Below are 57,671 nucleotides of genomic sequence, written 5' to 3' on the forward strand. Positions count from 1 at the left end.
TGTCCGCTTTAAATATAACGTCTGCCCCTTTACCACCATCGCCGCCACTAGGGCCGCCATTTGGCACGTATTTCTCACGGCGGAAACTAGACATGCCGTCCCCACCGTCACCGGCCTTAACAAAGACACGCGCTCTATCTATAAACATACTTTAACTCCTATGCATTATTGCTGTAATAACTCTAATGCTTTTTTAATTTGAATATCATCTAATGTACTAGATGGATTTACACCTTTTGGTAAATCCAGTTCTACATCAGGTTTAATACCAATGCCGTCAATAACACGGTCATTTGGTGTATGGTATTTGGCAATAGTTACCTTAACACCTTCATTATCGAGGCTAGGGTAAATAGTTTGAACTGTACCCTTACCATATGTATTAGTACCTAAAATAGTACCTAGTTTACGATCTTGAATAGCACCAGCTATAATTTCAGATGCACTAGCAGACCCTTTGTTAACAAGAACGACTAATGGCATAGCTACTTCTGGACCATTAGACTTATAAACCTCTTTTTTCCCAGCTCTATTTTGTACGGTTACTAATGTTCCTGGAGGCATAATATAGTTAGAAATCTTTTCTGTAGTAGATAATAACCCACCAGGATTATCTCGAAGGTCTAAAATTAGTTCCTTCATACCTTGAGATTGTAATTCTTTAAATTGTGTTTCGAAATCATCAGCTGTATTTTCTGCAAATTGACTAATCCGAATATATCCAACTGTACTTGTGAGCATTTTGCTTTTAACAGTAGGTAACACAATAGATTCACGGGTAATATCAAAGTGTAATTTTTCACCATTACGCTCTATATCAAGGGCGACAATAGTACCAGCCTCGCCGCGAATTCGAGAGGATGCATCTTCTACAGTAATATCACTTGTAGATTGACCATCGATAGCAATAATATGATCACCAGGTTTTATGCCCGCTTTGAAAGCTGGTTGATCTTCCATAATACTAACTGCATATAAACCTTTATCATCATGACCAAGAACCATGCCTACACCTGCATAAGTGCCAGATGTTTGCATTTTCATGGACTTAAATTCGTCAGCATCTAAATAAATACTATGGGGCTCTCCCAAAGAGCCAATTAAGCCTTTAAGCATACCATCATAAAGGGTAGCTTTAGACATCGGTGTCATAAAGACTTGACTCGCAGCATAGTAGGCTACAAATAGTCTTGGTAATCCCCAGAATGAACCAGATAAGTACCAAAACGTAAGCCACATAATAACGATGCCGGAGCCTATATATTTCAATAGACTCCATAACACCGTACGTGTATCAAATTTCATATTATAAATATCCCATAGGATCAACAGGATCCCCACTTATACGAACTTCAAAATGTACGTGTGGCCCAGTACTATTACCAGTGCTACCAGCATAGGCAATAACTTGACCTTTAGATACATCTTGTCCTTCAGAGACAGCAAGCTCAGAATTATGGCCATAAAGGGTGGACATACCATTACCATGGTCGATAACTACAGCGTAACCATAGCCACCCATCCAACCAGACCAAACAACAGTACCTCCATCAGCAGCATGAACTGGTGTACCTTCATCAACACCAATATCAATACCGGAATGGTAGATAGTTGTACCCCAAATTGGATGTGTACGATAGCCATAAGGAGAAGTAATTTCACCACTTACAGGCCAACCAAGTTGACCAGATCCTTGAACCCAAGAGTAGCTTGGTGCAGACTGTTGAGCCGCAGCTGCCGCTGCTGCTTCTGCAGCTGCACGAGCTGCCGCACGTTCAGCTTGGCGAGCTTTCAATAATGCTGTAATTTGAGCGGAAGAAGCATTAAGTTCTTCCACTGCTTGCATTGCAGTAGCACGATCATTTTGTGCCTTCTGAAGAACTACCTCCCGTTCTTTTTTCTTTTGTTCAATTTCAGCTTGTTTTGCTACAGCAGCTTTTTCAAGCTCTACTAGCTTAGCTCGAGATTGCTCAAGAGCCTGTTTACGTGCCGCAATTTCAGCACGTTCTTTTTTAATTTCATCGATTAACTTGATGTCAGAATCAATGATGCGTTTTAAGATTTCTAATCGATTTGCAAAATCGCTAAAATCTTTAGAGCCAATGACAACATCTAAATAACTTAGACGTCCATTGATATAAATATCTCGTACACGCTTATAAAATACGGATTCTCGTCCTTCTAAGCGCTTTTGTGCTTCTGCGAGTAACTTTTCATTAACAGTAATATCATTTTCAACGGCTACACGTTGCTGTTGAATAGATTCTAACTGTTGTTGGGCCTGACGTAATTGCTCTTCAATTTGTCGCAACTGTTCAGATACACTTACAATAACAGTTTCTGCATCAGCTTTGATAGAGTTTTGTTGATTAACTTGTTGTTGAATTGAATCTAATTGATTCGTTAAATCCTCATCTTCCGCAGCAATGTATAGTGGTGTTCCCAGTACTACTATACCTGTTAAAATTGTTGCTACAAGACGAGATTTGATTGTGTTGTATTTCATAAACATTACACCTTCATGTATTGTTTTAAAGAAATCGTACTACCAATAGCACCGACTATAATACCGCCACCTAGAATATAGATAGCCACATCATAGAAGAATGGGAACATTGGTACTAATGGGAAGAATGCTAAAGACTCAGAAACTTCCATGGTAATGAAATGGTAAAACTCACCTACACAAAGTACGGCAATTACAGCCCCCACTAAGCCCAATAACATACCTTCGATCAAGAATGGCCAACGAATAAAACCATTGGTTGCACCAACATATTTCATGATGGCAATTTCTTTACGACGGGCGAATACAGTCAAGCGAATTGTATTAGAAATGATGAATAATGTAGCTGCTGCTAAGAATGCGATTAATACAATACCACCAATTCTGATTACTTGAGTAATGCGGAATAGTTCTTCTACAATATCTTGACCATAATGCGTACTTTCAACACCTTGGAATGTAGTGGCTAATTTAGCTGTAGCCTTAACATCACTTGGGTTATCAAAGGTTAATACATAAGAGTTTGGCAATGGATTTACATCACCTAATGCATTTACCAATTGTTGTTGATCACCGAGGCGTGCTTTGAATTCCTTCATAGCTTGCTCTTTATTAACAAACTCTAAATGCTTAAGATTTGGTATAGCTTTAATTTGCTTACCTACAGCCATAATTTGGTCAGTTGTTAAACCATCTTTTAAATAAATGCTCAATTGAACTTGGTTTTCTAAACTAGATGCCATATTATTCAAATTGATAACACCGCAAAGGAATACACCGAGCATAAATAGAGATAAAGCCACTGTAGAAATAGATGCTAACGTCATAAGACCGTTACGCTTCATAGATTTGAGGGCTTCTTTAAAAAAGTATTTCAATGTTCTAGGCTTCATTAATTTCTGCACCTCTCATATTATCACTTTGAACGCGACCATCTTTAAGACGAATAACACGTTTATTTAAATACGAAACAAGATCCATATTATGGGTAACCATAATAACAGTTGTGCCAAAATTATTGATATGCTTAAACAAATCTACAATACCTTTACTTGTATCAGGATCTAGATTACCAGTCGGTTCATCAGCAATGAGCACAGAAGGTCGATTTACAATGGCGCGGGCAATAGCAACACGTTGTTGTTCACCACCAGATAAATCCTCTGGTAAATCATTTGCCTTGTCAGTTAACCCAACAAGCTCTAGTACATGACTTACCTTTTCCTTAATTACCTTTGGTTTTTCTTCAATTACTTCAAGAGCAAAGGCAATATTTTCTGATACCGTTTTGTTTGGTAATAAACGGAAATCTTGGAATACAACACCAAGTTTTCTACGTAATTTTGGAATTTTACTACGCTTCATACGCGTAACATCAAAATCATCAACAATGACAGTACCAGAATCGGGTACTACTTCATGAGTTAACAATTTAAATAGAGTTGATTTCCCTGCACCGCTGTGACCACAAATGAGGACAAATTCGCCCTCATTTATAGTTAAACACACATCGTCTAATGCAACAGAACCATTATCATAGACTTTACTAACATTCTTAAATTCAATCATGGGGTCCCCTTTGATTATTTACGAGTGATTACACGTTTTACTGCTTCTACTATGTCTTTTGCTGTCAAACCATATTTAGCCATCAATTCTTTTGGCGTACCACTCTCCCCAAATGTATCTTGTACACCAACGAATTCCATAGGAACAGGCTTATTAGCCACAACAACTTCAGACACAGCAGAACCAAGACCACCAATGATATTATGTTCTTCTGCTGTTACAATAGCACCTGTTTCAGTAGCTGCTTTTACAATTGCCTCTGCATCGATAGGCTTAATAGAAGCCATATTGATAACGCGGGCAGACACATTAGATTCAGCTAATGTTTTAGCCGCCTCAACAGCAGGGCCAACCAAGGCACCACAAGCAATGATAGTTACATCAGAACCATCTACCAATGTAGTAGATTTACCAGGTACGAATGTATAACCTTCAGCTGTAACATCATCTACTCCAGCACGGCCTAAACGAACATATACAGGACCTTCATAAGATGCAGCCCATTCAACTACTGCTTCTGTTTCACGTTCATCTGCAGGTACTACTACAGTCATATTAGGTAAAGTACGCATACAAGAAATATCTTCCAAGCTTTGATGTGTAGCACCATCTTCACCTACAGTAATACCAGCATGAGTAGCACATACTTTTACATTCAATTTTGGATAACATACAGCATTCCGAATTTGTTCAAATGCACGACCTGTTGCAAACATAGCAAAGGAAGAAACAAATGGAATTTTGCCTGCTGCTGCAAGTCCGGCACCAACAGAAATCAAGTTTTGTTCTGCAATACCTACATTAAAGAATCGATCAGGGCAGACATTTTTAAATGTATCAGTTTTAGTAGATTTAGATAAATCCGCATCTAATACGATAATATTTGTATTTTCTTTACCAATGCGAGCTAACGCATTACCATATGCTTCACGTGTTGCTTTACCCATTATTGTACCCCCATAATTTCATTAACAAAGGTTTCACCTTGCTCTGCACTAGGTGCTTTACCATGCCAACCTGCTTGGCCTTCCATTTCAGCTACGCCCTTACCTTTTACAGTATGCATTACGATACAAGTTGGACCTTCTGTGAAAGCTTTAGCAGATTCAATAGCATTATGAAGTTCATCAAGATCATGACCATTGACTTCAATAACATTCCAATTGAAAGCTTTAAATTTCTCAGGAATTGGCAATGGAGAAAGTACTTTAGTAATATCACCATCAATTTGAAGGCCATTAAAATCAACAAAAGCAGTCAAATTATTGAGTTTATAATGACCAGCAAACATTGCTGCTTCCCATACTTGACCTTCTTCAAGCTCGCCATCACCTAAAATGGAGTAAACGCGATAATCAGCATTGTCAATTTTGCCTGCCAATGCCATACCACATGCGGCAGAAATGCCTTGGCCTAAGGAACCTGTAGACATATCTACGCCAGGAGTATGTTTCATATCAGGATGGCCTTGTAACATATGGTCAATTTTACGTAAATTCAAAAGTTCTTCTTTAGGGAAATAACCTTTTTCAGCCAATGTAGCATATAAAGCAGGAGCTGCATGACCTTTAGAAAGGACAAAACGATCTCTATTTGGAGCTTTTGGATTTGCTGGATCTACATTCATTTCTACATAGTACAACAAGGCCATCACATCAGCGATAGATAAAGAACCACCTGGGTGACCAGATTTTGCTGCCGTTACAGACTGAACAATACTAACGCGAATAGCTTTTGCCTTCTCTTGAACTATTTGTTTAACATCTTGTGTTAATGTAGCCATAGAGACCTCACTTTCTGGATTGGATCCAATATATTAATAATCTTTAAGTAATGAAATAGCGATTTCTGCATTGCGTTGAGAGTTTAAACGCAATGCTTCAATACGATCATAAGAGGATTGATACTCTTCTCTGGAATTTAAGAGCTTATGACATCGCTGATATAGCGCCTCTTCTCTAAGATGTGTCATTGTTCCTATTGGTTCCTGACCAATCATATGTAAGAAGCTTGTAATTTTAGGATCGTAGGAAATACCGATAACAGGTTTCCCCATTAAAGAGCTAAATACTAGAGCATGAAGACGTATACCAATCATTAGGTCCACATTCCCCGATAAGGATACTTGTTCCTCTGTAGAGAATGGGCCTTCAAGAACAATAGCCCCCTTCGGCATATAATTAGCGATAATTTTAGCTTCTTTTGTATCCTCTGGATGAGACATAGGAATAAAAATAATTTCTACCTCATCTTGCTCTTGTAATCGGCTTAACACATTGGCTAATGATTCACGATATTCTGTATCATCTTTCCAACTACGAACAGCAACACCAATTCGTTTTGGATTCTCTATAGATTTAGGTAGTTTAGATGTATAGCCTTCTAAAATACGTTTACCAATAGACAAATTTGCCGGTTGCATAGCCAAAACAGCATCAGCTGTAACCTCTACATCTTCAATTCCTAAGGACTCTAATTCAGATTTTGAAATAGAATCACGAACTGTAATGGTATCCACAAATCGCAATATAAAGCTAACAGCTCTTCGTGTAGAGGGACGATTTAAAGGCCCAATACCTTGAGAGTAAAGCATTACCTTTTTTCCCATCATTTTAGCTAAAGCCATAATACTTAAATAGTAATATGTATTACGAATACTTGTAGCATCTTGTAAAAGACTGCCTCCACCACTGATCACTAAATCAGAATTGGCAATTGCCTTTAAAATACCAAATGCAGAAAATGTCCCCACTGCATGAATGTTATGTTTTTTGCTTGTCTCTGTAGGATTACCAGAAATAACCGTAATATGCGCATCTGCTTCCTCTTTGCGAATGGCATCGATAATGGCACAAAGCATTGCTTCATCGCCAGCATTACCAAAACCATAGTAGCCAGAGATAACAATATTACTCATGGTCAACCTCCCGCGCTTGGAACCATTGTGTTACGTACATCATGAAACGTACAGCAATGATAAGAAGCAAACCTAAGAGAGCACCAATTAATAAACCATCATATCCACGCATAATAGACATGAATACAGGAGTTCTAATATGACAGAATGTTTCAACCATTGAAGCTATGCCGATAACACCTGCAATAGTTAATAAGAAATGGATTACTGTAGGCCATTTACGTAAGAATGCAAACGTAGCCAACATTAATGCTGGGTGACCAATAATGAACTCTTTTTCTCTAGGTCTTGCATACAATGTATTTTCAAGGAAACGACGAAGCATAAGTTCAAATCCTGGTACAGGAACACCTGCTGTATGACCACTGCGGCCAACAAATACCCATGCCACGCCACCAAGAGCAGCCATTACAAAGAATACGTAAAATTTAACATCCATTGTTAAGAATTCAACTACAAATTTCTTTGCTTCTTCTTTAGAGTTAATCATACGACCTTTCCACAAAGGGAAACGTTGTAAGTACGCGATGATCACCAATACAATTGGAAGTACAAATGTTAACTTAACACCTCTAAAGATAGCAAATTCCATAAAGAATTTCGTATTTCCTAATAACGATGCAATATACATACCGCCAATAGCCGCAAATAATGCAGCAATTACGAGATAAAGCACTGCTAATACGGTAGATTTAATAGCACCTAATGGACGAGCTCCATCATAACGACGCCATTCCTCCATCAAGCGAATCATGGCACCTACAGGAGCCATAATAGCACTAGATAAAGCCCAGATTTGAGTAATCAATGTACCACTTGTAATGATGAATAATACTACAGATACAAGGGAAATGCCAAAGAATGCTACCAATTGTGTATGTTTACGCATTGGAACTAACATTTGAGCAACATAAACGAATAGCGCAATAGCACCAATCATTGTGATGACTACTAATAAAGGATTTGGCGTATAAGGAGGATAAATATCAGCAGGACCGAATTCATAACCTTTAGTAGATAATTTTTCAGTGGTCATCCCAATATAGTTAATAGTTGTTTGTAATACTGTTTCATTGTTTACACCTGTTTCATACATAGGGAATAAGTTAAAACGAATATTACGTTCAATATCACTAATATAGAATCGTTGAGCTGCTTCTTCTGGAGTGATTTTCTTTAATTCATCCTTAGCAATTGTATATACACGGCCCACACTATAATTATCTTTAGCAGCCATTTCCAAGAAACCTTGTTGTGGCTCATATTGAAGTTGGTTAACGGCTTCAATACCAACTAGAGGAATATGATTCTTATGTAATAGTTCTAATGTTTCATCCGTTAAATTAGGAGCTCCTAGGGCCTCTTTACCAGCAAAGATCATGCCTGTTACATGTGGAATTCCTTCAAGACGCTTAAACACATATTGGAGGTCATCTGATGTTACATTTCTGTAGTTTGTAGGACGAACTATAACATTAAATCCACGATTAGCAACTTCTTGAGCTTGTAGCTTGGAAATACCAAGATTCATTTTTAGATAGCTATCAGCGGTAGCACCATATAATTCAAGGACCGGACCAATACTAGTATTAAGCTCTTTAACTTTATCTTTACCAATACGATGATATAAGTCTTCACGAATTTCTTTATAGTAACCTTCTTTACCAGAAATTAATGCTACATAGGTTGCACCATGTTTAACGGATGCCCCATTAACACGGACTGCATCCATCTCTTCGGAGCTTAACACCTTAACTTGACCAGCATCCTTAGCTTTTTCTAAGGTACGATCATAAATGGCGAATGCTGTTACACCTGCATTACGAAGTGCATCAAAAGCCTCTTGTTGACTGCGCTTTTCAAAGGCATTAGCTCTTAGAACAGCATCATAATCTACGATATTTTCAATATGATTTTGAGATTTTTCAATCTGATGGCGTTCAAATACCAAATATAAAGAGGATACAAGTCCCACTATAATACAGAGTATTAGAATCCAAGAGTACTTACTTTTTTGTGTATTCCGATGATTCACGACAAATCCTTTCTAGTTAAGTACAGGTTTAACTTTGATGTGAATTTCACCATTATCAACAGTTAAGCTTTCAGCTTTCACAGGAATTGGGAAGTTATTAAAGTTATAAACTTCTGTAGCCTCTAATACATTAGATGTCAAACCTGGGATAGTAGCACCATTAATGGTGAACTTTTTAGGTGCGAATAGTAAAGTATTATCTTTTAATTCTAAGTTGCCATCTAATTTAACAGAACCTTTAAATACCATGCCAACATTCATATTACCAGTTAAGCTGATGTTATCTTTATTGATGTTTACTTTTACATCTTGAATTTCACTACCAGCTTGAGTACTTAAGAATTTAGCCAAATCTTCATTAGTCACAGTACCTTCGATACTAGAACTACCTACACTTACTACATCAATTTCTTGGCTAGCCAATAATGAAATTGGATTTACAAGAATTTGTGTTGCATCATAATTGAAGTTTGCAAAGTTTAATTTACCAAGTTTTACATCATCTAAAGAACCATATACATGATCAGCTTCACCATAGAGTAATTTAAATCCTGGTTGAGACTCAACATTTACTGTTTGAGAAGATGGTTTTAGTGAATCATTTAACTGTTTTTCAATACGGGAACTAATATAAGAAGGTAATAAAAATTGAGTTGCTGCTGCTAAAGCAATAATCAGCACTAATAGGAATAGTAAAAACTTTTTCATAAGAACTCCTAAATTGTTAAATTCGCTTCTTTTTTCAAGAAACCTTCCATAAATTGATCTAAATTACCATCCATAACGGATTGTACATTCCCTGTTTCAACCCCTGTGCGATGATCCTTAACGAGATTATATGGGTGGAATACATACGACCGAATTTGACTACCCCATTCAATCGCTTGATAGGTACCACCAATTTGCTCTTTAAGTTCTGCTTGTTTTTCTAATTCTAATTCAAATAATTTGGCGCGCAATAATCGTAATGCTTGTTCCCTATTTTGCATTTGAGAACGTTGAGTTTGACACTGAACTACGATACCTGTTGGCCTATGCGTCATACGTACAGCAGAATCTGTTTTATTGATATGCTGACCACCAGCACCACTAGCTCGGTATGTATCTACCTGTACATCTTTCATATCAATATTGATTTCTACTGTATCATCGATTTCTGGCATTACATCAACAGCAGCAAAGGATGTATGACGACGTGCAGCAGCATCAAATGGTGAAATACGCACTAGACGATGTACACCTTTTTCAGATTTCAAATAACCAAAAGCATTTTCACCTTTAATTAAAAATGTAGCAGATTTTGTACCTGCCTCATCACCGGGTTGTTCATCCATCAATTCAATAGAGAATCCTGCTTTTTCAGCCCAACGTAAATACATGCGAATCAGCATGGAGCACCAGTCTTGAGCCTCTGTGCCACCTGCACCAGCATGGAATGTTAAAATCGCATTATTAGCATCATATTCACCACTAAGCAATAAAAGAACTTCTTGTTTTTCTACAGTTTCTTCTATTTGTTGAACATAATCCTTGATTTCACCTTCCAAAGAACGATCATCTTCCTCTATTGCCATCTCAAGCATTACATTAGCATCTTCAATATCACTAACAAGTTGTTTATAGCTTTCTACAGCATTTTTCAATTGTGTGGCTTCTTGAGAAATCTCACGAGCCTTGTCTGGGTCATCCCAAAATGTAGGGTCGCTCATTTGCACATCGAGTGTAAAGATTCGATCTTCTTTCTGAGCAATGTTAAAGTGAATCCCTCATTCCATAAATACGTTCTTCTAGATTAGAAATAATAGGTTTTAAATCTTCTAACAATTTATGTTCACCACCTTTAACTTATTAGCTTATTACATCGATAAACTATCACCTTAATAAAATAGAAAAATGGCCGTTGCCCAGAAGGAAATCCCATTGAGCAACGTGCCATTCACAAATCTTAATCTATGTTTTGTGGCTCCAACACATCTTCATGATGGGGTTGTGCACCTTCTAAGTGGTCAACTGGTTCTTCAATTTCTTGAATCAATTGTGCACGAATTTTGTACAACGCCATGATCGTTTCATCTTGGATAGCAGCAATCATGTTTTGGAACATATCAAAGGCTTCAAATTTATATTCCACCAATGGATTTTTTTGGCCATATGCACGAAGACCGATACCTTCACGCAACATATCCATATTATCCAAATGTTCCATCCATTTGTTATCAACAACGCGCAACATAATAGCCTTTTCAAGCTGGCCAAACATAGCATCACCAAGCATATCAACGCGATCTTGATACTCAGCATGAGCAATTTCAAGCAAGCGTTCTAATAATTCTTGACGACTATATTCTTCCATATCTTGAGGAGTCATAATATCTTCGGTTAAGAAATATTGACTCAAGTGCTTGTAGAGACCTTCGTAATCCCATTCTTCTGGATATAATTTCTCATCTGCATAAGCATCTACAGATTCAGTAACAAGTTTATCAATCATTTCATTGATTGTGTCACGTAAGGACTCATTACGTAAAATACGACGACGTTGTTCGTATAATACTTCACGTTGTTGATTCATAACATCATCATACTCGAGTACATATTTACGAATATTATAGTTATGATCTTCTACTTTCTTTTGAGCACGTTCAATAGATTTAGTAATCAAAGAATGCTCAATAGGTTCATCCTCTTCCATGCCAAGTTTATCCATAATGCCTGTAATATTGTCAGCACCAAAGATACGCATCAAATCATCTTCTAAAGATAAGAAGAATTGAGAGGAGCCTGGGTCACCTTGACGACCAGCACGACCACGCAACTGATTATCGATACGGCGACTTTCATGACGTTCAGTACCTAAGATGGCCAAGCCACCTAATTCAGGTACACCTTCACCTAATGTAATATCAGTACCACGACCTGCCATGTTTGTAGCAATTGTTACCATGCCCATTTGACCAGCATTGGCAACAATTTCAGCTTCTTTTTCATGATGTTTAGCATTCAATACTTTATGTGGTACGCCTGCACGTAATAACATATCTGAAAGCTCTTCAGATTGTGTAATAGATGTAGTACCAATCAAAATAGGTTGACCAGTTTGATGTCGTTCTACAGCATTACGTACTACGGCACGATATTTAGCAGCCTTAGTTTTAAAGATTTGATCTGGCAAATCTACACGGGCTAATGGTTTATTTGGAGGAATAGGCAATACTTCCAAACCGTAAATATCGATGAATTCTTTTTCCTCAGTCTTAGCTGTACCAGTCATACCAGCAAGCTTTTTATACATACGGAAATAGTTTTGGAATGTAATAGAAGCCAATGTTTGACTTTCACGTTCAACCTTCAAGCCTTCTTTAGCTTCGATAGCTTGATGTAAGCCATCAGAATAACGACGACCAAACATCAAACGACCTGTAAATTCATCGACGATAACAACTTCACCATCTTTAACTACGTAATCAGTATCGCGATGCATCATAGCATAAGCACGTAAAGATGCACCAAGTAGATGGTTTAACTCGATGTTTTCTGCATCATACAAGTTTTCAACACCAAGCATTTTTTCGACTTTTGCGATACCAGAATCAGTAGGTGCAATAGTCTTTTGTTTTTCATCAATTGTATAATCTTCATCTTTTACAAGATGAGGAACAATTTTAGCTAACTTGTAGTAATTATCTGTGGAACGTTGACCAGGACCAGAAATAATTAATGGAGTTCTCGCTTCATCGATAAGAATAGAGTCAACTTCATCGACAATTGCGTAATTCAATGGACGTTGTACCATTTGAGATACATCAGATACCATGTTATCGCGCAAATAGTCAAAACCAAACTCATTATTTGTACCATATGTAATATCACATGCATATGCTTCTTTACGTTGGTTATAATCGAGATTAGCCACAATAAGACCTGTAGAAAGACCTAAGAAGTTATATAAACGACCCATTTGTTCACTATCGCGAGTAGCCAAATAATCATTTACTGTAACAACATGTACGCCGTTACCTGTCAATGCATTTAGATATACTGGCAATGTAGCAACTAATGTTTTACCTTCGCCAGTACGCATTTCTGCGATATTACCTCTATGAAGGCAAATACCACCGATCAACTGCACATCAAAATGACGCATGCCTAACACACGTTTAGATGCTTCGCGAACTACAGCAAATGCTTCTGGCAAAATGTCGTCTAACGTTTCCCCTTTTTGCAAACGACGTTTAAACTCATCGGTTTTTGCTACTAAGTTAGCATCACTTAATTTAACATAATTCGGTTCAATTTCATTAATATGATCAGCAATAGCACGCATTTTTTTAATTTCTTTTGCGTTATTATTGCCTAATAGCCTTTGTAAAAAGCTTAACAAACAAATCACTCCTCTATAGGACATCTTACATTATTTTATCTAATTTATTATAACGAAAATGCCTTGAATAGTCAAAGAATTCAAGGCATTTCACGATTATTTATAGCATTTTATAAAAAAGGTGGATGACTCAAAATGGTCATCCACCTTGATATAATAATCGGCTGATTTAAAAAGTAGAAAGGAGTTAGGATTATTGTCAGCCGATATTATAGGTTATTGTAATTCTGGCTCAATCAAACCATAGAATCCATCATGTCTACGATATACTACGTTCATTGCTTCTGTTTCAGCATTGAAGAACATAAAGAAGTCATGGCCAATAAGATTCATTTGTAAGATAGCTTCTTCTACATCCATAGGACGTACTGCAAAGTGTTTCCGTTTTACAACTTCGATAGTTTCCTCTTCTACAGGAGCTGCTAAAGCTTCAGGATGGAAAGCTTCTTGTTTTTTGAAGCGTTTTGCTAAACGAGTTTTATGTTTATGGATTTGACGTACGATCTTGTCTATTACTAAATCAATAGCTGCATACATATCATCGTTTGTTTCTACACCGCGAAGAACGATCTTATCAACGAAGCATGTAAGTTCAACAGTAGATTTATCTTTAACAACGGATAAAACCGCTTGTGCATCTAACTCATCATCGAAGTAACGAGTTAATTTGCTCAATCTTTTTTCGATGTATGCTCTTAGAGCATCTGTCACTTCAATGTTTTTACCTCTGATTGCTACTTTCATAAGTCAACACCCTTTCTAAAAATCATCCACGAGATACGAGTGTGTAGTAATTTTTTACTTATCTCTCGTGTTATATTTAGTATTTCTACATCAAGGTATAAAACTCCTCTTTTTTTCAAAAGAATTTTTATATTTTTTGCAGAATTATAAATATTATTTCCAGTAACAATCGAAAAACTCCAATATCATGCGATATCGGAGTTTCTTTATATGTTGCTTTTATGTATTTTTTGGTATGTTATTACGCTTTTACAACGTTAGCAGCTTGAGGGCCACGGTTACCATCAACGATATCAAACTCTACATTTTGACCTTCTGTCAAAGATTTGAAGCCTTCGTCTTGGATCGCAGAGTAATGTACGAATACATCGCTACCGTCTTCACGTTCAATAAAACCATAACCTTTTTCTGCGCTAAACCATTTTACTTTACCTAACATGGTAACATCCTCCTAAAAATATATATATTGTCTTACTGTCTTGCACTACACTTGTATCATAACACAGCATGTATAAAATATCAAACAATAATATTAACACTTTTAATGAATATACAAATATATCTTATTGATAATCCGCCCTATAAGAAACGTATCAAAACCTTAATTTATCTATATTATAAATATTTCCGAACAGCATATTAAATTATTACATAATTTTATAATCATAAAAATATATGAATTAAAAATTATTACTTCAAAATATATATGTATAAAATATTTACATATCACAAATATTTATAGCAATAATCGCATTTTATAGATTAAGAAAGACCCAGAAGAGCTTATTTCTAAGGGTTGAACAGATACGAATAAAACAAGTCATCAAATATATTAATAGGTATAAATCGATTCATATATTAAGAAATTAAATATCTACAAATTTGGTTATCTTTAAAAATACCAAAAAAAGGAAGCAAACTCTGAATTTCAGAACTCACTTCCTTTTATGTTAGAAAATATTATTATAAAATTTTCGACAAGAACAATTTTGTTCGCTCATTTGTTGGAGCATCAAATACCTTTTCAGGAGTATCATCTTCTAAGATTAATCCACCATCAACGAATAATACGCGGTCAGCTACTTCTTTAGCAAAGCCCATTTCATGAGTAACAATAACCATCGTCATCCCTTCTTCTGCAAGAGACTTCATTACATCTAGAACCTCACGAACCATTTCTGGATCGAGTGCAGATGTAGGTTCATCAAATAGCATAACCTTTGGTTTCATCGCTAGAGCACGGGCAATGGCAACACGTTGCTTTTGACCACCAGATAAGGAATCAGGATATGCATTAGCTTTATCCCCTAACCCAACGCGATCAAGTAAAGCTTGTCCGATTTTCTTAGCTTCATCACTAGAAGTTTTACGAACCTTAGTTTGAGCTAATGTTAAATTTTCCATTACAGTCATATGTGGGAAAAGATTAAAGTTTTGGAATACCATCCCCACTTCAGCACGAACTTCATTGAGTTTAGACTTATCAGAAAGATCCATACCATCTACAATTACCTTACCAGATGTAGGCTCTTCTAAGTAGTTCATAGTACGCAATACTGTACTTTTGCCAGAACCAGATGGACCAATTATAACGACAACTTGACCTTTTTCTATGTGTAAATCTATGCCCTTTAATACTTCATTTTTACCAAAGGATTTATGTACATTTTCTAATTTAATCATTTAATGCTATATTTCCTTTCAAGGTAACCAACCAATTGTGAAATTGTTACTGTCATAATAAGGTAAATAACAGCAACTGTACCCCAGATTTCAAAGGATGCATATGTTTTAGCAATAATCAATTGACCACGACGTGTCAATTCTTCGAAACCAATTACAGAAACCAATGAGGAGTCTTTCAACATAGCAATAAATTCATTACCCAATGGTGGGATAATTGCTTTGAAAGCTTGAGGCATGATAATATAACGCATAGTTTGACCCCATGTTAAACCAAGAGATCGACCTGCTTCCATTTGGCCTTTATCGATAGATTGAATACCAGCACGGAAGATTTCAGATACATATGCACCAGAGTTAATACTGCATGCGGTAACAGCAGCAATAAACGGATCAATACGTTGTCCTGTAATCATTGGCAAAGCAAAATAAATCAAGAAGATTTGTACCAATAGTGGTGTACCACGAATGATATCTACATAACATTTTGCTAATAGTCTAACTACTGTAAATTTAGATAAATTTGCTAAGGATACTAATAAACCGATAAAGAAACCACAGCCAACAGACATAGCTGTAATTTCAACGGTTACAAGTGCACCTTGTAATAAGAGCGGTAAATTATCCGCAATTAACCCCCAATTAAAACTCATGATCTCTCCTATTATTTAAATTCTACCACTACTGGCATATCAGCAGGCGCATCTACATTAAACCATTTTTTATATAATGTATTAAATTCACCATCAGCCTTCATATCTGCAATTGCTTTATTGATTTGTTCTTGTAAATCTTTATTATCTTTATTAATTGCTAAGCCCAAATATTCTTTTGTATTTGGATATGCCATAAATTTAATATGTTGATCTGGATGTTTAGTACTGTAAAATTGAGCCACTGGCAAATCAATAACAGTTGCATCAGCACCACCATTTTGTAATTCTAACAAAGCTTCATTACTATGGTCAAACTCTTTTACAGTAGTACCTTCGATTTTATGGGCTAAATCTGCACCAGTAGTACCTAGTTGAGCAGCAATTTTCTTGCCTTTAAGATCGTCAAGAGATGTGATATTTGCGCCATCTTTATATACTACAGCAAGGGCATTTTCATAATATGGAGAAGAGAATAATACCTTTTCACTTCTAGCTTTGGTAATCGTCATACCAGATGCAGCAACATCAATATCATGTGTATTTAAAGCTGGAATCAAAGCATCAAAAGCAACATTCTTAAGCTCTACATCTTTATTGATACGTTTACCAATGGCACGAATTAAATCAATATCAAAGCCTGTGTAGTCTTGAGTTTTTTCATCTTTAAATTCAAATGGTACAAATGTGGCATTAGTACCAACAATGAGTTTATTAGAAGTTGTTTGTGTAGAAGATCCACAACCGCCAATTACAGTACCGGCCATTACTAACATACAACCACCAATGATTAATTTTTTTAACTTGCTATTTAACATCGAATCATCCTCATTTACTAAACTAACTATTTTTATTCCACTAGTATACCACTTAGTATAATTATGTCAATAATTTTGTATAGAATCATCCTAAATATCAATTAATCACTATATTTATATTTTATTTTTATACACTGATTGTATATTTATAACAATAATGTATAAAAACTTTCCCATAAGAATCGGTATTTTCACCATTTTTAAATATACAGATGTATAAAAAGAAAAAAGCACATGAGAAAAGCCTCATGTGCCCGCATACGGCTGACCTGGTCTTTGCCCCCACACTCGCCTGCTGGAGGGTTCGCTCATAAGTCCGAGACTCCCCACTACTACCCCTCTCGGTTTTACCGGCAGGACTTACACCTAAGCCGCACCATGCTCACAACCCCTTGGGTTGCTTATGTGGATCGTTTCGCCTGCGACTGGCATCGACTTTCAACCACAGACCCGTATAGACGTATTATAAAGAATAACACTATACATGTCTAGATTTATAATTATATATACATTCTAAAAATAAATAAGCCCTAACGATTAAATTATATTTCCGAACATAGCATCGTTCAGTTCTCATTGAAATGAGAATAAATTTTGCAACCCCTTTTTTGGTATGTATAGAAAATTGTCATAGAAAACCTAAAATATTCTTCATATTATTTTAATATTTATAAAATTAGTTTTTCTAGGTACTATATTTAGTACATTCTTAAAATGTCAATTATTTTTAGTATGCCAAATATGAATACAACATGTATAATAGAACATACGTATCATACACAAAATATTATTTATGGTGTATAATTTGTATACTATTAAATAAGAACGGCCTAAAGTTGTACGATATGAACATAAGTACGAGGGGTTGTACCATATGTTCTACATGTTAGTTAAAGGGGTTTATTATGTTTATGTTATCATTAATGCAACCATCTGGGTTGTACGAACTGGAGAAGGACAGTTTAGAAGCCATTAGCGCTCAGCTTTTGCAGATGATACAAATGAAAAGCTATCATCTGTACACTCATTCTATCCAAGTTTCAAACTATGCAGTTAGTATTGCTGCTAAAATGGGTTTACCATTAAATGAAATTGAACAAATTCGCCATGCAGCATTACTTCATGACGTAGGATTATTAATGGTACCTAATGCATTAATCCAAAAATCTCCATATCTTAATAAACAAGAAATGTCCAAGTATAAGCAACATGCTGCAAGTGGTGCGAATATGATCGAAAACTACCCTTGCTGCCAACAAATCTTGCCTTATATTCGTTACCATCATGAAAAATGGGATGGCTCTGGTTACCCTAAACATTTGCGTGGTGCTAACATCCCATTAGGAGCTAGAATCATTGCTGTTGCAGATTATTATGATACAACAGTTAATCCTTCTACAGAATTTTGGGCAAAGACAAAAGCTAAAGCAAAAGAAGAACTCTTTAGTGCATCCGGCTCTCTCTTTGATCCAGATGTAGTAAAAGCATTTATCGATGTGCTAGGCTAATATAATGATTAAGCGTTCACCATTCGGTGAACGCTTTTATATATAATTAAAAACTACCGCTAGCTAGTGTTAAAGCATCGAGTCTACTAGGATTATAGGACCTAAGAACCTTAGCTACGGCTTCGATTGTTGCCCCTGTAGTATAAATATCATCTACAATTAAAATACGCTTTGTGGAGAAATCAATATCTTTATACTCTGCTTTGATCACAAAAGCATTCTCTATATTTTGATGTCGTTCTTTATGGGTTAAGGACCACATATCATTAGAAGTATCAAACTTATATATACAATCTAGCCATACAAAATATGGCTTATCTATTTTCTCTAACGAGTATGCCCATTTTTTAAAGAACAAATCGACCTGATTATAGCCCCTCTTTTTCTTCTTCATCTCACTAGACGGTACAGGAACTATATAATCATAGATAGTCTTACAATTCCCCTGTACAATATTAGACTCATCATAATTCATGTAAAAGTTGTACGATGCTAAAAAAGGAGCAGCCCCCTTGGACTGCTCCTTTTTTTCATTAAATTTTACATCGTAAATCATAGACTTTAGACCACCACAATAGTCTGCTAGCACACACACATCATCTACATAATGTAAAAATTTATGTGGCACATGACGAATATGTAATAGATCGTTAAAACAAGTTTCACACCAATCCCCTTGTGTTGCTACAGAGGCACCACAGTGAGGACATACAGGTGGAAATAGGAAATCCCAAAGACTCATTACGAATCACATCTCCCTTGTAGTCTTTCTTTAAACAATGTATATCGTTCATCTGCATTTACAGTACGTACAGCACGTTCTATAGCGCTTGTAGTACCCACAATGATAACCTTCCGTTTTGCTCTTGTAACAGCTGTATACAACAAATTACGCTGCAACATACCACCATAACGTGGTACAAATGGAATGATAACTACACCATACTCACTACCTTGGCTCTTATGAACCGTAATAGCATAAGCAGGCATAATCATATGAGCTTCATCAATAGGTAGACGAACCTCTTTATGGATAAATCGGATACAAATATCGCTTCGTGTAATGGCGTAAATTACTCCAATTTCACCATTAAAGACCTCTAACTCATAGTCATTGAGAATTTGGATAACCTTATCGCCAACGCGATAAGTAATGCCATTTACACGGGCTTCCCCTTTTAAGCTATCCGGTGGATTAACAGCTTGTTGTACATATTGAGAAATTAATGTACTACCGGCTTCACCACGGCGCATAGGAGAAATAATTTGAATGTCTAGCTCATCCTCTACATGCGCTTGTTCTCGTTTATATACATCGATGATAGCTTTCATCATCATGTCATAAGACTTAACAGGTATAAACGAAAACTCTTCACTTACACTGTCCAGATTTGGCATTTCACCACGGTTAATAGCATAGGCGCTTTCAACGATAGTATTACCAGAGCTTTGACGATAAATCTGGTTGAGTCGTGTATAAGGAACACAATCACTATCGAGTAAGTCTTTTAATACAAAACCAGCCCCAATAGGTGGTAGTTGATCAACGTCACCAACGATAATGACATGGGCTTCCTTTGGAATGGCCGCCATTAAGGAATAGAACAAGCGTACATTAAGCATAGATGCTTCATCAATGATGATAACATCTATATCTAATGGATCCTCTTCATTCTTAGTAAAGTCGTAAGAGTCACTACCTTGAACAGGTACTAATAATCTATGAATCGTAGTTGCTTCAAACTCCGTCGCCTCTGTAAGTCGTTTTGCAGCACGTCCCGTAGGAGCACAAAGAATAATACGCCCTAGTCCACCAAGTTGGAAGCCTTTTACTAAGGCCTTAATAATCGTCGTTTTACCAGTACCAGGGCCACCAGTTATAAGGGAAAACTTTTCAAAGAAGGATAGCTGTATAGCTTCTTTTTGAGCATCCCCAAATGTAATATGATTATCAGCTTCAAACTTTTCTATAAAGCTAGGAATATCAAGAGATATCGGATCAGCCTCTAATAAGAAATCTTTTGTATAATGAACGCTCTCTACTTCAGACACATACATTTCTGGAGGGTAAATATATAAAATATCTTCATAATACGTACTATATAAAGCACCTTGCTCCAAGAGACTTTCAATAAAATTAGCAATATCATCTACATCAGTTTGTAATAAATCGTCTAAACGACCGATAAGTTGATCTACAGGCAAACATGTATGCCCTTGATTATCCAAACTGCGCAGAATCCATTCCAAACCCGCTTCTAAACGACGCGTATCACTACCTGTAATCCCCAAGTGTTCTGCAAGCGTATCAGCGGTGCCAAAAAGCATATCTGGAGCCACACGTAACAAGGTATACGGATTATCCTCGATAACAGCAACAGACTGAACACCATAATAGGTGTATACGATACGACTCCATTTAGAAGAAATATGATGGCTTTCAAAAAAGTGATTTAAATCAGATAAAATACCTTCACCAAGTAAGGTATTAAATAATTCGTCCTTAACACTTTTACGAAGTCCAGGAACATCCTTAATTTCTTCGGGACGTTCCTCCCGTAAAACTTCTAAAATACGGATACCAAAATACTCAAGAACCTTTTCTACGGACTTTTCACCAAAACCTTTAATACCTAAATTCAACAAGTAGGTCTTAGCAGCCCCCATGTTATCAGGTTTAAGTTTTTCTACACTAGTAGCATCAAATTGACGACCGTATTTTTCATGCTCTACATAACGGCCTCGAACTTCGATATCTTCCCCTTCTTTAGGAGACTCAAATTTACCAGTACAAGTAATGTATTCCTCATTATAATCCTTAAGGACAAACACGCAATACGTACGTTGTGTATTCTCATATATAGTTCGGTATACAAATCCTCGTATGGCGTCCATTATTTCTCCGTATTAGGCAAAGCTTCAATAATTTCTTGTACCGCATCGGTAATGCTACCTTCATTACCAATTTTGATATGTGCCACTTCTTCGTATAAAGGGTATCGTTCTTCATATACATTGAAGATATATTCAATACTTTCTTTTACAAGTGGACGAATTTCAAGATCCAAATCATCTAAGATATGATTCACATCGCGATTAACAAATACAACAAGACCATTATTGCGCATTAGCTTAACTGTTTTATCATAAGTAACAGTACCACCACCAGTAGCAATAACAGATGGTTTATTATGAATTAATTCCTTAATCGTATTATATTCATATTCACTAAAAGCATCTTTACCATCATAAATAAAGATTTTTTGAACAGATTTACCAACTTTATCTTGAATCGTTTGATCTAGATCGTAAAAGTCTCGGCCTAATTCTTTAGCTAGCATTTTGCCAACTGTTGTCTTACCGGCACCTGGCATGCCGATGAGGAAAATATGCTTATGCATATGCTCTTTTAAAAACTCATTGCTCATAGACACAACAGTTTTTATATAATTTTCAATATAAGGTGCCAATGTTTTATCTTTGCAATTTTCAGTATGCAACGCAATAATACTTTCATCACGTTCTTCATCAATGAGTGGTAAATGATGTTCATCCTTATATTTACCAATCTCTTTAATCAATGTAAGACGTTTTTCAAACTCTGTAACAAGTACGGAGTCAATACTATCTATTTGTTTGCGAGCTTCTTTAATATCCATGAGAACCCCCTTATTATGCTTTAGCTAAAACAGCTAGAGCCTGTTCTTCATCTACCTTCATTTGATCAATAAGATCTTGTAAGTTATTAAATTTAACTTCCCCTCTAAGATAGGAAATAAATTGTACAATTACTTCTTTTCCATATATATCTTGGTCAAAGTTAAACACATGTACTTCGCATCTATGGTACTGATTCTTAAATGTAGGATTATCCCCAATATTACCTACCCCATCATACCAAATACCATCGATACACACGCGATTAGCGTATACACCATCTGGAGGTGTAGCCATTTCATTAGGAAGCAACAAATTCAATGTTGGGAACCCTAATGTGCGTCCTCGTTGATCACCTTTAATTACAGTCCCTTTAAATTGGAATGGTCTTCCAAGCCAATGAGTAGCATCTTCCAAACGCCCTTCTCGAATGGCTTTTCTAATCTCCGTACTTGAAATAGGTGTACTAAGTCCATCACAAGGCAATAAGGGCTGCACTAAAACTTGTATATTTTTATCCGCTAATACTTGTTTCATATAATCCGGATTACCAAGACCTTTAGCACCAAATGTAAAGTTTTCTCCAATTACAATAGCAGCTACATTCATATCTGTACAAAGAGCGCCTAAAAAATCGTCAGCACTCATTTTTAGTAACTCTTCAGTCATAGGCAACCGTAAAATATAGTCTACATTCAAATCTTCAAGAACGGAATCCATAATCTCTTCTTGAATAACCCGTTTAGGAACTCGATCTGGATGTAGTATAGTTAGTGGATGATGTTCAAAGGTAATGATTATACTAACACCATTAACTGCCATTGCCTCATCAACGGCCTTGTGTATAACTCGTTGATGACCTCGATGAATACCATCAAAGGTACCTAGGGCATATACTTTTGTATCTTTGATTTGACGCAGTTCATCAAACGAATGTATTTGCTTCATACTTATCCTTCAATAAAAATATTTTTTTCCACCTTCAAAGAGTGGTTAGTTCGTTTCATAATCCCTATAAATCCATGAGGACCATAGGCTCTATAATAATGTTCTGGTTCAGTATAAGAAAATTCGCTACTAATAGGCAATTCCTTACCTTGCACCATCATCTTTAATTGTACACTATTTACCATTACTTTTGAAAGATGAGAAACGGCTGTATCCGTTGGTAACAATAGGCTTTCACCATGAAGCATCAACTCTTCAGCCATTTTAGCAGAATCAATATCAAATGGTCCTACTTGAGTACGTGCCAAGGATGTCATGGTTCCTGGTATACCTAATGAAACACAGATATCACGCAATAATGAACGAATATAAGTACCTCCAGAACAAGTTACACGAACTGTAAAATAAGGAAAACCATATGCTATCAGCTCAATATGTTTAATATGAATCTGACGTAATGGTAATTCTACAGGAATCCCTTTACGAGCATATTCATAAGCACGTATACCATTTATCTTAATAGCAGAATATTTTGATGGTCTCTGGTTTTGTACACCAATAAAGGTATTTAATGTATTAACTAATTCATCAAAAGTAGGTTTAAGCATAGCATCGGAAAGTTCTGAACTTTGAATGTATTCATTCAATAGAACGCCGTCTCGCAATACCATATCTTTATCAGGTAATACCTGTTGCCCAGAACTATCTTCAGTATCAGTAAAAGTACCAAATTTACATTCTGCCACATAGGTTTTATCAAACCCCTCTGTATACTCAATAAGACGCGTAGCCTTACCAAGAAAAACGGGCAACACACCATAGGCCATAGGATCTAAAGTACCACTATGACCAATGCGCTTTTCTTTTAAAATGCGGCGACAAATGGCAACAGCATCATGGCTTGTTATTCCAGGAGGTTTTAAAAATGGTAAAATGCCATCCATTATTTAATCACCTCAATAAGAGCTTGTTTTGCTTCCTGTAATGGTAAATTAATGGTACAACCGGAAGCTCGAATATGTCCGCCACCGCCAAAATTGCTAGCTATAGCATTCACGTCAGTTCCTTTAGAACGCAAGCTTACCCGCGTTCTATCATCAGCTTCAGCTTTTAATAAAATAGCTATATCAACAGTATCAACGTTTCTAATAATATCTACAAAACCATCCGTATCATCCCCAAGAATTGTCATGGCTTCACGATTCAACTCGATTGTAGCCACGGTGTTATTCTTGTAAAACTCGATAGTTTGCATAACTTGTTTTGTTAATTCAAGACGACTGGCAGACACAGCTTCAATCGTTTCAGAAATAACATTAGGTCTAGCACCAGCTGCTACACATTTTGCAGCCATTTCTAAAGTATTGGCTGTGGTATTACTGAACTTAAAGAAACCACAGTCTGTAGCAATAGCCATATATAATGCAGTGCCCATAGACTCAGTGATAGGCCAATTCCATTTTGTACATAAATAGGTAATAATTTCACCAGTAGCAGCAAAATTAGGCTTTAAATATAGATGATCCGCAAACTCCGTATTAGAAATATGGTGGTCTATATTAAAAATAGGTGCACTCCATAGTGCACCTACTTTGCCAATTCGCTCATACGTGCTAGCATCCAATACCATTAGCATATCAATATCAACAGGATTTGTTTCAAAATACGCTACATCATGGATGTGGTCCGTATATCGTAAGAATGAGTACTTTTCAGGAACTACATCATCCACTACCATATATACAGTTTTACCTTGCCCTACAAGGGCTTCGTAAAAGGCCACCATGGACCCGATAGCATCACCATCAGGTCTTACATGGACGGTTAGCATAATAGAATTAGCTTCACACAGAGCCACATGTAATTGATTAATAGTAATCTTACTCATGTTCTCTATCCTTTGTGTTAATTTTTTTCTTCGTCCTTTTTGATTTCATTCAAAAGGGATTCAATATGCATGCTATAGTCTAAAGACGTATCCTTATCAAATGTGATAGAAGGAATATGGCGCAACTTAAGTACTTTGCCAAGCTCAGTACGAATATGGCCTGCTGCATGCTTTAAAGCGATAAGAGTATCTTCTTTTTCCTTATCGGAACCAAACAAGGAAACGTAAATTGTAGCCTCTCGTAAATCACCGGTTACATGAACATCGGTAATAGTAGTAAAGCCAATGCGAGGATCTTTCAATCCACGCATCAACATTTGACTTACCTCTTGTTTGATGAATTCTTGTAATTTTCTGACACGAACGTCACTCATATAAACCTCCTATATTTGAGGTGCAACTTCTTCCATCAAGTACGCTTCAATTACGTCGCCTTCCTTGATATCGCGGTAACCTTCTAAGGAGATACCACATTCGAAGGATGTTTTAACTTCTTTTACTTCGTCTTTGAATCGACGTAAAGAGTCAACCTTACCTTCAAATACAACAATACCATCACGGATCAAACGTACTTCAGAATCGTTAGTAATACGACCTTCTGTTACATAAGAACCGGCAACGATAGCTTTTGGTGTAGAAATAACTTGACGTACCTCTGCACGACCAACGACAACCTCTTTGAATTGAGGAGCCAACATACCACGCATCGCAGACTCAACGTCATTAATAGCATCGTAGATTACGCGATATGTACGAAGGTCAACTTTTTCATTTTCTGCAGCGCGACGTACATTAGCATCAGGACGTACATTGAAGCCCATAACGATCGCATTAGATGCAGAAGCCAACATGATATCGGATTCATTAATAGCACCTACTGCAGCATGAACGATAACGATACGTACTTCAGGATTTTTAATGCCTTCCAAGGATTGACGCAATGCTTCTACAGAGCCTTGAACGTCTGCTTTAATGATGATATTAAGATCTTTTAACTCACCTTGTTGAATTTGATTGAAGATATCATCCAATGTAACTTTATGAGTAGCTTGCAATTCTTGAACGCGTTGTTTAGCAATACGTTTTTCTGCGATTGCACGTGCTTCGTTATCATCCATACCATTGATGATTTCACCAGCTTGTGGAACTTCTGAGAAGCCCAAGATTTCTACTGGCATAGAAGGACGAGCTACTTTTACCTTTTCACCGCGTTCATTTGTCATGGCACGTACTTTACCATAAGCAGTACCAGCAAGTACAGTGTCACCTACACGAAGGGAACCTTTTTGTACTAATACGGTACATACAGCACCACGACCTTTATCAAGTTGAGCCTCGATAACCACGCCGTAAGCTTTACGGTTAGGATTCGCTTTTAATTCCATAACTTCTGCTACGAGCAAAATATTTTCGAGCAAGTCGTCGATACCTTGTTTTTGTTTAGCAGAAACTGGAACCATGATTACATCGCCGCCCCATTCTTCTGGTAAAAGGCCATGTTCAGACAATTGTTGTTTAACATGGTCTGGGTTAGCACCTGGTTTATCCATTTTGTTGATAGCAACAATAATTGGTACATCAGCAGATTTAGCATGGTTAATGGCTTCAATAGTTTGAGGCATTACACCATCATCGGCAGCTACTACAAGAACTGCGATATCTGTAGATTTTGCACCACGAAGACGCATAGCCGTAAACGCTTCATGACCTGGAGTATCAAGGAATGTAATTTTATTGTCGTTATAACGAACTTGGTATGCACCGATATGTTGGGTGATACCACCTGCTTCGCCTGCTGTTACATTAGTTTGACGAATTACGTCCAATAAGGATGTTTTACCATGGTCAACGTGACCCATGATAGTAACAACTGGAGGACGAGGTTTCAATGTTTCTGGTGCATCTTCAATTTCAATAACATCTGTTGGATCTTCTTCAGGTTCTACTTCTGTTACAGTTACACCAAATTCTTCAGCTACGATTGTAGCTGTATCAACATCAACCTCTTGGTTAATGCTAGCCATAACACCTAAAAGCATCAATTTTTTGATGATTTCAGATACTTCGCGACCCATTTTTTCAGCTAGTTCTTTAACAGTTAAAGGACCAGATAATTCGATTTCTGTAGCAATCGCTGCTTCAGCCTTACGTTCAGCTTCAGCTTTTTGTTGTAAGTATTGTTCGTTACGATGTTTTACGCGATTCTTTTTCTTTTGCATAGATGTAGATAACAAGGATTGAGGGCGGTTATTGCCACCTTTTTTATTCTTCTTGTTACGACGATCATTGTTATTAGAATTGCGGTTATCATTGTTTCGATTGTCGTTATTGCGATTATCGTTATTACGAGCATCATTAGGGCGACCGTTATTACGATTATCATTATTTCTGTTGTTGTTAGGGCGGTTATTAGCGCGGTCACCAGATTGTTGGTTACCTTCGGATTTACGTGTAGGCTCAGAGATTTGTACATGACGTACATTGCCCTTTTTATGGTCATTTTGTTTAGATTGATCGTCTTGTTTTTGACCACCTTGTTTGTAATTATCCTTTTTGTGTTCGTTAGAACGATTTTGATGTTGTTGTTTATGTGGTGCAGCTTCTTGTTTATGAGCTGCAGTTGGAGCAGATTTTTGTTCTACTTTTTGTTCTGTTTTTTGTGCTACTTTAGGTGCTTTAGATTTCTTACCTAATTGTTTTTTAACAATTTCATAACCAGAATCATCTACAGAATTAACTGCTTTAGTAACATTTACATTATGTTGTTGCAAAATAGAAATAACCTGCTTACTTTCTACGCCGAACTCTTTGGCGATTTCATGGACGCGCTTTTTGGACATCTACATACCCCCTTATTATCGATCAATCTCTTTTAATAATGCCTTTGCAAATCCATCATCTAGTACGGCGACTACTACCCTAACTTCCTTACCAATGGCCGTTCCTAAGGCCTCTTTATTGGCAATACTATGAAGTGGAATATGATGTGTCTCTGCTAATTGAGTATATTTCTTTTCATTGTTGGCTGCACAGTCACCAGCGAGAAGTACCAATTTCGGTTCCTTTCTCTTTATAGCCTTTTCTACGATGAAATCACCGGAAATAACTTTACCTGCTCGTTGTGCTAGACCTAAGAGATTCAAAATTTTATCTTCATTCATCTATATCAGTGATTACTCATTCTCTTGTAAATCACGTTGTAACGCTTCGTATATCTCTTTTGATACACTATGCTTTAATGACCGTTCTAATCGTTTTGCCTTATAAGCTTGCTCAAAGCACGACATGGATTCACATAGATAGGCTCCACGTCCTGGTGCTTTACCAGTGCGATCAATACTGATGTTACCGTCTGGGCTCAAAGCTACACGAATCAATTCACGTTTCGCCTTAGGCTCACCACATCCTACACAAGTTCGCATAGGTTGGGATTTCGGTTTCATGACTATTCACCATCCTCAGCATTGCCAAAACCTGTAAAAGGTTCTTCAGCAGCTTGAGTTTCGCTTTTAATATCGATTTTCCAGTTTGTTAACTTCGCAGCTAGACGAGCATTTTGACCAGCTTTACCAATGGCTAAGGATAATTGATAATCAGGAACTACAACGTAAGAGGATTTTTCTTCTTCACTTACATCAACAGATACAACCTTTGCTGGACTCAAAGAGTTTGCGATATAAATTGCTGGATCTTCATCCCATTTAACGATATCAATCTTTTCATCATGTAACTCATCAACGATATGTTGTACACGTTGACCTTTAGGACCTACGCAAGCACCTACTGGGTCAACATTTTCATCGCGGCTATAAACAGCAATCTTAGAACGCATACCTGGCTCACGAGCTACGGATTTAAGCTCTACCACACCTTCATAAATTTCTGGTACCTCTAACTCAAAGAGGCGTTTTAATAAACCAGGATGTGTGCGGGAAATCATGATTTGAGGCCCTTTCGTAGTTTTCTTAACCTCTACGATATAGCATTTAATGCGATCTCCTTCGCGATATGTTTCTGTAGCAATTTGCTCAGTAGGAGGCAAGATTGCTTCTGTTTTACCTAAATTGATAAATACATTTTTACCTTCAACACGTGTAATAACGCCAGTAATGATATCGCCTTCACGGCTATAGTATTCTTCGTATACTACGCTGCGTTCAGCCTCTTTCAAACGTTGAATAAGCATTTGTTTTGCAGTATGGGCAGCACTACGGCCAAAGTTAGCTGGAGTAACATCGACTTCTACTACGTCGCCAATTTCAAAACGTTTGTCAATTTTGCGCGCTTCTAACAAGCTAATTTCTGTTTCTGGCAATTCCACAGTTTCCACTACTTGTTTTTTAGCCATTACTTTATAATCGCCTGTTTCACGGTCAATCACAACGTACGCATCTGGATTAGATGTTGGTTCTTTGCGATATGCTTGCAACAATGCAGCCTCTAAGGATTCAAAAATAACCTCAGGAGCAAAACCTTTTTGCTTTGTAAGCACCATTACCGCTTGAATTAATTCTTGACTCACTCGTATGCCTCCATATATTAAAAATCAAGATGTAATCGAATTTGTGCAATGGCAGACCGTTCGAATGTCATGCTTTCGCCATTGATAGTAAAATCGATAGTTGTGTCTGTAAAACCTTCTAATACACCAGTAAATTGCTTACTGCCATTAATCGGTTTAAATAGCTGGATATCAACATCACGACCATTATAGCGAACCAAATCCTTATCCTTCTTAAGAACTCGATCTAGGCCTGGAGAAGATACTTCCAATAAATAGTTTTCCGTAATTGGATCTTTTTCGTCGAGCACAGCACTTAGTTTTTCGCTAACCAACTGACAGTCATCCAAATCCACACCACCTGGTTTGTCGAGATAGACACGTAAATACCAATCGCGTTCACGAACGTAATCTACATCGACTAGTTCCATTTCGGTGCCGGCTATAATACCTTCAACTACAGAGGATACAAATTCCTCTACTGCTTCTCTCTTCATAGCCATCGCCTCCTTTATTACTACATCTTGTATATATCTCTTGATTACAAACACCTTATAATTAGGCTAATCATAAATGAAAGAGTGGACATAAGCCCACTCTTTTAAAAGATTTATATAAAAGTCATATATAGTATATCACATTTACTGTGTATATACAAATTCTACGCTTTCTTATGGGCTTTAACCAAACACTCCCACTTAGATTATTTCATACAAATATAAAATAACTCAAAAAATAGCATAGTCACACTTTACAATTATTAGTCAACCCGCTCATTTAACCCTTTCAATATAGGACCTAGATGCTCACGAAGAACAGCGGTTAAATCAACTAAATTTTTAGCATCTAAATGATGGTCTATTTCAGGATAGTTTTTATAACGAAGCTCTGCAAAGTACTCATCACGTAATTCGTTATAATATAGCAATAATCCAGTACATTCATCCATCTTACGATATTCACCGATAATAAAAGAACCATTAATCATCCGAATTCCGTGAGCTGGATCAACATCACATATAAAACCTTCCAGTTCTTTAGGCATGACCTCGGAAAAATCCCAATCAGGTATGCCTCGGCGACGATACGTAAAGGTAAAGTTATTCGCTGGCTCGATTAACATATTAGTTAAACCTTTGACACATCGATCTTGTAACCCCTTCCAGAACGACTCTAAATCAGCCCGTACAAACGAAATATCCACAAAGGAAAAGAGTGGCATTTCAATATGAACCGTATAGTCCTCTACCTCTTTATCATATAAGGCAGACCATCGCCACCCTAGATTATTTTGATAATGGAAAATAGGTACCTTTAATACCTCTTCACCTGCTATAAGGCGTTCAAGTAGCACAGTGTAATCAGATTCATTGGATGCTACTAAGGTAAATCCCCCAATCTGCTGAGGCAACCATGAATAATCTAATGCTTTACAAGCTTCAATAATCGTTTCCATATAATGCCTCATATTTCTGTTGATACTGTAAAACAGCTTTTACATAGCTACGTGTTTCTGGAAATGGTATAGTATCAACCATGCCATTCCATTTGTTCTCATTAATCCAGGATTCGACATGGCCGCGTCCCGCATTATACGCAGCTAACGCCTGCACCTCATCGCCATTAAATTCTTTTAATAAATGGCCTAGATACCATGTTCCTAACTCGATATTTGTTTCAGGCTCTTTTAGCTGACGATCTGTATAATTACCATGACCAACTTGTTGAGCAACCCAACGTGCTGTATCTGGCATGAGTTGCATCAATCCAAGAGCACCTGTTTCTGACTCAGCAGTATTCTTATATTTGCTTTCAGCTAAGATAACACTAGCCACCAAGGATGGTGGAACCTGTTCCTTCTCAGCTGCAGCCATCACTACATCTCTATAGTTAAAGGGGTACGCCACTTGACGCGCTAAAGGATCATCTAAATGAGCAAAATAAAACCACCCAAGTACGACGCACGATAACGCCGTTGCCGTTGCACGTTTCATAAATCCCCCTTTCTACATATAACTACTATAACATTTACCATAATCTAGCTGTAACCAAATGCTAGGATACTATAATACTAAATTTCATGGGCTTATTATACCATTTAATACTATTTTTTATATACAAATTTTGACACATCTATTGTTATTATTGAGGTTTTTGTAAAATCGGCTCTAGACGCTCACTCCAAATTGTATCTAATTTTGCGGTCAAAGCCTGAGGCGTACCATTATTATCAATAATTAGATCTGCATAAGAGCGTTTATCGTCTAGTCGCATTTGACTATTAATGCGAGCCAAAGCATCCTCTTTGGTATATCCATTGCGACTCATTAAGCGATCTTTCTGAGTAGGCTCGTTTACATAAACAAGCCAAACCTCATCCATCATGGTATACCATTCCCCCTCTATGAGTAATGGAATATCATAGATTAAAATCGGTGTATTAACCGATTCATATTGAGATGTTAATTCCAAAATACGATTGCGAATATGCGTTTTTAGACAGCTATTTAATAATTGTCGTTTTTCTTCATTGTGAAAGACTATAGCACCAAGCGCTTCACGATTGAGTGTGCCATCATCCTGTAAAACATGAGAACCAAAGGTATCTACAATGGCCTTTAAGCCCTTAGTCCCTGGCTCTACTACTTCGCGAGCTACAATATCAGCATCGATATAGGGTATTCCTTTGTCCTTAAAATAGGTAAGGACTGTACTCTTGCCTGATGCAATACCACCAGTTAAGCCTATTTTAAACATATATACCTTCTAACACGTAATACTATCAATTAAACTATTTTACCAATGCCCAGTTCTCAGCATGATGCACATCTACAATAAGAGGAACATGTAATTCTACGACAGATTGCATGGTAGAACGCAATAATTCTTCAACTGCTTCTAATTCTTCATTTACTACTTCTAATACAAGTTCGTCATGTACTTGTAATAAAAGTCGAGATTTGAAGTTTCCTTCCTCTAGTTTTTGCTCAACTTGGTTCATTGCTAACTTGATAATATCTGCAGCAGTACCTTGAATTGGTGTATTCATCGCCGTACGTTCAGCAAAGGAACGACGGTTAAAGTTACGGCTGTTAATATCAGGAAGTTCGCGTTGACGGCCGAACATAGTGCGAACCTTACCAGTTTCATGGGCTTCCTGAACCATACGATCCATGTACTCTTTAACCTTAGGATAACGGCTAAAGTATAAATCAATATAGTTTTTAGCTTCCCCCCGTGTGATGCCAAGGTCGCGAGATAAGCCAAAGTCAGAAATACCATAAATAATACCGAAGTTAATAGCCTTAGCATGAGAACGCTCTTCGCTTGTTACATCCTCTTGGGCTTTACCTAGTACCTCTGCCGCAGTAAATCGGTGAATATCCTTACCATCAACGAATGCTTTGATCAAAGCTTCATCGCCAGAAAGATGCGCTAAAATACGTAACTCAATTTGAGAATAATCGGCACTCACTAATGTGTCGTACCCTGCACCTGGATAGAATAAGGCACGAATTTCACGGCCTTTTTCAGTACGAACAGGAATGTTTTGTAAGTTAGGATCAGAAGAGCTCAAACGGCCTGTAGCTGTAACCATTTGATTAAAGGTAGTGTGAATACGCTTAGTCTTATCATTAATAAGAACTGCCAAGCCTTCTAAGTAAGTAGAAACTAACTTAGCAACAGAACGGTAGGCCAAGATTTTTTCAACGATTGGACTTTCATTACGAAGCATATCAAGTACTTCAGCATCTGTGGAATATCCAGTCTTAGTTTTCTTAATAACTGGCAAGTTCATCTTTTCGAACAAGATAACCCCCAACTGTTTTGGAGAGTTTATGTTGAAAGTTTCACCAGCAAGATCATAAATCTCTTGTTGTACTTGGGCTAATTCATCTTTAAAGCGAGCTGTCGTTTCAGCCAGTTTATTTGTATCAATATATATACCATTTTTCTCCATTACTACTAAAGTATGAATCAATGGCAACTCAATTGTTTCATATAGAGACCAAAGCTCTTCACGGCGTGCAGATTCACAAGCTACTTCGTTCATAGCGAGTAAAGCTTTCACCATGGACACGCATTCTACATCTACACTACCACTAGCAATGCTTGGCACGGAGAAGCGTTCCGTTAAATATAGATACCCGTAGTTAGTACGCGTAGGATCTAACAGATACGCTAGTAGAGACATATCATGGATACGTGCAGTATTGTCATTATTAAACAAAGAGATTTCAGCTGGCGACTCTTCACCTAATGCTTCTATTAGTTCTTTTGTTTGAGTAGTAACAATGGCCTTAGCCCCTTGTAACACCGCAAGAACAGCCTTTGTATCATTTGTTTTAACGATAGTATCACCATTAGAAAGATAGGCAGTCTCAATAGTTCTAAATGGAGTTTTGCCATCGAGTACAACATGTACTGCTACTGTTTTATCTGTATAGAAGTCAGGGGTTAGAGCCTTAGCATCAGCTACATCGTCTAAAGAAATTTCTTCTTGTGGTGCAAAGAGAGAACCCAAATCACCAAAAGCTGCTTCCTCTCCGCCCATTACTTGTACGATACGAGGCGTTAATTTAGTAAATCCCAAGGTTTCGAATAAAGGCTGTACCTCAGAGGTATGGAAATTTTGTACAAAATCTTCAACCTTGTAAGATAAATCCATATCTGTCTTAATGGTTGCCAATTCACGAGATAAAAACGCTAAGTCTTTATTTTCTACGAGTCGCTCTTTTAATTTCTTACCGGAAATATCTTCGATATGGTCATATACAGATTCAAGATTACCGTATTCTGTAATCAATTTAAGAGCCGTTTTTTCACCTACACCTGGTACACCTGGAATATTATCGGAAGAATCCCCCATAAGAGCTTTCATTTCGATAACCTTATCTGGGCCATAACCATAAAGTTCCTCCATGTTATCAAGAGTAACCTCTAACATGTCAGAAATGCCTTTTTTAGTTAGGAATACATGACTATGTTCTGTTACGAGTTGAAGGTTATCGCGGTCACCAGTAATAATTTTAACAGCCATTTCTGGTGTACCAAATTTCTTACTCAACGATCCTAGAATATCGTCCCCTTCAAAGCCTTCTTCTTCAATAACACAAATACCTAAAGCTTTTAATACATCTTGAATAAGACTAAATTGAGGGCGTAAATCCTCTGGTGCATCTGGACGATTGCCTTTATATTCGCTATACATTTCAGTACGGAATGTTTGACGACCTTTATCAAAAGCTACCGCAATATAATCAGGGTTAATTTCTTCGTATAATTTGATGAGCATTGTTAAAAAACCATACACTGCATTCGTTGGAGTCCCCAAAGCAGACTTCAACGGTGGTAACGCAAAAAATGCACGGAATAACAAACTACTGCCATCTATAATCATTAATTTTTTCATAATACACCTCGCTTAATTCTATCCTTTATTATAACATAAGGGAGCTAACTAACTTTTAAAATCAAAATAATTAACTAATTACAACATTAGCAAATATATTAATAATCTTAATTTCATAAAACAGACTTATATGCTATAGTTAAAGAACAGTAGAAAATGTTTTATATTTCATACTCACAAGGAAAATATTGGGCTGAAAAGTCCTTGCGTATCAATATGTGGTATGATATAATCATTCAGGTATAAGAAACGATTTTTAAGGAGGTGACTCAATTGCCAAACATTAAATCCAGTATTAGAAGCGTAAAAACGGATGCTGAACGTCGTGCGAAAAACGCCGCTGTAAAATCTCAAATCCGTACAGCAGCTCGTAAAACCGTTGAAGCTGTTCAAGCAGGCGCAGTAGAAGAAGCAAAACAAGCACTTGTTCATGCTACTAGCGTAATTGATAAAGCAGCCTCCAAAGGTGTACTTCATAAAAACACTGCAGCTCGCAAAAAATCCAACCTTGCAGCTAAAGTAAACGCTTTATAATTTCTAAAGCAAGTAAGACAGTCTCTCGGATATCCGTTGAGACTGTTTTTTTATGCTTTTTTCAATTTTTCAATAATATTCTTTTCGTTTTTTATACAGTTATATTTTATTACGCCCTATGGGCAGATTAGAGGACTATTACTATGAGAACACTATTATTAATGCGTGGTGCTCCTGCTAGTGGTAAGTCTCAGTGGATTCATGACAACAATCTTGAGGCTTACACCTTAGAAGCCGATCATTTCCGTATGCTATTACGCAGCCCTTCTCTTGGTGAGGACGGTTGGTATATTTCACAAGAGGATAATGGTCCGGCCTGGGAGCTCCTCCTAGATTGCTTAGAAAAACGAATGAGCAATGGCGACTTTGTCGTTTTAGATGCTACCCACACTACATCTAAAGCTGTTAATGCATATAAAGAATTGCTTAACAAATATAAATATACTGTATATTACTACGAACCAGATACATCACTAGAAGAATGCTTGGCTCGTAATGCAGAACGTACAGATTACAAACGAGTACCGGAGCAAGTCATTCACCGTATGCACAAGGTGATTAAGACAACACCATTACCAAAGTTTTGTAAGAAAATAAATTCTATCGATGAAATCAACAATTACTTTACCGTAGATTTGACAAATCAATATGAACGAGTGCGTATCATTGGTGATATTCACGGTTGTTACACGGCATTACAACAAGCTATCTCACCTTGGGATGAAAAAACACTTTACATCTTTTGTGGTGACTATTTGGAACGCGGTATTGAAAATAAAGAAATGATGTACGAAATGATGCGTCTTAGTACATTGCCTAATACTATTATGTTAGAAGGTAATCACGAACGACATATCGCAAACTTTGCTTTCAATACAAATTTAGATCGTTCCAAACGATTTATGAAAGAAGTAGTAGCACCTATCATAAAAGATATGACTAAAAAAGAAGTTGAATCTCTTCAACGAGAATTACGCCTCTTTTATAAATCACTTCGTCAATGTTATCCATTTAGTTTCCATGGCAAGAAATATTTAGTATCCCATGGTGGTCTTTCCTATGTACCTAATATGACCTTTATAGCTACCTCTACCTTTATTAATGGTTTTGGAGCTTACGAAACAGATATTGCTAAAATATATGATGCTAATTACGAAAAAGGTATGTGTCAAAACTTTATTCAAATTCATGGTCATCGCGGTGTTCCCGATGGTACATATTCCTTCTGTTTAGAAGGAGAAGTAGAATTTGGTGGAGAGCTTAAATACATTGATATTACTGCAGATGCATTTACTAAAAGTGGTATTAAAAATGATGTGTACGATAAAGATTACATGCGCCATGAATACCAAAACATGACACAACATCTTATCTACACACAAAATGAAGATATTAATATTTTAGGTAATTCTAAATTAGTAAAAGTAAAAAAATGCTCCCCTAACCTATACTCCTTGAATTTCACCTCTCGTGTATTCCATAAACGACTATGGAACGAAAGTACCGTACAAGCGCGAGGATTATTTGTAGATCGCTTAACAGGAGATGTGAAATTACGTAGTTATAATAAATTCTTTAATCTCAATGAGCGGCCAGAAACAGAGTTAAATAATTTGGCTAATACACTCTCCTTCCCTGTTGAAATCCGAACTAAAGAAAATGGATACCTTGCTATCCTTGGTGTTATCAAAGATGAACTAATTTTTGCTTCTAAATCTACTACAGAAGGTATGCATGTAGATTTGTTTAAAGATTTATTCCAAAAATTACCTGAAGCCTTACAAGAAGAAATCAACGAATTATTAAAATGTAATTGCTGTTCTATGATGTTTGAAGTCATCAGCCAAGAAGATACACATATTATAAAATATGACCAAGATCATCTTTATGTACTTGATATGATTCAAAATACGTTAGATGTAAATGGTAAACATATTGATGTATCATTCTCTAGAAAGAGGCTAGCAGAACTAGACTCCATCCTTAAGAAATATGATACACAATTGATATCTATTGTAAAAACAGTTCAACAAGTAAATACTATGGACGAACTGACAAACATCATAAATAAAGAACTCAATTCACATCATGAGTCTGAAGGCTTTGTGTTAGTCGATAGCAATGGCTTTATGACAAAATTTAAAGGTCCTTATTATAATACTTGGAAGTACCGGCGAAATCGAATTCTAGAACCATATCAACAAAACGGTAAAATTCCTTATGAGAACTGTAAAAACGAAGATGATAGAAAATTTGCAGATTTCTTGAGTACACTAGAATATGATGTAGTTTGTAAGTCTACCTTACTAAATATTAAAGCAATGATGGAAAGTAAAGGCTTGCTATAATTAAATAAGAAATATATTTCTATAAAGTAAAAAACGACCAACTTATGATGTACATAAGTTGGTCGTTCTTTATGATGTAACTAACTATTTTAAAGATACTACCAGTTAAAACTATTTATTTTTAACTGGTAGTATCTCAATATAGCATATTATCTTTATTATTTTGAAATTATATCAGTGTCATACATAGGTAGTAATATAGATTCTAAACCTAAAAGTACGAAAAACATATTAGAAAATTATTTACTAAGTTTCATCATAAACGATGTTCCAATATCCCATTGTTTTAAACCAAAGTTTTCTAATATAGTTTCCCCAATATCAGCAAAGCTTTTTCTATCACCAAGGTCTATGGGGCCATCAATACGTGGACTATAACCAAGAATAGGTACTAATTCACGAGTATGATCGGTTCCCTTCCAAGTTGGATCGTTACCATGGTCTGCGGTGACGAGTAATAAATCATCATCATTTAGTAATTGCAATAAGCCGCCTAGCTGGTAATCAAAGTCCTCAATAGCTCGTTTGTATCCTTCTACATTTCTGCGATGACCATATAAGCTATCAAATTCAACGAGGTTAACCATCATTAAACCACGCTCAAAGGAGGAACCAAGTAAGTATGGAACCATATTCATGCCATGGGAATTAGTCTTTGTTGGATAGCTTTCATCCCATCCTACATGGGCATAAATATCGCCAATTTTACCAACTGCTACTGTTGGCACACCAGCATCTTGTAACTCTTGTTGTACCATCTTTTTCTCTGGCATACGACTATAATCATGACGATTTGAGGTACGTACAAAACTGCCAAGCTCACCTACGAATGGACGAGCGATGATACGGCCTACATAATAATCACCAACGCAAACCTTATCACGGGTAATTTGACATATATGATATAGTTCCTCTAGAGGGATCACATCCTCATGGGCGGCAATTTGAAATACAGAATCTGCCGAGGTATATACAATAGGCTTACCTGTTTTGATGTGCTCTGCTCCCAGACGTTCAATAATTTCTGTACCAGATGCAACTTCATTACCTAAATAACCATAGCCCGTTTCCTTTGTGAAAGTATCCATTAATTCTTTTGGAAAACCTTCGTAAAAGGTTGGGAATGGAACGGTAACAGGATGCCCCATCATCTCCCAATGACCACTTGTTGTATCTTTACCAGTGCTGAGCTCCGCCATACGACCAAAAGCACCGTTAATGCTTTCACCGGTATCTGCAATATCGGCAATATGTCCTAGTCCTAAAGATTTCAAATTTGGGCAATGAATTTTACCTGCTGTTGATTCAATATGACCTAATGTATTAGAACCTTCATCACCAAATTTTGCAGCATCAGCAGCGTGACCGATACCAACAGAGTCCATAACTAATAGGATAATTCGTTTAAACATATATCCTCCTATTATGTAATATTATTTGAGGTACGGCATTGCTAGCATAAGGGCTGCCAAAGATTTGCTATCCTTAATTTGCTCCGCCTTGATAGCCTCTAATAATTCAGGTAAAGTAAAATACTCAAGTTCCACATATTCGTCTGGATCCCAATTAGTTTCGCCCATAGTAAGATCTTTTGCTAAATATAAATGTAGCACTTCATTACAGAAGCCAGGACTTGTAGCAATTGTGCCCAACGGAATCCATTGGTTCGCACGATAACCTGTTTCCTCTGCTAACTCACGTTTAGCACAAGTTAGAGGCTCTTCATTCGGATCCAATTTACCTGCTGGAATTTCAAGCAAAGGCTGTTGCAAAGCATAACGGAACTGACGCTCCATTACAATCTTATTATCTTCTGTAACAACTACAATAGCCGTTGCACCAGGATGATGAACAACCTCACGCCATGCTTCATTACCATTAACATCTGCTATATCATAAGTAACTTTAATTAGTTTACCATCAAACTTCATTTCGCTAGACTTTTGTATCTCTTTGCTAATTGCCATAATAGCCTCCTTAATGTTTATAACTATTATGATACCACACAGAGAAATAAATATATATAATTCATAACTTAATATAATTATAACTAAATATAATTATAAAAAGCCGCCCAACATAGGTTGAGCGGCTTTCATCATTCTATTCAGAATTGTATGTAGTTTACATTGTACCAGTGCTACCGATACCACCTGTACGTACGCCTGTTGCATCGTCATCGTTTGTGAGTAGGTATTTAGAGAATATACCTTGGGCAACGCGTTCGCCTTTTTCAAGGGTAACTGTTTCTTTGCCAAAGTTTAGGAGGGCAATCATGATATGACCTTCGTTCTCCTCATTATTGTAGTAATCGCTATCGATGATACCAGTACTATTCACAAGTGCAAGATGGCGTTTAATGGCCATGCTAGAACGGATATGAATAGCAAGATATTCGTCATACGCCATGAAAGCTTTAAGACCTGTTGGAACGAGTACTACTTGACCTGGTTCTAAAGTAACAGCTTCAGCGCATTCAATATCATAGCCTGCACTTTCTGTTGTTTTACGTGTCGGTAAATTGATATCTTGTTCTTCAAAAGCAGAAACTACTTCAAAGCCACGAATATCCATGTAACACCTCTTATTTTAAACAATCCTTACGAGACAAGTTGATACGGCCTTGTTTATCGATTTCGATAACTTTTACCATAATCTCATCCCCTACATTTACTACATCTTCTACATTTTCAACGCGTTCTTTTGCAAGTTTGGAAATGTGTACAAGACCTTCTTTACCTGGTAATACCTCTACGAAAGCACCAAATGCCATCAAACGAGTTACTTTACCAAGGTATACTTCACCTACTTCAACCTCTTTAGTAAGGTTTTCGATGATTTGTTGAGCTTTAGCAGCACCTTCTTGGTCTACAGAAGCGATGAATACTGTACCATCATCTTCGATATCGATTTTAGCGCCTGTTTCATCGATAATACCACGAATTACTTTACCGCCAGAACCGATTACATCGCGAATCTTATCTGGATCGATTTTCATTGTAATGATGCGTGGAGCATATTGAGACATTTGTTGACGTGGTTCAGCAATTGTATCAAGCATGATGCCCATAATATGCATACGACCTTTATGAGCTTGTTCTAATGCTTCATGAAGGATTTCACGGGACAAGCCAGAAATCTTGATATCCATTTGAATAGCAGTTACGCCTTTTGCTGTACCAGCAACCTTGAAGTCCATATCGCCAAGAGCATCTTCCATACCTTGGATATCTGTTAAGATTGTGTAGTGTTCGCCTTGAGTTACAAGACCCATTGCAATACCAGCAACAGGAGCTTTAATAGGTACACCAGCATCCATCAAAGATAATGTGGAACCACATACAGATGCCATGGAACTAGAACCATTGGATTCCAATACTTCGGATACAAGACGCAATGCATATGGGAATTCTTCTTCGCTAGGAATAACAGGTACCAATGCACGTTCAGCCAACGCACCATGACCAATTTCACGACGGCCAGGACCGCGGGAGGAACGAGTTTCACCTACGGAGAAGGATGGGAAATTATAGTGGTGAATATAACGTTTTTCTGTTTCTAAACCAATGCCATCAATTGTTTGAGTTTCAGACAATGGAGCTACAGTAGCAACGTTCAATACTTGAGTTTGACCACGCGTAAATAAACCAGAACCATGTGTACGAGGTAATACACCTGTACGACAAGAGATAGGACGTACTTCATCAAGTTTACGACCGTCTGGACGAATTTTTTCAACAGTAATCATATGACGCACGATTTCTTTTGTCATTGCATCAAATGCTTTATTTACATCCGCTAAGTTATCTGGGTAGATTTCTTCAAAGTGTGCTAATACATCGGCACGTACTTCGCTTTCTTGTGCATCACGTTGTTGTTTATCTGCACAACGTACTGCTGCGTCAAGTTTATCATGACCATAGGCACGAACAGCTTCAGCAATTTCAGCAGGCACATCTTTGCTTTCGAATACGCGTTTTTCCTTGCCTACTTTAGCTTTCATGTCTTCTTGGAAAGCTACGATTTTTTTGATTTCTTCATGAGCTGCCATGATAACTTCAAGAATAGTTTCTTCTGGAACCTCTTGAGCACCACCTTCAACCATGAGGATAGCATCTTTTGTACCAGCTACAACAATATTAAGATCTGTTGCTTCCAATTGTTCTTTTGTTGGATTAACAATAAATTCACCATTGATACGACCCATGCGAACGCCTGCGATAGGACCATTCCAAGGAATATCAGAAATAGACAATGCAGCGGAAGCGCCAATCATACCACAGATTGCAGGATCACAATCTTGGTCAACAGACATAACAGTTGCCACTACGTGTACTTCATTACGTACACCTTTATCGAATAATGGACGAATAGGACGGTCAATCAAACGGCTATTCAAAATCGCAGATTCAGGTGGACGCGCTTCACGTTTAATAAAGCCACCTGGTAAACGACCAACAGCGTACATTTTTTCTTCATAGTCTACTGTAAGTGGGAAGAAATCGATATCCTTCGCCTCTTTAGAACCTGTAGCGGTAACGAGTACACGAGTATCGCCATAACCAACCATTACAGCACCGCCAGCTTGTTTTGCAAGTTCCCCAGTCTCGATCGTAAGCGTACGACCAGCTAGGTCCATTTGGAATTGTTCCATTCCTATTCCTCCTAAAAATCTTCTTATATGTATACTTTTTTATTATATATCATCAAGAAAAAATAAGCTAATTATTATAGCAATTAGCACAATAAAAAGGACAGAGTTGCCGCTCTGTCCTTTTTTTCGTGTTGCCACAATTGAATATCGGCATTCGTTTCCCTTTGCCTATCGTTATTATAACATAGAGAAATAAAATAAAAAAGCCGTCCTATAGGACGGCTAGTTTTATTATTTACGAAGACCAAGACGTTCGATAAGGGAACGGTAACGTTCGATATCTTTACGACGAAGGTAGTCAAGCATGTTACGGCGTTGACCAACCAATTTCAACAAACCACGACGGGAATGATGGTCTTTTTTGTGTTCTTTCAAGTGATCTGTTAAGTATTGGATGCGGCTTGTCAAAATCGCAACTTGTACTTCTGGAGAACCAGTGTCACCTTCATGAGTAGCGTATTCTTTAATTACTGCTAATTTAGCTTCTGTAGTTAACATTAATGTTACCTCCTAAAAAATAAATAATCCCGATAAGCTTAAGTAACCGTTGGAGATTCGAATACTTCGCTTACGATATGTCTTACGACCTTATTTAGTATACAGTATCTACCTTATCTTGTAAAGAATAAATACAGTAAATAAACAAAAGAGGGCCACAGCCCTCTTCTATTATTTTGCGCCAAGCACCATGCGGTCGCTCAATGCATTTTCCCCAGCTACTTCAAATTTTTGTAATAAATCGGCAACTGTTAATTTTTTCTTTTCTTCCCCTTTTACATCATAAATAATGCGACCAGCATCCATCATGATGAGGCGATTACCAAAGCGCAATGCATCACGCATATTATGGGTAATCATAAGAGTTGTCAAATTATGTTCTGACACGAGTTTATCTGTTAATTGCAAAACATTTTCTGCAGTCTTAGGGTCAAGAGCCGCTGTATGTTCGTCCAGTAATAAAAGGTCTGGACGAAGCATAGTAGCCATCAACAATGTAATAGATTGACGTTGACCACCAGATAACAAGCCCATACGAGCAGATAAACGATCTTCAAGGCCTAAACCTAATAATGCAAGGCGTTCTTTGAAGAATGCTTGTTCACTATCTTTGAAAGCCCATTTAAGACCTAAGTTTTTACCACGGCGCATAGCAAGTATCAAGTTTTCCTCAATTTGCATATTGCCTGCCGTACCAACCATAGGATCTTGGAATACACGACCAATGTATTTAGCACGTTTGTATTCTGGCATTTTTGTTACATCAATATCATTAATAGTAATGGATCCTTCATCTACTGGGAATACACCAGCGATGGAGTTTAGTAACGTACTTTTACCAGCACCATTACCACCGATTACAGTACAGAAATCGCCTTCTTCTAATCGAAGATCAATACCTTGAAGAGCAGTTTTTTCATTGATTGTGCCCTTAAAGAAGGTTTTTACCATATTTTTTACTTCTAACATAGTGTCCTCCTTAACGAGCCAACCATTTTGCTTTCAATGTAGGTAAGGAAAGCGCGATGGCAACAAGAATAGCAGTGAACAATTTCAAATCGTTTGGTGGCATACCCATATAGAGTACAGCTGCAATAACGATACGATATACGATAGAACCAAGGACTACAGCGATGAGGCTACGTACGAAGGATTTTGTACCAAATACTACCTCACCGATAATTACGGAAGCCAAGCCGATTACGATAGTACCAATACCCATACCTACGTCGGCAAAGCCTTGGAATTGGCCAATCAATGCACCAGACATACCAACAAAACCGTTGGAAATCAAAAGACCAAGAACGATCATGTTGTCAGTATTTACACCTTGAGCACGAATCATTTGAGGGTTAACACCTGTTGCACGTAATGCTGTACCAATTTCTGTACCGAAGAACCAGAATAGTAATAAGCATACTACAACAGCTACGATAACACCTACGATAGCTGCAGACCACATATTTGGTGTGTGGAGTACGCTACCAATAATTGTATAAATTGTATCCATACGAAGCAAAGATACATTAGCTTTCCCCATAATATGAAGATTAATGGAGTATAAAGCAATCATTGTTAAGATACCAGCTAGCAATGCAGGAATCTTTAATTTTGTATGAATCCATCCTGTCACAGCACCTGCAGCCATACCACCAATGCCGGCAATCAAAATAGAAAGAATTGGGTTCATACCACTAGTAATTAAAATTGCGGAAATAGCCGCCCCCATTGGGAACGTACCTTCTACGGTTAAGTCAGCCACATCTAATACACGGAAGGTGATGAATACACCAACCGCTAACAAAGACCATAAAAGACCTGTTGTTATGGTGCCTACCACTAAATCTAACATCAAAATCTCCTCTATTGTTTCATATCTTTACGAAGTGCTTCAGGAATTGTGATACCTAATTTTTTAGCACGTTCTTCATTAACAGTTAACTTAATATCTTTTTGTGTTTCAATGGCTAAATCAGAAATTTTAGCTTCACCAGAAAGCACTTTTGCAGCCATTAAACCAGTTTGATAACCTAATTTATAGTAGTCAACAGAATATGTTGCCACACCACCAGTCATTGTCATACCTTCATCGGCAGCAAATACTGGAATTTTAGCAGCATCAGTAATTTGAGCTAAGTTAGCCATAGCAGATGCCAACACATTATCAGTTGGTGTATAAATAGCTTGTACATCTTGGTTTACAAGATTTGTAGCCGCTTGTTGAATATCGTTTACGTTGGATACAGTTGCTTCTACAACAGTGATACCTTTAGTAGCTGCATAAGCTTTCATTTTTTCAACTTGAAGTTGGGAGTTGATTTCAGAAGATGTATAAATTGCACCAATACGTTTTACATTTGGTACCAATGCCATAATAAGGTCAACTTCTTTTTCTACAGGTGTCATATCAGATGTACCAGATACATTACCACCTGGATGTTCATTAGATTGAACGAGTTTTGCTGTTACGTAATCTGTAATAGCAGTCCCCATGATAGGAATATCATGAGATGCGTTTGCCATAGTTTGTGCTGATGGCGTTGCGATGGCTAATACCAAATCCTTTTTATCAGATACAAAGCGTTGAGCAATACTATTCAAATTAGATTGGTCGGCTTGAGCATTTTGTTGGTCTAATTTAATGTTCTCTCCATCTTTATAACCTTTAGATGCAAGGCCATCAACAAACCCTTTGTTAGCAGCATCAAGGGATGGATGTTCTACCAATTGAATAACACCGATTTTCTTTTGATCATTAGTTGCTGTATTGGAACCGCAACCAGCTACCATTGCCATAATAGAGATAGCACTAAGTGCTACTGCAATACCTTTTTTCCAGTTCATATGTAACTCCTTACCAGTTGTGTATTAAATCATAGTTGCTTTGTTCATCAATTCTTCTGGTAATGTGATGCCCAATTTTTGTAATTTATCTTTACTTACAACTAATTTAAATTCTTTTTGCATTTCAATAGGCATATCTTCAATTTTAGCTTCACCAGTTAAAATTTTAGCTGCCATTAAACCTGTTTGGTATCCAAGTTTGTAGTAATCTACGGACAAGGACATTACAGCACCACCTTTTACGTGGTTATCTTCGCCGCCAAACACAGGAATTTTTGCTGGATCGGTAATCGCTACAAGATTGCTCATCGCAGAAGCTACAACATTATCTGTTGGTACATAAATTGCATCTACATGTTGAGATACAAGATTTTGTGCTGCTTGTTGAATATCGTTTACATTAGAAACGGTAACCTCTTCAACCTTAATACCTTTTGTAGCTGCGTAAGCTTTCATTTTCTCGACTTGAATTTGAGAGTTTACTTCACTAGAGCTATAAATAGTACCAATTGTCTTAGCATTTGGTAATACTTTTAAAATTAAATCAACTTGTTGTTCTACAGGGTTCATATCAGATGTACCAGATACATTGCCGCCAGGATGTTCATTAGATTTAACAAGTTTAGCTGCTTCATAATCAGTAATAGCAGTACCCAAGATTGGAATATCGTGAGTTGCATTCGCCATAGATTGAGCTGCTGGTGTAGCAATCGCTAAAATTAAGTTTTTACGATCAGATACAAAACGCTGTGCAATGCTGTTCAAATTAGATTGATCTGCTTGTGCATTCTGTTGGTCAAAGGTGATTTTATCAGCTAAGCCCTTTTCTTTTAGAGCATCAACAAAACCTTTGTTTGCTGCATCAAGTGCAGGATGTTCTACCAGTTGTACTACGCCAACCTTGTATTCACCATTAGATGTTGTTCCATTGGAGCCACAGCCTGTAAATGCCATTAATGCTGCCGCCGTGAGCGCTAGGGCAATACCTTTTTTTAAATTCATGGGGATTTCCTTCCTATCTGCAATGACTATAATACATCTATTATAAACAAATTTCTTTACTACATCAATGTAGCAGATTAAAGTATTTTACATTTGTCCATTTATAGGACACATAAAAATTTGAAATCCTCTTATTTTTCAAGCGATGCTAACATGTCTTCTGTTAGCTCATTGGCCGCTAAAATATAGTCTTTAAGGGTCCCTTTATCGAGAGCAACCTTCATAACAGGCACTTCAAATGGATCAAGGATAACACACATTAAAATTTCACCTGTTACATAATACCCAACAACAGCTTCCCCTTCTTCAGGATCTAACGTTTCACGCTTTACTGTTACACAGTAAGGTTTCATTACCTGTGCTGCAGCTTCTGCTACCTCTTCACGATTTGCAATATACTCTTCTGCCTTTGTTTCAGGAATATCAAAGATATCCACCTTTACAGTCTTAACCTCTGTAGCCTCTCCCTTAGCTGCCTCTATAGCTGCACCTAAATCTGTTTGCTTCATATATACCTCACATAGAATGGACTTTCACCAATGGTGAAAGCCCCATAATTTTAGATTGATTCATCAGCTGCATTTAAGAATGCAACATAGCATTGTTTAGCCTCGTAAATATCCGCCTTAGACGTAACCTCCCATGGAGCATGCATGCTAAGCACGGCTACGCCACAGTCGATAACATTCATACCGTATAAGGCCATGATGTACGCAATGGTACCACCACCGCCAAGGTCAACCTTACCAAGCTCTGCAGTTTGATATGTTACATTATTAGATTCCATGACACGACGAATAAAGCCCATATATTCAGCATTCGCATCATTGGAACCAGATTTACCACGAGAACCAGTAAATTTATTGAATACAACACCCATACCTAGGTAAGATGCATTTTTCTTTTCGAAAGCAGATGCATATAGCGGATCATAGCCAGCACTAACGTCGGAAGATAACATACGAGAATTTTCCAATGTACGTCGTACACTTACAGAGTTAGGTTTTCCCATAAGGGTAAGCACTTCTGCTACTGCATTTTCAAAGAAACGAGATTGCATACCAGTAGCGCCCACAGAACCTATTTCCTCTTTATCTACAAGCAAACAACAAGTCGTACGTTTTACATTGTCTACCTCAAGCATAGCCACTAAAGATGTATACGCACAAACGCGATCATCTTGACCATAAGCCATAACCATGGAGCGGTCAAAGCCCATATCACGAGCTTTTCCTGCTGGTACGATTTCAAGCTCTGCAGATAACAAATCACGTTCTACGAAGCCATATTCTTTTTCAAGGAGGTTATTAATAAATTTCGTAACCCCTTCTTTTTCTTCATCTTTTACAGGACGACTGCCGATAAGTAAATCGAGGGCCTCCCCTTCAATTACCTTTGCTGCATTCTTTTGCATTTGTTCTTGGCCCAAATGAGGTAACAAGTCAGTAATGCAGAATACAGGGTCATTTTCTTTATCACCAATATTAATGTTGATACGTGTGCCATCTGTTTTAACTACAACGCCATGAATAGCAAGAGGCATAGCAACCCAGTGGTATTTCTTAATGCCCCCATAGTAATGTGTATCCCAAAACACTAAATTACTATCTTCATATTGTGGGTTTTGCTTTACATCGATACGTGGAGAGTCAATATGAGCACCTAAAATATTCATACCCAACTCAATATCATCGGTACCAATGTTAAATAAAGCAATGGATTTATCCATATGTGTGTAATAAATCTTGTCACCTGCTTTAATTGGTGTATTGGATTTAATAATATCTTTTAAGTTTACATATCCTTTAGCTTCTGCAAATTCAACAGCTTGTACAACGCATTCACGTTCTGTTTTACCATTATCTAAAAATTGACGATATGTATCACTTAAGGCATATACCTTTTCCATTGTGGCATCATCATAATTATGCCAAGCATATTTACGTTCCATAATCTATCCTTTCTATAAGCTCACAGTTTAACCATTACGGCTCTATCGTTGTGAACTTGCATTAACAATATTATTTTTGGCGGTCCTTTTCAAGTTCCGCCTTGCGAAATTCTAAATATTTCAGCTCTTTTTCTCGATTGATTTCAGACTTCTTAGTATATAGAGAACGAATTTCGTCCGTACAATGGGTCAATACCTTTGTAACGTAGAATTTAGTACTACCGGACTTAATCGTATATTTTCCAACTTTTAATTGCACCGCAAAGTCACCGTGTTTAGGACAAACGCCGATGGCGAGATGCTTGTCCCCTTGTAATCGTTCAGGCCTAGTCATTTCTAACCGTGTCTGACAATATGGACAGAACGATAATCGAACCCGTCTATCATGAACGATACGTTTCTTCTCAGGGAAGTTTTCATACATAAAAAATGTCAGAATCGGTGGATATAAGAAAGGATTACTGCTTTCCTTTCGAATTTGATCATAATGTAAAATACCTTGTGGTATATCTAATTTTTGACATATATGTGCCGTAAACACAGCATCATGTAACGCATTATGAGCTGATAAATGCTCGGTAGATATATTAAGATCCTCCATGGCATGAGCTACAGAATACTGTTGACTTGTACCATATCGTTGATAGGAATAAATCATCTGTGCATCAACCCATTGATCATAGGATAACGCTTTCATCCTATGAAGCATCAGATTTTCACGCAATATGAGAATGTCATCAGAGCCCCAAGATAACAGCATATACTCATCACCACACCAGTTTTGAAAGTACTGCATAGCAGTCTTAAATGGCACACCATGATCGAGCTCTCGAGATGTAATACCAGTCAATTCACGAACATGTTTGTGCATCCGTGGCAGATATTGTGGTTTGATGAACATTGTAAAATGATCTACAATGTCCATCTTTTCATTCAGTTTTACCGCTCCGATTTGAATGATTTCCCCTGTTAACGGCATTTTTGTGCGCTTCATAAAGCTAATGTCGTTGCTATAGGGCTGATTCCACTCTAAATCAAATACAATATAGTTCATATGTTTATTTCGATTCTGAAAGCAACGTTTCCGCTGCTTTAATAACCTGTTCTTCAGAAATTACGGATAACCCTTTATAATTTCCTTCTTTAATAATTTTTTTCATACTTTTACCAATCTCGTATGAGTCCATCGTTTCCAAAACGATAGCACGCGCTTGATATGGACCATAAAAGAATGGATTAGACGGTCCGTAAAGCGCCACGATTGGCACATGTTGACTAATCGCCACATGCATTGGACCCGAGTCGTTCGTAATCAACAGATTACAACGGCTCATAGCTGCAGCTAAAGGACCTAATTGGAACTTACCAGTAGCCACAATTGGTTTAGTTTCCATGTGTTCCACTACAGGCTGTACCATTTCAAGATCCATAGGACCACCAAAGAATACTGTTTTATACCCTAAATGACCAAAGTAATCTGCTACATGAGCAAATCGTTCAGCAGGCCAACGTTTCTCAGGAACAGCACTACCAATGTTAAACCCAATAAGCTTATCACTATCTGTTAAACCTTGGCTAGCATAAAACTCCTGAGCCTCACGGCGCCATGCTTCACTGGTTTCAATGTGTAGACCAGAGTTTGAAATATCGGTTACCCCTAATTGTTCTAGTACATTGATGTACATATCTGCAGCATGACGAGTTTTACGATCTAAGCGCGTATACTTTGTCATAAATGGTCTAAATAGAAAATGACTCATCCCCGTTGTAATAGGGGCATGAATTTTCCATGCCAAATAAGATGTGCGTTCATTGGGATGTAAATTAATAACGATATCAGGTTTCCCTTTTTTATTAATCTCACGAGCAATCTCATTAAGTCCGGAAATACTATTGTGACGCCCTTTTTTATCAACTACAATGAGTTCATCAATATTTGGATTATATTGCATTACTTGTTGTAGTTTTTCATCTATTACATATGTAATATGACTATGTGGCGCAGCTTTTCGAAGCACTTCAAAAAAAGGAGTTGTTAATATAACGTCTCCCAAATGCATAAGAAAGGTGACCACAATGCGTTTATAATCGAGTTCCATTACAGTTCCTTTCCAAGTACTTGTTCATATACTGACCATACTGCATCTACTGGAATTTGAGCCATACAATCCGGATCATCTACGAGCGGCTGCTCAGGCGTAGCCTTTGATGTGGGTGAAATAATCAGATGTACATGACTGCCTCCGTATGGACCAGTTCGTTTCGGAGATGTGGTTCCAAATAGTGCAATCAAAGGGCGCTTAAAGGCATTAGCAATATGCAACGGGCCCGTATCAGCACTGATGAAAATTTCACAATGTCGAATCAACTCAATCAATTCTGGCATAGTCGTAGATCCTACTAAATTGACGAGATTCTTATTTTTTACATAGTTTTCTATGAAAGCTCCTTTTTCTGCATCATCAGAAGCGCCGGCAATAACGACTTTTTTACCAGATTCACATAAACGGATACATAGCTCTCCAAAGTTAAGTAAAGGCCACTCCTTAATAATCCAGCGAGCTCCAGGAACAACAACTATATAATCTTCGTCAACGCCATGACAGGCTAACTTCTCTTTTACGGACTTCTCCGCATCTACGTAGGCAGGCATAGGAAATTCTATACTATCTACGTCACCACCAAGCGCTCGAACAGTATCTAAATAGCGTTCAATGACATGGTCGTATTTATGCTCACCTACTAGAGCTTTATTGACTAAATTACTACCTTCCCGAAGCTCCCAGTAACCATATTTCTCAGGAGCCCCAGATAGTAGAGATACAATGGCGCTCTTCGCAATACATTGTAAGTCCAATGTCATATCAAAGTGACGACTATGTAACTCCTTACGTAATTGCCATAAATAGGCAGGCTTTTTAAGTTGTTTCTTGTCGATAATGATGACATCATCTACCCATGGTGTACCTGGCAGGAGGCTAGCAAATTGCTCATGAATAGCCCATGTAATATGCGCATTAGGCCAATTTTTACGCACTGCATACAAGGTAGGTAATGCATGAATCACATCACCTAAGGAACTCATCTTTATGATGAGTATATTCTTGTAATCTTTCATATAGCCTCCCAAAATACAACACCACAACTAAAAACCCTATATCACCTTAAAACAGACATAAGTTAAAAGTAAAACAAAGTAATGGTAATAATTAACTAAATAATAGTCTTAATAAAATCTAACAGATTTGTACCTGTAAATAGATATCCTTTTACACCAGCTGCTTCTGCAGCATCAACATCGCGCTGACTATCGCCAATAAGAAAACTAGATTTAGGATCTACATCATAATCCTTAATAGCTTGATTAACCATGCCAGGCTTTGGCTTTCTGCATTCACAATCGACAGCATAAAGAGGTACAGATCCTTCTTTATGATGAGGACAATAATAGAAATGTAAAATCGGCGCCCCGCTGCGATCTAGTTCATGAGCCATATGGTCATGTAAAATCTGAACATCAGATTCCTTATAATAACCTCGAGCGACCCCACTTTGATTGGTCACTACAATGAGGTCATAGCCCTTGCCATACGCATAAGCTAGTGCCTCTTTAGCACCATCTACCCACTCTAAATCACTGATTTTATATAGATAGCTAACATCTTTGTTGATAACACCATCGCGATCTAAAAATAATACTTTGCGCATTAACGTAAATACCCTTCGTTATTATCGAGTAATTCACAATATTCTTTAACAGCGTCTTCCATTTTATGGAACCCTTTATCATAACCAGCAGCCAATAATTTAGTAGTATCAGCCTCTGTAAAGCTTTGGTATTTGCCTTTTAATACCTCTGGGAATGGAATGTATTCAATTTTGCCTTTACCGTTATAGTCAATAACAGCTTGCATAAATTGGTTAAAGCTATGAGCATTACCTGTACCACAGTTGAAAGTACCAGAGATTTCAGGGTGTTCCCAGAAATAGAAGTTTACATTAACTACGTCTTTAACATAAATAAAGTCACGTGTTTGACCACCGTCTTCGTAGCCATCTGTACCTTCAAATAGATTGATAATACCAGTTTCTTTATTTTTGTAGAACATTTGACGAACTAAGGAAGCCATTTTATCTTTATGAGCCTCATTAGGACCATATACGTTAAAGTAACGTAAGCCTACTACTTGAGCTGTATATTCACCTTCATATTTACGCACATAACGGTCAAACAACAATTTGGAGTACGCATATGGATTGAGGGCTTCCTCAGCTTCTGGTTTTTCTACGAAACCATTTGTACCATTACCATATGTAGATGCAGAGGATGCATAAATGAATGGAATGCGACGGTCTTGGCAATAGTGGAATAGATTTTTAGAACCTTCATAGTTGTTCTTCATCATGTATTTGCCATTATATTCCATTGTGTCCGCACAAGCACCTTCGTGGAACACTACTTCGATAGGACCTACATCAAATGTACCATCAGCAATAGCACAATCAAAATCATCACAATCGATATAATCCAAGAATTCTAAATTTTGAATATTTCGGATTTTACGACCATCAGTAAGGTCATCAACAATAAGAATATCTGTACGACCACGGTCATTTAATGCTTTCACAATATTACTGCCGATAAAACCAGCACCGCCTGTAACGATAATCATAATTTACCCTCCTTAGCCATAGTAGCTATTTTCCCTACGATATCTGATGTAGAGTAACCTTCTTTAAATGAAAGCACCTCTACATGATCTACGGACTCACGTCCAATAATATCTTCTATCTTATAATCGCCGCCCTTAACTAGCGTATTAGGACGCAAATAAGCTAATAGTTCAGCTGGTGTATCCTCTTCGAATAAAACCACACCATCTATACAGCGCAACGCACTTAATAATGCTGCTCTATCCTCTTCACTTACGATGGGACGTGTTTCACCCTTTAGGCGTCTAACAGAAGCATCGGAATTTAAACCAATAATTAGATGATCACCTAACTGAGCAGCCTCTTGTAGATACGTAATATGCCCACGATGAAGAATGTCAAAACAACCATTTGTAAACACAACAGTTTCACCCTTATTTTGCCATTGTGTAATAAGCTGCTTCATCTCTTCCTTTGTGTATAAAGGCTTCGATTGAACACTATGCTTATAAGAATGCCATAAATCCAGTAATTCAGAACGATGAATTGGATATGTTCCAACCTTAGATACGACGATGCCTGCAGCGCCATTAGCAATATGTAAGGCTAAACGCATAGATAGGCCACTGGCAAGGCATGTCATCATCATGGATACAACAGTATCGCCTGCACCACTTACATCAAAGACCTCTTGTTGTGTGGCCGGATTATGCCATGTACGGCCGTCCTTTGCGATAACAGTAATCCCCTTAGCAGACCGTGTAGCCACAATGTACTCTAAATCAACATTAGCCAGTACTGACTTAGCAGCTTCAACAATAGTGGTATCATCATTTTCTAATTTACGGCCTACACATTCACCTAGCTCTTTTACATTCGGTGTAATACATGTGGCTCCATTATATTTAGACCAATCAGAACCCTTAGGGTCTACGATTGTTTGTACGCCATACTCCTTAGCTAAACTAAAGATCTTTTTTAGCAATGTCGGTGTACAAACACCTTTACCATAGTCAGAAACAACAATGCCATCGATACCCGCTTTACAGAGATTTTCCAACCATGTAGATAGTTTCTGTTCTTCATGGATTGTCAAATCTGTTATGGTTTCAAAATCTAAGCGCATCATCTGCTGACGATCACCTAAGATGCGCATCTTAGTAATAGTAGATCGATCGTCGCTCGTCAATAAACCTGTTGTATCAATCTTATCTGCATCAAGTAACTGTTGTAATAAACGACCATGGTCATCATTACCGGCAATAGCACCAAGATATACTGTGCAATCTAAATTTGATAAGTTCGACGCAACATTACCAGCACCGCCAAGCACTTCTTTCATCTTTGCCACGCGGTTAACAGGAACCGGTGCCTCTGGAGAAATACGACTTACATCACCAAAAACATAACGATCTACCATAACATCACCTATAACGGCAATCTTTAAATTTGGTAGTTGCTTTGTTAAAAATTGATTAATGGTAGCATTTATCATAATCCACCTATTCCTTACCACAATATACATGCATAACGACTTACATAAAATACTTGGCATCAAACATGTATCTATTTATACATAAGACCGTAACGGTTAATAATCTTCTTCAATAATTTCACACATGATATGACCAGCCAAAATGTGCATCTCTTGAATACGAGCTGTTACATTACTTGGAATGGCTAATGTAATATCACATAATTCAGCTAGCTTACCACCGCCTTCTCCGGTGAAAGCAATGGTATGCATACCAATAGAACGGGCCATTTCTGCAGCTTTCACAACATTCTTAGAGTTCCCAGATGTAGAAATACCAATAAGAACATCACCTGTACGGCCTAGTCCCTCTACTTGACGTGCAAAAACAGATTCAAAATCATAGTCATTGGCAATCGCTGTTAATGCAGATGTATCAGTAGTTAATGCAATCCCTGCAAGAGAGCGTCGTTCCTTTTTAAAGCGACAAATCAATTCCGCCGCTAAATGTTGAGAATCTGCAGCAGAACCACCATTACCACAGAATAAAATCTTATTGCCATTTTCTAAAGCAGCCTTACAGCGATAGGCAATCTCTTGAATGGTATCCATATGCTCCATCGTTCTACCAAAAACCTCAAGATGCTCGGTAAAACGATCTGCAATGATTGGATTTAAATCAGTCATTATAAAATCTCCTTTAATAGTCTATCTGCATTTTTCCAGAACAATTTCTCACATTGCTCCACAGATAAACCGGCCTCTTTAAATGCATCATATAATCGATGCATTTCAGAAGCATCTTTAATTTCTGTATCTGGCTTAATACCATCAAAGTCGGTTCCTAATGCCACAACATCTTCCCCGCCTTTATCGATGAGATATAAGCCGTGTTTTACGATATCTTCAATCCGACTTATGGGTGATGTACCTAAAAATGATTGAGCGAAATTAAGGCCTATAACGCCACCCTTATTAGCAATCAGCTTGATTAAATGATCTGGTAAGTTTCTTGTATGGGCTGTAACTTCACGTGCATTGGAGTGAGATGCTATAAAAGGTACATCTAAAATATCTCCTAATTGCTCAGTACCAGCATCATTTAAATGAGAGCAATCAACGATAATGCCTAAATCCTGCATAGCCTCCACAAATTCAACACCTTTCGATGTTAATTTTTTATGCTGCTCACCACAATGGGGCTCACCCAATCCATTTGGATAATTCCAAGTAAGCGTAATAAGTCGAACCCCATCTTGATAAGCTTGTTTTAATTTATCTAAATCGCCGCCTAGTACGCCGCCTTCCTCAATAGACATAAGAGCCCCAATCTTACCGGACACATACACGGACTCTATATCTTGATAAGAGAGCACATGTTGTATGTGCTCTCCATAATGCTGAATTTGTGATGTACATAAATTACGCATCGCTTCATAACGACCATAAGGGTCATTTGTTTCACCAAGATTGATAAAAAGTGCGAAATCTTGCACCTTGCTGTGAGCCTTTTGCAACTTTTCTATATCGATTTTCCAAGTATTACGATACAGATCCCCACTACTAGGATGGTCTATTAATTTCATTATCGTATCGCAGTGTAAATCTATCATAAAGCCTCACATATAGTATCAGTAATTAATTGCGTTTTGGTTTTTTAGCATCTAGTTTCTTTAATGCTTTCAGTTCTTCCATAAAGCTATCAATATTATCAAACTTACGATATACGCTAGCAAAACGAACATATGCAACTTGGTCAATATCTTTTAATTGTTGCAATACAAGTTCACCAATGCGATCCGTAGTTACCTCTTGATTGATTTCATTTCGAATATCGCGCTCTACATCGTTAACCACTTGTTCCATCACGGACATTGGTACGGTACGTTTATCACAAGAACGCAATAAGCCATTTAATAATTTACCGCGATCAAATAGTTCACGACGTCCGTTTTTCTTTAATACCATAAGTGGTACTTCTTCTATAATTTCATAGGTAGTAAAGCGACGGCCACAATTGATACATTCGCGGCGACGGCGAATACTATTACCTTCATCAGTCGTTCTAGAGTCTGTTACCTTCGTGTCTGTGTGTTGGCAATAAGGACATCTCATCTGTTACTACTCCTTTTTCTAATAATCACTCTAAAATAGTGCATAATACGCCCATTTTCTTTACTATATATAGTACCATGAAACCCCTTAAAATACAAAGAATCCCTAGGATTTCCTAGGGATTCTTCCATTATTCTACAGTATTTTATGTTATGAAATACTTTAGAAATAATATTTTTAATTTTACCTACAATTATAACTATCGTTTAGGAGCATCTTGGACGCGAAGCAAGCAGTCGCCAGATTCGATACGGCTACCTTCACGAACTAGAATTTCTTCTACGATACCATCGATAGGAGCTGTAATTGTTGTTTCCATCTTCATCGCTTCTGTAACGATTAATGGTTCACCTTTAACTACAGATTGACCATTCTTA

General features: G+C 37.3%; 57 protein-coding genes (2 of these 57 only partly in view). 3 read left to right on the forward strand and 54 right to left on the reverse strand.

All coding sequences use genetic code 11. The annotated features are described in order from the left end of the window. From obgE to EL171_RS05640, 17 genes are all read right to left on the reverse strand, one after another. Nucleotides 1–148, reverse strand: the 5' portion of a protein-coding gene (obgE, locus tag EL171_RS05560) for a GTPase ObgE (protein WP_005386821.1). Its footprint begins 1,124 nt before the window's first position; the window shows 148 of its 1,272 coding nt (coding positions 1–148); the start codon lies at nucleotides 146–148; the stop codon falls past the left edge of the window. Nucleotides 149–165: 17 nt separating this feature from the next. Beyond that, nucleotides 166–1,305, reverse strand: coding sequence for a S41 family peptidase (locus EL171_RS05565; protein WP_039969394.1), 1,140 nt, complete (start codon nucleotides 1,303–1,305; stop codon nucleotides 166–168). A 1-nt stretch (nucleotide 1,306) separates the two neighbouring features. Then, nucleotides 1,307–2,512, reverse strand: coding sequence for a murein hydrolase activator EnvC family protein (locus EL171_RS05570; RefSeq protein WP_005386826.1), 1,206 nt, complete (start codon nucleotides 2,510–2,512; stop codon nucleotides 1,307–1,309). Then, entirely contained in the window at nucleotides 2,512–3,399 is an 888-nt protein-coding gene (gene ftsX, locus EL171_RS05575; protein WP_005386828.1) for a permease-like cell division protein FtsX, read from the reverse strand. The genes EL171_RS05570 and ftsX overlap by 1 nt, the downstream gene beginning before the upstream one ends. Then, the gene (ftsE, locus tag EL171_RS05580; protein WP_005386830.1) at nucleotides 3,389–4,075 is read right to left on the reverse strand and encodes a cell division ATP-binding protein FtsE; all 687 of its coding nucleotides are present in this window, start codon (nucleotides 4,073–4,075) and stop codon (nucleotides 3,389–3,391) included. The genes ftsX and ftsE overlap by 11 nt, the downstream gene beginning before the upstream one ends. A 14-nt stretch (nucleotides 4,076–4,089) precedes the next feature. Continuing rightward, nucleotides 4,090–5,022, reverse strand: coding sequence for a transketolase family protein (locus EL171_RS05585; protein ID WP_005386832.1), 933 nt, complete (start codon nucleotides 5,020–5,022; stop codon nucleotides 4,090–4,092). After that, nucleotides 5,022–5,858, reverse strand: a complete 837-nt coding sequence (locus EL171_RS05590; protein ID WP_005386838.1) for a transketolase — start codon at nucleotides 5,856–5,858, stop codon at nucleotides 5,022–5,024. The genes EL171_RS05585 and EL171_RS05590 overlap by 1 nt, the downstream gene beginning before the upstream one ends. A 33-nt stretch (nucleotides 5,859–5,891) precedes the next feature. Continuing rightward, nucleotides 5,892–6,992, reverse strand: a complete 1,101-nt coding sequence (gene csaB / locus EL171_RS05595; protein WP_005386839.1) for a polysaccharide pyruvyl transferase CsaB — start codon at nucleotides 6,990–6,992, stop codon at nucleotides 5,892–5,894. Continuing rightward, nucleotides 6,985–9,027 (reverse strand): DUF5693 family protein, encoded by a 2,043-nt coding sequence (locus EL171_RS05600; RefSeq protein ID WP_039969226.1) that lies wholly within the window; start codon nucleotides 9,025–9,027, stop codon nucleotides 6,985–6,987. Before EL171_RS05600 ends, csaB begins: the two co-directional genes overlap by 8 nt. A 12-nt stretch (nucleotides 9,028–9,039) precedes the next feature. Then, entirely contained in the window at nucleotides 9,040–9,735 is a 696-nt protein-coding gene (locus tag EL171_RS05605) for an LmeA family phospholipid-binding protein (protein WP_005386841.1), read from the reverse strand. An 8-nt stretch (nucleotides 9,736–9,743) separates the two neighbouring features. Further along, nucleotides 9,744–10,851, reverse strand: a protein-coding gene (gene prfB, locus EL171_RS05610; protein WP_227721318.1) for a peptide chain release factor 2 whose coding sequence is annotated in 2 segments (ribosomal slippage) — nucleotides 9,744–10,793 and nucleotides 10,795–10,851 — 1,107 coding nt in all. Because the reading frame shifts where the segments join, the coding sequence is not laid out codon by codon here. Between the two features lie 121 nt (nucleotides 10,852–10,972). Next, nucleotides 10,973–13,408 (reverse strand): preprotein translocase subunit SecA, encoded by a 2,436-nt coding sequence (gene secA / locus EL171_RS05615; RefSeq protein ID WP_126413452.1) that lies wholly within the window; start codon nucleotides 13,406–13,408, stop codon nucleotides 10,973–10,975. Between the two features lie 216 nt (nucleotides 13,409–13,624). Continuing rightward, nucleotides 13,625–14,152, reverse strand: a complete 528-nt coding sequence (gene hpf, locus EL171_RS05620) for a ribosome hibernation-promoting factor, HPF/YfiA family (RefSeq protein ID WP_005386845.1) — start codon at nucleotides 14,150–14,152, stop codon at nucleotides 13,625–13,627. Nucleotides 14,153–14,393: 241 nt separating this feature from the next. After that, entirely contained in the window at nucleotides 14,394–14,591 is a 198-nt protein-coding gene (locus EL171_RS05625; RefSeq protein WP_005386847.1) for a cold shock domain-containing protein, read from the reverse strand. A gap of 524 nt (nucleotides 14,592–15,115) precedes the next feature. Beyond that, nucleotides 15,116–15,835, reverse strand: coding sequence for an amino acid ABC transporter ATP-binding protein (locus EL171_RS05630; RefSeq protein WP_005386848.1), 720 nt, complete (start codon nucleotides 15,833–15,835; stop codon nucleotides 15,116–15,118). Then, nucleotides 15,832–16,488: an amino acid ABC transporter permease gene (locus EL171_RS05635; protein ID WP_005386849.1), complete on the reverse strand. Its 657-nt coding sequence runs from the start codon at nucleotides 16,486–16,488 to the stop codon at nucleotides 15,832–15,834. Before EL171_RS05635 ends, EL171_RS05630 begins: the two co-directional genes overlap by 4 nt. An 11-nt stretch (nucleotides 16,489–16,499) precedes the next feature. Beyond that, a complete protein-coding gene (locus EL171_RS05640; protein ID WP_005386850.1) occupies nucleotides 16,500–17,306 on the reverse strand; it encodes a basic amino acid ABC transporter substrate-binding protein in 807 nt (268 codons plus the stop codon). Between the two features lie 905 nt (nucleotides 17,307–18,211). Here EL171_RS05640 and EL171_RS05645 point away from each other — a divergent pair. Further along, entirely contained in the window at nucleotides 18,212–18,814 is a 603-nt protein-coding gene (locus EL171_RS05645; RefSeq protein ID WP_004693025.1) for an HD-GYP domain-containing protein, read from the forward strand. Between the two features lie 46 nt (nucleotides 18,815–18,860). Here the strand turns inward: EL171_RS05645 and EL171_RS05650 are convergent, their stop codons facing one another. From EL171_RS05650 to polA, 16 genes are all read right to left on the reverse strand, one after another. Then, nucleotides 18,861–19,556 carry a ComF family protein gene (locus EL171_RS05650; protein ID WP_005386851.1) on the reverse strand — a complete coding sequence of 232 codons (696 nt, stop codon included), beginning with the start codon at nucleotides 19,554–19,556 and terminating at the stop codon, nucleotides 18,861–18,863. Then, nucleotides 19,556–21,709 carry an SF1B family DNA helicase RecD2 gene (recD2, locus tag EL171_RS05655; protein ID WP_005386852.1) on the reverse strand — a complete coding sequence of 718 codons (2,154 nt, stop codon included), beginning with the start codon at nucleotides 21,707–21,709 and terminating at the stop codon, nucleotides 19,556–19,558. Before recD2 ends, EL171_RS05650 begins: the two co-directional genes overlap by 1 nt. Continuing rightward, entirely contained in the window at nucleotides 21,709–22,473 is a 765-nt protein-coding gene (locus tag EL171_RS05660; RefSeq protein WP_005386853.1) for a shikimate kinase, read from the reverse strand. The genes recD2 and EL171_RS05660 overlap by 1 nt, the downstream gene beginning before the upstream one ends. Nucleotides 22,474–22,486: 13 nt before the next feature. After that, nucleotides 22,487–23,419, reverse strand: a complete 933-nt coding sequence (locus EL171_RS05665) for a bifunctional riboflavin kinase/FAD synthetase (RefSeq protein ID WP_005386854.1) — start codon at nucleotides 23,417–23,419, stop codon at nucleotides 22,487–22,489. Nucleotides 23,420–23,421: 2 nt separating this feature from the next. Beyond that, a complete protein-coding gene (locus EL171_RS05670; protein WP_005386855.1) occupies nucleotides 23,422–24,363 on the reverse strand; it encodes a tRNA pseudouridine synthase B in 942 nt (313 codons plus the stop codon). Then, entirely contained in the window at nucleotides 24,363–25,307 is a 945-nt protein-coding gene (locus EL171_RS05675; protein WP_005386856.1) for a DHH family phosphoesterase, read from the reverse strand. The genes EL171_RS05670 and EL171_RS05675 overlap by 1 nt, the downstream gene beginning before the upstream one ends. Nucleotides 25,308–25,324: 17 nt before the next feature. Next, complete coding sequence (gene rbfA, locus EL171_RS05680) at nucleotides 25,325–25,681, reverse strand: 30S ribosome-binding factor RbfA (protein ID WP_005386857.1); 357 nt, start codon at nucleotides 25,679–25,681, stop codon at nucleotides 25,325–25,327. Between the two features lie 9 nt (nucleotides 25,682–25,690). Continuing rightward, nucleotides 25,691–28,147, reverse strand: coding sequence for a translation initiation factor IF-2 (gene infB / locus EL171_RS05685; protein ID WP_005386858.1), 2,457 nt, complete (start codon nucleotides 28,145–28,147; stop codon nucleotides 25,691–25,693). A gap of 15 nt (nucleotides 28,148–28,162) precedes the next feature. Next, a complete protein-coding gene (locus EL171_RS05690; RefSeq protein ID WP_004693007.1) occupies nucleotides 28,163–28,468 on the reverse strand; it encodes a L7Ae/L30e/S12e/Gadd45 family ribosomal protein in 306 nt (101 codons plus the stop codon). 12 nt (nucleotides 28,469–28,480) lie between these two features. After that, nucleotides 28,481–28,750 (reverse strand): RNase P modulator RnpM, encoded by a 270-nt coding sequence (rnpM, locus tag EL171_RS05695; protein ID WP_005386859.1) that lies wholly within the window; start codon nucleotides 28,748–28,750, stop codon nucleotides 28,481–28,483. 2 nt (nucleotides 28,751–28,752) lie between these two features. Beyond that, nucleotides 28,753–29,829, reverse strand: coding sequence for a transcription termination factor NusA (nusA, locus tag EL171_RS05700; protein ID WP_005386860.1), 1,077 nt, complete (start codon nucleotides 29,827–29,829; stop codon nucleotides 28,753–28,755). A 17-nt stretch (nucleotides 29,830–29,846) separates the two neighbouring features. After that, on the reverse strand, nucleotides 29,847–30,305 hold the full coding sequence (locus tag EL171_RS05705; protein ID WP_039969229.1) for a ribosome maturation factor RimP: 459 nt from the start codon (nucleotides 30,303–30,305) through the stop codon (nucleotides 29,847–29,849). Nucleotides 30,306–30,568: 263 nt separating this feature from the next. Continuing rightward, a complete protein-coding gene (locus tag EL171_RS05710) occupies nucleotides 30,569–31,264 on the reverse strand; it encodes a hypothetical protein (protein ID WP_005386862.1) in 696 nt (231 codons plus the stop codon). Then, a complete protein-coding gene (locus EL171_RS05715; RefSeq protein ID WP_005386864.1) occupies nucleotides 31,248–31,802 on the reverse strand; it encodes a lytic transglycosylase domain-containing protein in 555 nt (184 codons plus the stop codon). Before EL171_RS05715 ends, EL171_RS05710 begins: the two co-directional genes overlap by 17 nt. A gap of 148 nt (nucleotides 31,803–31,950) precedes the next feature. Beyond that, a complete protein-coding gene (coaE, locus tag EL171_RS05720; protein ID WP_005386866.1) occupies nucleotides 31,951–32,565 on the reverse strand; it encodes a dephospho-CoA kinase in 615 nt (204 codons plus the stop codon). Nucleotides 32,566–32,599: 34 nt separating this feature from the next. Next, nucleotides 32,600–35,221: a DNA polymerase I gene (gene polA / locus EL171_RS05725; RefSeq protein ID WP_005386868.1), complete on the reverse strand. Its 2,622-nt coding sequence runs from the start codon at nucleotides 35,219–35,221 to the stop codon at nucleotides 32,600–32,602. Nucleotides 35,222–35,494: 273 nt separating this feature from the next. Here polA and rpsT point away from each other — a divergent pair, with 273 nt between their 5' ends. Next, nucleotides 35,495–35,755 (forward strand): 30S ribosomal protein S20, encoded by a 261-nt coding sequence (gene rpsT / locus EL171_RS05730; RefSeq protein WP_004692998.1) that lies wholly within the window; start codon nucleotides 35,495–35,497, stop codon nucleotides 35,753–35,755. A 143-nt stretch (nucleotides 35,756–35,898) separates the two neighbouring features. Further along, the gene (locus tag EL171_RS05735; RefSeq protein WP_039969232.1) at nucleotides 35,899–38,103 is read left to right on the forward strand and encodes an RNA ligase; all 2,205 of its coding nucleotides are present in this window, start codon (nucleotides 35,899–35,901) and stop codon (nucleotides 38,101–38,103) included. Nucleotides 38,104–38,342: 239 nt separating this feature from the next. On the opposite strand, the gene EL171_RS05740 is transcribed toward EL171_RS05735, so the two are convergent. The 21 genes from EL171_RS05740 to EL171_RS05840 form a co-directional block, all read right to left on the reverse strand. Continuing rightward, nucleotides 38,343–39,515, reverse strand: a complete 1,173-nt coding sequence (locus tag EL171_RS05740) for a phosphopentomutase (protein WP_005386873.1) — start codon at nucleotides 39,513–39,515, stop codon at nucleotides 38,343–38,345. A 21-nt stretch (nucleotides 39,516–39,536) separates the two neighbouring features. Continuing rightward, nucleotides 39,537–40,070, reverse strand: coding sequence for an NUDIX hydrolase (locus EL171_RS05745; protein WP_005386874.1), 534 nt, complete (start codon nucleotides 40,068–40,070; stop codon nucleotides 39,537–39,539). Between the two features lie 157 nt (nucleotides 40,071–40,227). After that, complete coding sequence (gene dut / locus EL171_RS05750) at nucleotides 40,228–40,677, reverse strand: dUTP diphosphatase (RefSeq protein WP_005386875.1); 450 nt, start codon at nucleotides 40,675–40,677, stop codon at nucleotides 40,228–40,230. 10 nt (nucleotides 40,678–40,687) lie between these two features. Beyond that, nucleotides 40,688–42,757, reverse strand: coding sequence for a polyribonucleotide nucleotidyltransferase (locus EL171_RS05755; protein WP_005386877.1), 2,070 nt, complete (start codon nucleotides 42,755–42,757; stop codon nucleotides 40,688–40,690). A gap of 231 nt (nucleotides 42,758–42,988) precedes the next feature. Continuing rightward, entirely contained in the window at nucleotides 42,989–43,255 is a 267-nt protein-coding gene (gene rpsO, locus EL171_RS05760) for a 30S ribosomal protein S15 (RefSeq protein WP_005386879.1), read from the reverse strand. Nucleotides 43,256–43,426: 171 nt separating this feature from the next. Next, a complete protein-coding gene (locus EL171_RS05765) occupies nucleotides 43,427–44,224 on the reverse strand; it encodes an ABC transporter ATP-binding protein (protein ID WP_005386880.1) in 798 nt (265 codons plus the stop codon). A 10-nt stretch (nucleotides 44,225–44,234) separates the two neighbouring features. Further along, a complete protein-coding gene (locus tag EL171_RS05770; protein WP_005386882.1) occupies nucleotides 44,235–45,107 on the reverse strand; it encodes an ABC transporter permease in 873 nt (290 codons plus the stop codon). An 11-nt stretch (nucleotides 45,108–45,118) separates the two neighbouring features. Next, the gene (locus EL171_RS05775; protein WP_005386884.1) at nucleotides 45,119–46,099 is read right to left on the reverse strand and encodes an ABC transporter substrate-binding protein; all 981 of its coding nucleotides are present in this window, start codon (nucleotides 46,097–46,099) and stop codon (nucleotides 45,119–45,121) included. Nucleotides 46,100–46,123: 24 nt separating this feature from the next. Next, a complete protein-coding gene (locus tag EL171_RS05780; protein ID WP_005386885.1) occupies nucleotides 46,124–47,101 on the reverse strand; it encodes an ABC transporter substrate-binding protein in 978 nt (325 codons plus the stop codon). A 131-nt stretch (nucleotides 47,102–47,232) separates the two neighbouring features. Then, nucleotides 47,233–47,610, reverse strand: coding sequence for a hypothetical protein (locus tag EL171_RS05785; protein ID WP_005386886.1), 378 nt, complete (start codon nucleotides 47,608–47,610; stop codon nucleotides 47,233–47,235). 50 nt (nucleotides 47,611–47,660) lie between these two features. After that, complete coding sequence (locus EL171_RS05790; RefSeq protein WP_005386887.1) at nucleotides 47,661–49,052, reverse strand: aminopeptidase; 1,392 nt, start codon at nucleotides 49,050–49,052, stop codon at nucleotides 47,661–47,663. A 70-nt stretch (nucleotides 49,053–49,122) separates the two neighbouring features. After that, the gene (locus EL171_RS05795) at nucleotides 49,123–50,106 is read right to left on the reverse strand and encodes a 3'-5' exonuclease (protein ID WP_005386888.1); all 984 of its coding nucleotides are present in this window, start codon (nucleotides 50,104–50,106) and stop codon (nucleotides 49,123–49,125) included. Between the two features lie 4 nt (nucleotides 50,107–50,110). After that, nucleotides 50,111–51,151, reverse strand: a complete 1,041-nt coding sequence (locus tag EL171_RS05800) for a glycosyltransferase family 9 protein (protein WP_005386889.1) — start codon at nucleotides 51,149–51,151, stop codon at nucleotides 50,111–50,113. Further along, nucleotides 51,151–52,170 carry a glycosyltransferase family 9 protein gene (locus EL171_RS05805; protein WP_005386890.1) on the reverse strand — a complete coding sequence of 340 codons (1,020 nt, stop codon included), beginning with the start codon at nucleotides 52,168–52,170 and terminating at the stop codon, nucleotides 51,151–51,153. Before EL171_RS05805 ends, EL171_RS05800 begins: the two co-directional genes overlap by 1 nt. 95 nt (nucleotides 52,171–52,265) lie before the next feature. Beyond that, entirely contained in the window at nucleotides 52,266–52,760 is a 495-nt protein-coding gene (locus EL171_RS05810; protein ID WP_005386891.1) for a D-glycero-alpha-D-manno-heptose-1,7-bisphosphate 7-phosphatase, read from the reverse strand. Then, complete coding sequence (gene rfaD / locus EL171_RS05815) at nucleotides 52,760–53,725, reverse strand: ADP-glyceromanno-heptose 6-epimerase (RefSeq protein WP_005386892.1); 966 nt, start codon at nucleotides 53,723–53,725, stop codon at nucleotides 52,760–52,762. The genes EL171_RS05810 and rfaD overlap by 1 nt, the downstream gene beginning before the upstream one ends. Next, on the reverse strand, nucleotides 53,722–55,200 hold the full coding sequence (gene rfaE1, locus EL171_RS05820) for a D-glycero-beta-D-manno-heptose-7-phosphate kinase (RefSeq protein WP_039969236.1): 1,479 nt from the start codon (nucleotides 55,198–55,200) through the stop codon (nucleotides 53,722–53,724). The genes rfaD and rfaE1 overlap by 4 nt, the downstream gene beginning before the upstream one ends. Before the next feature lie 96 nt (nucleotides 55,201–55,296). After that, the gene (gmhA, locus tag EL171_RS05825) at nucleotides 55,297–55,866 is read right to left on the reverse strand and encodes a D-sedoheptulose 7-phosphate isomerase (RefSeq protein WP_005386896.1); all 570 of its coding nucleotides are present in this window, start codon (nucleotides 55,864–55,866) and stop codon (nucleotides 55,297–55,299) included. Continuing rightward, entirely contained in the window at nucleotides 55,866–56,792 is a 927-nt protein-coding gene (locus EL171_RS05830; RefSeq protein WP_005386898.1) for a dipeptidase, read from the reverse strand. Before EL171_RS05830 ends, gmhA begins: the two co-directional genes overlap by 1 nt. A 25-nt stretch (nucleotides 56,793–56,817) precedes the next feature. Continuing rightward, a complete protein-coding gene (gene nrdR / locus EL171_RS05835; protein ID WP_024065834.1) occupies nucleotides 56,818–57,294 on the reverse strand; it encodes a transcriptional regulator NrdR in 477 nt (158 codons plus the stop codon). A 199-nt stretch (nucleotides 57,295–57,493) separates the two neighbouring features. Continuing rightward, nucleotides 57,494–57,671, reverse strand: the 3' end of a protein-coding gene (locus EL171_RS05840; RefSeq protein WP_005386902.1) for a pyruvate carboxylase. Its footprint extends 3,269 nt past the window's final position; the window shows 178 of its 3,447 coding nt (coding positions 3,270–3,447); its start codon lies beyond the right edge, outside the window; its stop codon occupies nucleotides 57,494–57,496.

The organism is Veillonella dispar (assembly GCF_900637515.1).
GTDB classification, from domain to species: Bacteria; Bacillota; Negativicutes; order Veillonellales; family Veillonellaceae; genus Veillonella; species Veillonella dispar.

Bases quoted from the DNA above. Each gene is read 5' to 3' on its own strand.
- EL171_RS05565 (WP_039969394.1), bottom strand. From the start codon at position 1,305: ATGAAATTTGATACACGTACGGTGTTATGGAGTCTATTGAAATATATA.
- EL171_RS05570 (WP_005386826.1), bottom strand. From the start codon at position 2,512: ATGTTTATGAAATACAACACAATCAAATCTCGTCTTGTAGCAACAATT.
- ftsX (WP_005386828.1), bottom strand. From the start codon at position 3,399: ATGAAGCCTAGAACATTGAAATACTTTTTTAAAGAAGCCCTCAAATCT.
- ftsE (WP_005386830.1), bottom strand. From the start codon at position 4,075: ATGATTGAATTTAAGAATGTTAGTAAAGTCTATGATAATGGTTCTGTT.
- EL171_RS05585 (WP_005386832.1), bottom strand. From the start codon at position 5,022: ATGGGTAAAGCAACACGTGAAGCATATGGTAATGCGTTAGCTCGCATT.
- EL171_RS05590 (WP_005386838.1), bottom strand. From the start codon at position 5,858: ATGGCTACATTAACACAAGATGTTAAACAAATAGTTCAAGAGAAGGCA.
- csaB (WP_005386839.1), bottom strand. From the start codon at position 6,992: ATGAGTAATATTGTTATCTCTGGCTACTATGGTTTTGGTAATGCTGGC.
- EL171_RS05605 (WP_005386841.1), bottom strand. From the start codon at position 9,735: ATGAAAAAGTTTTTACTATTCCTATTAGTGCTGATTATTGCTTTAGCA.
- hpf (WP_005386845.1), bottom strand. From the start codon at position 14,152: ATGAAAGTAGCAATCAGAGGTAAAAACATTGAAGTGACAGATGCTCTA.
- EL171_RS05625 (WP_005386847.1), bottom strand. From the start codon at position 14,591: ATGTTAGGTAAAGTAAAATGGTTTAGCGCAGAAAAAGGTTATGGTTTT.
- EL171_RS05630 (WP_005386848.1), bottom strand. From the start codon at position 15,835: ATGATTAAATTAGAAAATGTACATAAATCCTTTGGTAAAAATGAAGTA.
- EL171_RS05635 (WP_005386849.1), bottom strand. From the start codon at position 16,488: ATGAGTTTTAATTGGGGGTTAATTGCGGATAATTTACCGCTCTTATTA.
- EL171_RS05640 (WP_005386850.1), bottom strand. From the start codon at position 17,306: ATGTTAAATAGCAAGTTAAAAAAATTAATCATTGGTGGTTGTATGTTA.
- EL171_RS05645 (WP_004693025.1), top strand. From the start codon at position 18,212: ATGTTTATGTTATCATTAATGCAACCATCTGGGTTGTACGAACTGGAG.
- EL171_RS05650 (WP_005386851.1), bottom strand. From the start codon at position 19,556: ATGAGTCTTTGGGATTTCCTATTTCCACCTGTATGTCCTCACTGTGGT.
- recD2 (WP_005386852.1), bottom strand. From the start codon at position 21,709: ATGGACGCCATACGAGGATTTGTATACCGAACTATATATGAGAATACA.
- EL171_RS05660 (WP_005386853.1), bottom strand. From the start codon at position 22,473: ATGGATATTAAAGAAGCTCGCAAACAAATAGATAGTATTGACTCCGTA.
- EL171_RS05665 (WP_005386854.1), bottom strand. From the start codon at position 23,419: ATGAAGCAAATACATTCGTTTGATGAACTGCGTCAAATCAAAGATACA.
- EL171_RS05670 (WP_005386855.1), bottom strand. From the start codon at position 24,363: ATGGATGGCATTTTACCATTTTTAAAACCTCCTGGAATAACAAGCCAT.
- EL171_RS05675 (WP_005386856.1), bottom strand. From the start codon at position 25,307: ATGAGTAAGATTACTATTAATCAATTACATGTGGCTCTGTGTGAAGCT.
- rbfA (WP_005386857.1), bottom strand. From the start codon at position 25,681: ATGAGTGACGTTCGTGTCAGAAAATTACAAGAATTCATCAAACAAGAG.
- infB (WP_005386858.1), bottom strand. From the start codon at position 28,147: ATGTCCAAAAAGCGCGTCCATGAAATCGCCAAAGAGTTCGGCGTAGAA.
- EL171_RS05690 (WP_004693007.1), bottom strand. From the start codon at position 28,468: ATGAATGAAGATAAAATTTTGAATCTCTTAGGTCTAGCACAACGAGCA.
- rnpM (WP_005386859.1), bottom strand. From the start codon at position 28,750: ATGAAACCGAAATCCCAACCTATGCGAACTTGTGTAGGATGTGGTGAG.
- EL171_RS05705 (WP_039969229.1), bottom strand. From the start codon at position 30,305: ATGAAGAGAGAAGCAGTAGAGGAATTTGTATCCTCTGTAGTTGAAGGT.
- EL171_RS05710 (WP_005386862.1), bottom strand. From the start codon at position 31,264: ATGGAAACGATTATTGAAGCTTGTAAAGCATTAGATTATTCATGGTTG.
- EL171_RS05715 (WP_005386864.1), bottom strand. From the start codon at position 31,802: ATGAAACGTGCAACGGCAACGGCGTTATCGTGCGTCGTACTTGGGTGG.
- coaE (WP_005386866.1), bottom strand. From the start codon at position 32,565: ATGTTTAAAATAGGCTTAACTGGTGGTATTGCATCAGGCAAGAGTACA.
- polA (WP_005386868.1), bottom strand. From the start codon at position 35,221: ATGAAAAAATTAATGATTATAGATGGCAGTAGTTTGTTATTCCGTGCA.
- EL171_RS05735 (WP_039969232.1), top strand. From the start codon at position 35,899: ATGAGAACACTATTATTAATGCGTGGTGCTCCTGCTAGTGGTAAGTCT.
- EL171_RS05740 (WP_005386873.1), bottom strand. From the start codon at position 39,515: ATGTTTAAACGAATTATCCTATTAGTTATGGACTCTGTTGGTATCGGT.
- EL171_RS05745 (WP_005386874.1), bottom strand. From the start codon at position 40,070: ATGGCAATTAGCAAAGAGATACAAAAGTCTAGCGAAATGAAGTTTGAT.
- dut (WP_005386875.1), bottom strand. From the start codon at position 40,677: ATGGATATTCGTGGCTTTGAAGTAGTTTCTGCTTTTGAAGAACAAGAT.
- EL171_RS05755 (WP_005386877.1), bottom strand. From the start codon at position 42,757: ATGGAACAATTCCAAATGGACCTAGCTGGTCGTACGCTTACGATCGAG.
- rpsO (WP_005386879.1), bottom strand. From the start codon at position 43,255: ATGTTAACTACAGAAGCTAAATTAGCAGTAATTAAAGAATACGCTACT.
- EL171_RS05765 (WP_005386880.1), bottom strand. From the start codon at position 44,224: ATGTTAGAAGTAAAAAATATGGTAAAAACCTTCTTTAAGGGCACAATC.
- EL171_RS05770 (WP_005386882.1), bottom strand. From the start codon at position 45,107: ATGTTAGATTTAGTGGTAGGCACCATAACAACAGGTCTTTTATGGTCT.
- EL171_RS05775 (WP_005386884.1), bottom strand. From the start codon at position 46,099: ATGAACTGGAAAAAAGGTATTGCAGTAGCACTTAGTGCTATCTCTATT.
- EL171_RS05780 (WP_005386885.1), bottom strand. From the start codon at position 47,101: ATGAATTTAAAAAAAGGTATTGCCCTAGCGCTCACGGCGGCAGCATTA.
- EL171_RS05785 (WP_005386886.1), bottom strand. From the start codon at position 47,610: ATGAAGCAAACAGATTTAGGTGCAGCTATAGAGGCAGCTAAGGGAGAG.
- EL171_RS05790 (WP_005386887.1), bottom strand. From the start codon at position 49,052: ATGGAACGTAAATATGCTTGGCATAATTATGATGATGCCACAATGGAA.
- EL171_RS05795 (WP_005386888.1), bottom strand. From the start codon at position 50,106: ATGAACTATATTGTATTTGATTTAGAGTGGAATCAGCCCTATAGCAAC.
- EL171_RS05800 (WP_005386889.1), bottom strand. From the start codon at position 51,151: ATGGAACTCGATTATAAACGCATTGTGGTCACCTTTCTTATGCATTTG.
- EL171_RS05805 (WP_005386890.1), bottom strand. From the start codon at position 52,170: ATGAAAGATTACAAGAATATACTCATCATAAAGATGAGTTCCTTAGGT.
- EL171_RS05810 (WP_005386891.1), bottom strand. From the start codon at position 52,760: ATGCGCAAAGTATTATTTTTAGATCGCGATGGTGTTATCAACAAAGAT.
- rfaD (WP_005386892.1), bottom strand. From the start codon at position 53,725: ATGATTATCGTTACAGGCGGTGCTGGTTTTATCGGCAGTAATATTGTG.
- rfaE1 (WP_039969236.1), bottom strand. From the start codon at position 55,200: ATGATAAATGCTACCATTAATCAATTTTTAACAAAGCAACTACCAAAT.
- gmhA (WP_005386896.1), bottom strand. From the start codon at position 55,866: ATGACTGATTTAAATCCAATCATTGCAGATCGTTTTACCGAGCATCTT.
- EL171_RS05830 (WP_005386898.1), bottom strand. From the start codon at position 56,792: ATGATAGATTTACACTGCGATACGATAATGAAATTAATAGACCATCCT.
- nrdR (WP_024065834.1), bottom strand. From the start codon at position 57,294: ATGAGATGTCCTTATTGCCAACACACAGACACGAAGGTAACAGACTCT.